This window comes from Bacteroidales bacterium, assembly GCA_014860585.1.
In the GTDB taxonomy this organism is placed as follows: Bacteria; Bacteroidota; Bacteroidia; order Bacteroidales; family 4484-276; genus RZYY01.
In genome coordinates this window covers 1-54,655 of sequence record JACZJL010000064.1, presented here as the reverse complement: position 1 = coordinate 54,655, position 54,655 = coordinate 1, and the positions used below count along the sequence as shown (strand labels likewise).

The window sequence follows — 54,655 nt, the reverse complement described above, 5'->3', positions numbered from 1 at the left end:
GCAATACAGCTCTTTTGTGCCGCAGGACATTTCAGGACTGATGGAGTTGATGGGTGGAAGGGAAAAGTTTATTGAGCGCCTCGATCAGATGTTTGCCGAAAGTTCACAAACCACCGGTCGTCACCAGGCTGATATCACAGGGTTGATTGGTCAGTACGCACATGGAAACGAGCCCAGCCACCACATGGCGTACCTTTACAATTACGCCGGTCAGCCCTGGAAAACACAGGAGGTTGTGCGCGAAATTATGGATGATCTTTATACCCACCACCCTGACGGCCTTTGCGGAAACGAAGATTGCGGGCAGATGTCGGCCTGGTACGTGCTGAGCGCTATGGGCTTCTACCCGGTTACTCCCGGCGCAAACCTTTATGCCATCGGCAGCCCGGTGATGGACAAAGTGACCATCCGCCTCGAAAATGGAAACGAGTTTGTGATTGAGGCTAAAAATCTCTTCACAGAAAACAAATACATCCAGACAGCAACCTACAACGGACACGTCTGGCCAAATTCCTTTATCACCCATCAGATGATTATGGATGGAGGTTACCTGGTATTTGAGATGGGGAAAAATCCAAATAAGAGCTGGGGCGCCGCCGAAAGCGAATTCCCGGTTTCACAAATCAATGAGAAACTGATCACCCCGGTTCCGTTTGTAAAAACCGGCGCCAAAGTCTTTTACGACAGGCAAACCATCGAGCTGGCCTGCACTGACCCTGATGCTGCGATTGAATATTACATTACCGGCAGTAAAAATCTGGCTTTTATGCCCTACACCAGCCCCATCGAAATTGAACAATCTACTGTAATCGAAGCCCGGGCGAAAAAGGCTGGACAGGACGACAGTTTCCTTATCAGGGCTGAGTTTGTGAAAATCCCGCCAGGACGCACGATCACCATCGAGAATCCCTATGCTGCCCAATACAGCGCCGGCGGCGACATCGCGCTGATTGACTACCAGCGCGGCGGCAACGATTTCCGCACCGGACACTGGCAGGGATATGAAAAAGTTGACCTGGTCGCCACCATTGATTTGGGTAAAAATGAGCAGTTCAGCAGGCTCACAACCGGTTTTTTCCAGGATGTGAACGCATGGATTTTCATGCCCGAATTCGTTGAATATGCCGTCTCCACCGATGGAGAAAACTTCCGCACTATCGGCATTGTTGAAAACACCATTGCCGACGACGACTGGACAATTCAATCGTACAATTTTGTGCTGAAGTTTCCGCTATCGTCAGCCCGATACATTAGGGTAACCGGAAAAAATCGAGGGTTTTGCCCCGATTGGCACAAAGGCGCCGGTTATGCTTCCTGGATTTTTGTTGACGAGGTGGTGATTGAATAATTGAATCACGACTCTATTTTGATTAATTAGACTTTTCCGTAAATTAATCATTTACAATACAGTAGAACACAACTTAAAAAACTATACTATACCATCGTACATTTTTCAATCAACTTGAAAAATGCACACTTTTGAAATTTCCTGGTTTTGCTCACCGACGAATTTCCGCATTATTTCAAATTCATCATCAGTTCAGAAAATGACATCGAAACACTTCTGTCAGCATTAAATTCCCGATCATTGTAAAAATGGGTAATTTTGACTTGTTGATTTTTCACCACATTAGACACAATAGGGCACAATAGAAAAACGAAAAATTTAAACAATAGGATTCTATTGTGACCTACTGTGCCTGTTGTGGTTAATTTTAACTCCTTAATTTTCAGGTGCGCACAAGGTAATGAACAGAAATTCTTAACAATGAAAAAACTAATCCTTTCCCTGCTTGTCATGAGCGGACTTGCGGCAACCAGCCAAAACGCAGAAAATGAACTGATTAAGCATGTAAACCCGTTTATCGGAACCCAGAGGATGGGACACACCTTTCCCGGCGCTACAGTGCCTTTCGGGATGGTGCAACTAAGCCCTGATACAGACACTGTCAGTTACGAGTTGAATGGCGGCTACAACCCGCGTGTTTACGAGTATTGTGCCGGTTATCAGTACGACGACCCGACGATTGTTGGATTCAGTCACACCCATTTCAGCGGAACCGGCCATTCCGATCTGGGTGATTTTTTGATCATGCCAACCACAGGAAAGTTGCAACTAAACCCCGGCACTGCCGATAATCCTGAGTCGGGCTACCGTTCGCGGTTTTCGCACGAAAACGAATTTGCCGAACCCAATTATTACAGCGTTTTGCTTGAAGATTACGACATAAAAGCTGAACTGACAACCAGCGCCAGGGTCGGGTTTCACCGCTATACTTTTCCTGAAAATGCCGAAGTCAACGTCATTCTCGACCTCATGCACGGCATTTACAATTATCACGGGAAAAATGTCTGGACGTTTGTTCGGGTTGAAAACGACACGCTGGTGACCGGCTACCGCCAGACCAACGGCTGGGCGCGAACACGGACTGTTTATTTTGCGATGACCTTCGACTCACCGATTACCAACTACGGCCATAAAAAGTATGACGAGATCGTTTACCGCGGATTTTACCGGAAATTCAACGAACAGGATAATTTCCCGGAAATGGCCGGGCACGACATCAGGGCGTATTTCAATTTTGATTTGGAAAAAAACCGCGAGTTGAAAATCAAATTTGCCCTTTCCAATGTCAGCACTGCCGGTGCTTTAAAAAATCTTGCCGCTGAAATTCCGCATTGGGATTTCGATAAAACCAAAACTGATGGCCAACAACTCTGGAACAATGAGCTTTCAAAAATCCGTGTGGAAATGTTGGACGATGACGACTTAACTGTTTTTTATACAGCGTTGTACCATAGTTTTCTGTCGCCAATTGTTTATGAAGATGTTGACGGACAGTATCGTGGATTGGATCAGAACACCCACCAATCGGATAGTTTTACCAATTACACCATCTTTTCGCTATGGGACACCTACCGGGCGCTGCATCCGCTGTTCAATCTTGTGCAGCCTGACAGGAACCGGGATATGGTGAAATCCATGCTTTCACATTACGATCAGAGCGTGCACAAGATGCTTCCGGTCTGGTCGCATTATGCCAACGAAAACTGGTGTATGATCGGTTACCACAGCGTTTCGGTGATTGCTGATGCTGTTGCAAAAGGGATTTATACCGAAAATCTTCAAAAGGCGCTGGAAGCTTGCGTCAACACAGCAACTTATGAAATTTATGATGGCCTTGAACATTACATGGAACTGGGTTATGTTCCGGAAGATAAAAGCAGCAATTCGGTGAGCAAAACTCTCGAATACGCTTACGATGACTGGGCAATCGCACAGATCGCGCTAAAGATTGGAGATTCCGCAGCTTATGAGGAATTTATCAGCCGTTCGCTAAACAACATCAATGTATTTGATCCGGTAAGCGGTTTTATGCGTCCGAAACTTTCTGATGGAACTTTTAGAACGAACTTCGACCCATTGGACACCCACGGGCAGGGCTTTATCGAAGGCAATGCCTGGAATTACGGACTTTACATTCCGCATGATCCTGAGAAACTGATAGAGCTCAAAGGTGGCGCGGCTGTTTTTGCCGCTAAACTTGACTCACTTTTTATTCTCGTACTTGATGATGCCCACATCGAGGCCAATGAAGACATCACCCGCGATGGTATCATCGGGTTGTATGTTCATGGCAACGAGCCCGGCCATCACATTCCTTACCTCTACAACTGGACTGGCCAGCCGTGGAAAACCCAGGAGCGGGTGCGAATGATCATGGATTCGATGTATGCCAACGCTCCCAACGGACTTTGCGGAAACGAAGACTGCGGGCAGATGTCGGCATGGTATATCTTCAGTGCGCTGGGATTCTATCCGGTTTGTCCGGGATCGGAGGAGTACGCAATTGGCAGCCCGTTGGTGGTTTCGGCTGAAATTGATTTGGGGAATGGAAAATTTCTCTCCATAAAAACCGAAAACCAACGTCCTGAAAATGTAATTGTCAAGGAGGTTTGGTTTAACGAAAGACGGATTGTAAATCACTCATTGAATCACAACGAATTAGCCAAAGGGGGAACGCTAAGGTTTGTGATGAGCAATGAAAAATGAGCTGGCTGACGGCAAAGCCGAGTGAGTAGTTTAAGTTCAACGAGAGAAAAACTGAAATTTGTATTTTGCATCACATCGCATTGAAGAAAGATGGCACGCAGAGTTATGTGATGTGTGATCATTTCGTATGCCAATGCTCCAGAAAGAAAACATCTGAAGGGATTTTGGCCGGTGTTAATGTGCAAAGTGATTGACGATTCAGTTTTGCGTTGCCAAAAAAATGTAATTTTGCGTTTATGGATGAGAAACTTGAAAATATTGATAAGGTAATTGATTACTGGAAAGAATCATCTGACCAGAATTTTGCTACAATGCAAAACCTCATGGAATCAAGAGATTATAGTTGGGCTCTGTTCATTGGTCACCTGGTTATTGAAAAGTTGTTAAAAGCTCATTACGTTAAAACTCAAAAGAAACATGCAATTTTTACTCATGACCTTTTAAGGTTAGCTTCAAAATCTGACTTGGAGTTGTCCGGTGAATTTGAAGAATGGTTAGACGATATCTCAACTTTTAACCTAAATGCACGTTATGATAATTATAAACAGGATTTCTTTAAACGCTGCACAAGGGAATTTACAGAAGTTTGGATTCAACGAATTGAAACAATCAGAATATGGTTAATCAGGGAATTATAGAAACCGTTAAGAACTATCTTATGATTATCCCTCTTGATTTTGGGGTAAAAAAGGCGTATCTTTTTGGTTCGTTTGCAAAAGGTATTGAAAGAGAAGAAAGCGATATTGATGTGGCCATAGTTCTGAGTAATATGCCGGATTTCTTTGACATTCAAAAACAACTAATGAGATTGCGAAGAAAAGTTGACCTGAGAATTGAACCTCACCCAATCAGCGAAAAGGATTTCAATAACATGAACCCCTTTGCTTTCGAAATCCAGCAAACCGGCATAGAAATCAATTTTGACGCTTGAACACGAAACGTTTAGAGTTTTGGCTCAACGAAAAACAATTGGAAGATCACTCATTGAATCACCACAACCTGGTCAAAGGGGGAACGCTCAGGTTTGTGATCAGCGATCGTTCTTCAGACCGAAGAAATCCAATAAATTATTGTATTTTTGATTTTTTCTTTGGCGATTTATCAGTTAAGTATCAGATTATGAACCACACAAAAAAATTACCTTGATATGAAAAACTGCACCTTCTCCCTGCAAAAAGCAACAAGCCGGTTAATCATGTTGATGCTGGCGATTTTCTTCTCCGCCTGCTCCTCCAAAAGTGAACCTCCAACAGGGTCGCTGATCGTCACTGAAAAGCTCAACTTCACCATTGACACACTTGCAACTGGATTAACAAATCCATGGAGCATGGCTTTTCTGCCGGATGGTCGTATTCTTATTGCCGAAAGACCGGGAAATCTGCGTATTTGGGAAAAAGGAAAACTGCTCGATAAACCTGTTGAAGGCCTAACAGAGATTTGGTCGCATGGGCAGGGTGGGCTGCTCGATGTCGTTCTTCATCCCGATTATGAGCAGAATGGTTGGATTTACCTGGCTTATGCTAAAAGTATCGGAGAGGTGGGCAGCACTGCTCTCGGAAGAGGAAAACTTGATGGGGATCAAATTGTCAACTTTGAAGAGCTTTTTCATGGGAGCGAATTGACGGATGCTCCCTATCATTTCGGGTGCCGCATTGTTTTTGATGACAACAACTACCTGTATTTCTGCATCGGCGACCGGGGTGTCATGAGCAATGCCCAGAAATTGACCAATCACAATGGAAAGGTTCATCGAATTCATGATGATGGAAGGATTCCGGTTGATAATCCTTTTGTTGACAGCGCCGGCGCCATGCCCGAAATCTGGACTTACGGCAATCGGAACATCCAGGGAATGGCGCTCCATCCGCAAACAAAAGATCTGTGGTCGCATGAGCACGGTGCGAGGGGAGGCGATGAGATTAACCTGATGAAAAAAGGTGGAAATTACGGATGGCCTCTGGTTACCTTCGGAATCAACTATGACGGAACACAAATTACACCTGACACCACGCTCCCCGGAATGATTGACCCCATTCTTCACTGGACGCCTTCGATCGCTCCCTGTGGAATGACCTTCGTAGACAGTCCAAAATATCCTGGATGGAACGGAAACATGCTGGTTGGCGCTTTGGCTGGTCAACATATTCACCGGGTGGAATTTGAAGGGAACAAAGCGGTGCACACAGAAATGCTGCTTGAAGGCTTTGCCCGGTTTCGCGATATCAGGCAGGGACCGGATGGCTACATTTACGTTTTGACCGAAACGCCGGGGATTTTCTTCAGGATCATTCCGAACAATTAGGCGTCATCCACCGTTAACTTACCTGTTTTAAAGAAAATCATTATTTCAAAGGGAAACTATTGGCTGCAGAACGAAAAATAGTTGTTGCAATACCATTGATGGATGAGTTGGAAAATGTACCTCAATTTCTCCGGTCCCTTGAGAATCAATCCTACCGAAATTTCATGGTGGTAGTTTGTATTAACCAGCCTGATGAATGGTGGAACAATCAGGAGAGAAAGGATATTTGCAAGCGAAATCAGGAAACGCTTGCGCTTCTAAAAGACCAGCAGCATGCGTTCTTTACAGTGATTGACCGCAGTTCGCCAGGCTCTGGCTGGGACACCAAAAAATATGGCGTGGGCTGGGCACGAAAAATTGCCATGGATCATGCATCTGCATTAACCGGTAATCATGATATCATCCTTACGCTCGATGGCGATACTACTTTCTCTGCGCATTATTTTCAATCAGTGGCCAATGCTTTTGACGAATATCCGGACATCAAAGCGATTACAGTTCCCTATTATCATCCACTGCCTTTGGAAGACGAACCGGCTGCACGCGCCATCCTGCGGTATGAAATTTATATGCGTTACTACGCGATGAATATGCTCAGGATTGGCAATCCGTATGCTTTTACGGCGCTTGGATCTGCTATAGCCTGCACTGCACAAACCTACCAAAGTATCGGTGGAATTACCCCGCACAAGAGCGGTGAGGATTTTTATTTTGTACAAAAACTGCGTAAGTATGGACAAATCCTCATTTGGCTTGATGAAAAGGTTTATCCGGCTGCGCGCTTTTCCGACCGGGTTTTCTTTGGCACGGGACCGGCCATGATCAGGGGAAACAGTGGTGACTGGTCAGGTTATCCTATTTTTTCATTTCTATATTTTGACGAAATAAAAGCAACCTTTGATGGGTTCGAAAAGTTGTTTGAGAAAGACCTGGAACTTCCAATGACCACCTTTTTAATGGAAAAATTTGGGAAGGATCTCTGGAAACCATTGAGGGAGAATGCATCGACAACTGATCGTTTTATCAGAGCTTGCCAGCATAAGGTGGATGGGTTGCGCATTTTGCAGTATTTAAAATGGAAAATTCGTAACGATGATTCAAATGATGAAGCAAACCTCGTTGAATTTCTTACCCGTTTTTTTCCTGAAGAAGATTTCGTAAAGCAAACCAACCTGGAAACCATTAATTTTGAGCAAGCTACAATTGAAGAATTGAACAGGCTTCGTAATTTTTTAACTGAAAAAGAAGAGGTATGGCGAAAATCAATCAGAGTACTCCGGTAATGGTTACCATTTTGGGACCCACAGCTACAGGTAAAACAAGACTTGCAGCCCTTGTTGCAGCCCGTATGGATGGTGAAGTAATCAGCGCTGATTCACGTCAGGTTTACAGGGGTATGAATATCGGAACCGGTAAAGATTATGACGACTATTTGGTGGAGGGGAAACATGTGCCTCATCACCTTGTCGATATGGCCGAACCTAGTTATGAATACAGTGTTTTTGAGTTTCAGCGGGATTTTCTGAAATCCTTTGATGATATAGTCGCACGCGATAAATTGCCCGTGCTTTGCGGTGGAACAGGGCTTTATCTGGAAGCAGCTCTGTCAGGCAAACAATTAATCGAAGTTCCTGAGGATATTCTTTTAAGGGTACAATTAGAGTTGGAGAGCAATGAAAAACTAAACGAATTACTTCAATCGCTCCGCAAAACCCATAATACCACTGATTTAACCGATCGCAAGCGGACGATCCGGGCTATCGAGATTGCCATATATGAGAGAGAAAATCCGGATATCAGGCTGCATTTCCCCGAAATAAACCACCTGATCTTTGGTATTCATTTCGAAAGGGATATCATTCGGCAACGCATTACCGAACGGCTGAAAAAGAGGCTTGATGCCGGGATGATTGACGAAGTGAATTTATTGCTTGCTTCTGGACTGAAACCTGAGCAACTCACTTTTTACGGGCTGGAATATCGCTATCTCACTGATTATGTAACCGGTAAAATTTCTTTCGATGAAATGTTTCACCTTCTCAACATAGCCATCCACCAGTTTGCAAAACGCCAGATGACCTGGTTCAGGAGGATGGAAAAGAAGGGGATCAGCATTGAATGGATTGATGGCTATTTACCTGACAACGAAAAAACGAACACCATTGAACGCCACTTCAAGAATCGTTTTGACTCCAATTTACCCAAATGACAAAATGCTGCATTTTATCGAACAGATCAGAATCATTCCACATCAAGGGTTACAATAGCCCAGTTATTTAACATCCCGCTTCCGATTTCTGCTTTTACAAGGGCATAATATTTTGTTCCTCCTGCGTTGATGAAACCAAAGTACCCGTGGGAATCAAAAAAAGTGCCGCCACCTGTGCCGTCTGGAACCAAAAAACCGGGAAATTCCTGTGTCCCCATAAATCCAAGGTATTCAGCTTCATAAATCCTTACCTCTGTGCCCGGTGTGGCTTCCCACCAACTCCCGGTCGTGAAAACTGTATAAATGCGGTTTGCTCCAGTATGACAATCAAGTGTTTGAACACCTCCTTCGCCACTGAGACTCCCATTGTAGATCATGTCATTAGATTGGTTTTCAGAAGAAGTAAACACATTTTTACTTCGCGCAAACAGCCTGCTGCCATCATCCGAAATCCAGATATCACCACCAAAACTGTAATCTCCATGGTATGGCGAGTCATACATGTAAGCAGCTGTCCCTCCCGAAATATTATATTTTTCGAAGTCAGAAGGTGATAATCCATTGTTTGCACCATAGATATAATTTCCGGACGGATGAAGTTTGGCCTTTGTCCCGGCATAAATTGAGTAACCTGTGCTCAGGGTTTCCTGACCTGTGGATAATTCAATGCATCTTATGTCCTCCCATTGATTCTGTGCCGGAAAAACATAAACCCACCCGTTGCCGGCCAGCACAATGTCGAGGGCGTCGGCGGATACATTGTAAATGTTTTCAATCTGCATCGTATTCAAATTCACCAGAGTAACCTTGGCAACATGACCAACGGCAGCATAGTTTCCGTCAGGTGAGATAGAAACACACAGGGGCACAAGGTTTAATGCAGTGGAAGTTTCTGTTTGTAATGAAGGATCAAACCTGCGAATTTCGTTTGGCGATTCTGAAACTGCAATGATCACATCATTCACCCTGTCGTATTCCGCATCGTTGATAATTCCATCAATTAACCATTTTTCTTCAAGATAATGATTCACCGTAACCATTAAGCCTTTTTGCTCGTTGTTACCAAAGGCAAGTGTTGCAGTGGCTTCATAAACATCTGATGAGAGTTCACTTCTGTCAACGTTAAAAAATACACTCACCGACTCCCCAACAGCAAGATTACCTGAGACGGGGTTAACACTCAAATAATCAACCGGGAAGGAAATATTCCAATCTGATGCTACATTTCCTGTGTTTTCCAGAGTTAATTCAACCTGGTCGATAAAATAGTTAAACAAAATGGCTGTATCTGAAGGAATGATAGCTTCGAACTCAGGTACATCCATGGTAAATGTCATCGCAATATTGCCATTTTCTGCATTTGACATCACGATGATGGTTTCTTCCTGAGTTCCAACGGGGTACCCTTCTCTCGAAACAAATGCTGTAACAGTGATGCTATCATTGTTATACAGGTAACCGTTATAGAATGAGAAAGACAACCAGGGTAAGTTGTTAGGCAGTTGCCATTGGAGGATGCCGGTGCCCGGGTTGTGAATTTTGAATGTCTTTTGTGTTGTTTCTTCCTCGAAATGCAATTGCATCGGGGTTACTTCAATTTTTGGATGAGCCTGTGCATACATTTGAAGTTCGGCTTGTGCTTTTCCTGCCCCATTGGTGATGAATTCGATAGCGCCGCTGTGCAATCCCTCTTCAAGGTTTAGAAAGTCAGGAATTATTTTTACCTCCAAAATCTGATCATTAATGGTTCCTGAGGAAGGCTCCACCCTGATCCAGTCAGGTTTTGAGCTTACACTCCAGTCAAACTTTTGCGGAGGCTGCACGGATAGCGATACAATGACAGTGTCAATATCATTGAAAGAAAGTTGCTCAGGAGAGATGATAAGTTGGGAAGTCACGGTTGGTCCACAGTCTTCACAATCTTCCTTACAACCATTAAGAGTTGCAGTGATGACGATGACCCAAACAAAAAAAAGAACGCCAATTTTTTTCATTTTTTCAGGATTTTTGTAAAAGAATGATGGCCAAAGTTACAAAAATTTTTTGATGGCATATAAATAGTTCTTTCAAGTAAATAGTTGAGTTCTCCGATAGCAACTTTCCATGTGGTCGTCAACCATTCCAACAGCCTGCATGTGGGCATAAATGGTAATGGGGCCAAGAAACTTAAAGCCTCTTTTTTTCAGATCTTTGGCAAAATCTTCTGCTTCTTTTATTTTTACCGGATAGTCTTTTATCTCATTAATGGTATGCCTGATTTGATTGTTCCCCACAAACTGCCAGGAGTAGGTGGCAAACGAGCCAAATTCTTTCTGCACTTCGAGGAAGCGCTGCGCGTTATTGATGGCTGCCTGAATTTTTGCTTTGTTCCTGATAATTCCGGCATCATTCATCAATTGTTCAATTTCTTTTTCTTCAAATTTTGCCACTTCTTCAAGGTTGAAACCGGCGAATGCTCTACGATAATTTTCACGCCGGCTCAGGATCGTGCGCCACGACAGCCCGGCCTGTGCACTTTCCAAAACCAGAAACTCAAACAGCTTTCGATCGTCATGGGTTGGAACTCCCCATTCATTATCGTGGTAAGCTTGCATCAGGGGATCTTTTTCAGCCCAGGTGCAGCGTTTTTTATGATGGTTTTCTTTCATTGTCGGAATTGATGATAGAGTCCAAAGAACGGATTGTCCATATTTGTATTTTGCAGAAGTCAAAATACCTCCTGGCTGAATGTAAAACAAACCCCGCCTTAATGGCCAGATGACCTATAAGGCGGGGTTTAATTTTTCAGGTGATCATTTGCTTTAAATCACCGTAGATTATTGTAATACAATCTTATGAATTGTAGTTGAGTTCTCTCCCGAGGCTTTCAAAATGTAAATACCTCTTGGGAGCCCGCTCAGATCGATGAAATCGTTACCTGAGATTTCGTAGGTAGCGATCAGCTCTCCGGCAGGATTCATCAAATCCAGTTCAGTGGCTGAGTGCACACCTTTTACGAGCAACAATCCGGATGTTGGGTTGGGGTAAACAGTGATTTCTTCAAGATCAACGCCTTCGACCGATACGGTGTGTAACTGCAGATGGTTGACTGCTGATAATCCATCACTGCTGAACTGACCTGAATGATCAAGGTTTTTATCCCAATTTACATACATCTGGTAGGTTTTGTTTTCGGCTGGCCGGAACAGTTTCAGCGTCATCAATTCACCCTCTGAGAAACCATCAGCTTCCGCGGTTAAGGCGTCATCAGCAGTGAGGGTTAAAGAGAATTCCCGGTTTTGGAAAACAGCGATACCGGCACATTGGCCTGAAGGGGTGAACCCTCCGATGATATCTCCTTCCTGCAGCAGTGCCAGGCTTTCTGTTGAGAACGCAATAATATGTGAGCCTGCGGTAAAATTAACCTGATCCCAGGGGGAGTCATCCGTCAGATCATTATTGATCATTTCAGGATCAATTTTATCATCACCAAGGATAGGATAATTGATTTGACCTGGCGAATTGAATTTGACATAGTAAGCTCTTCCCGGCCACATGAACCCTAAAGAATTGATATTGTATTCAGGCCAGTAAACACCTGCACCGGCAACATCTTTCACAACCTTTATATCTGCTTCAACAAAAAGCTCGGCTACATTCACTGCTGTCTCGTTAAGAACCGAAATTATGCTCCATCCTGACGGCAGATTGACAGTTTTAATTTTTTCGCGGCTGGTAATCAGGTTCAGAGAAGCGGGCTGTGTCATTTTGATGGCATAACCGGACAAGAGATCCCAGTTACCCAACGTGTTCGTGTTTTGAGCAGGCCAATACAACCCAACGAAATTTTGCATAATAACAAGATCATTGACAATGGTCGCAAACATGCTGGGAATGTTATCATCCAGCGGGTTAAGCCATGTGGAAATTCCTGACCATCCCTGTGGAATCGTAAGGTTAATTTCCTTATAGGTCGAGATGATTCCTGATCCATCGCTTTCGTTTCCGGAAAAATCGACAGCAGTTATTTTGTAATAGAAATAGTCGTTGACTCCAATGTTATCCTCAAAAATTGGATCAACTGTGTATCCGTAAGGAATTTCAGAGAATACACCCTCTTCTGAACTTCTGTAAATGGCAAAAAAATCAAAATCTTCATCCGGGCATTCATCCCAGGTGATGGTGATCAGCGTCTCTTCAAGTAACACCTCAATGCCTGTTGGAACTGTTGGTTTCAGGTTATCAACGGAATAACCCGTGATTACGTCGCTGATGTATGTTCCCTCATCCATTGATGCAATAACCCGGAAATCGAGCAGACCGGGTGAGTAGGCTGTGGAATCAAACGGAGTGTGGCAAATCACGGTGTAGGTGGGCTCGTTGTATGCTGCTGAATAACCGGCGCTGAACCATCCGTCACCATCATTGATCTGTACGGTATAGTACTCTGTTGATTTTACAGGTGAATCGGTATCAAATTCACCTTTTGAAAAAGTGACATAAACCCAGCCTCCCTGGTCATCAGGAACGTCAGTAACCACAAGGTTATCAGCAGCGCCATAATTACCGACGTTGATCAGTGCTTGTTTAACCATTACTTTTGCAAATGGTCCATTGCTAACAATCAGTGTTACAGTATAGACACCTTCATTGGCATAGGCAAATGCAGGATTTTCTTCTTCAGAGTCTATGACCCCATCGCTGTCAAAATCCCACTCCCATGTCCTGGGGTCAGGGTTACCAAAGCTTTGATCGGTGAACTGCAGAAGTCCTCCCACATGCATTGCTGTGTAATCCACAGTAAAATCCACATTCAGTTCCCAGGTTTCATCTTCAGGATCAAACCAGGGGTTGAAGATAACATCTCCTGTGGTTCCTGCTTCATTGTCATCATAAATGTGCTGATCGATTGAACTTTCGGTATAGTACCCCCAGTCGTTGTTAAAAGCAAGCAAAGGATCACTGCCATAATAATAAAACTGATAATTTCCGGGATTGTTAGTATTGTTATTACGAAATACATTGAACCCGCCATTTTCAAAAACATCATAACCAAGGTCAGGCAGTGGAGAGTAATTCACGACCATTCCATAGCTGTTGTTGTTCCTGAAGGTGGTGCTTCTTACCTGAACCGATGAAGCATAGGCATTTATCCCACTGTTAATACTATATTCTATGACGGACCGCCTGACGAATCCGTTTGAGTTATAGTAAAAATAAAGTGTACTCAGTTCACCATAATAATTGTTACCACCATACCTGAAAATGCAATTATCAAACTCACCGACACCATCAAAATCACCTGAACCTTGCAGGGAAATTGTATACCAGTCGCCAGGTTGAGGGGAGGAGATGGTTCCATCTTTATTTAAGTCGCCGCCATAGGTGTCGTCCTTAAGGGAGGTAAATACGATAGGCTGACTGTATGTTCCATTTGCGATCAAACTGCCATAAACATAGAGAACTCCGTTACTCAGCTTAATGATTTCACCAGCCGGTACAGTTACTGTTTTGTTATCGTTCACTGTAAGGTATCCGTTAATTACAACCGGGAACCCAAACTGGGTTTTTGAAAGCGTAACATCCGAATCAATGGTTCCGTAAATTGCGAAAGCATCATAGCCGTTATCTTCGCCTGTATTCCCCGAACTTTGCTGAATTGTGCAGCTTTCCAGCCTCGCAGCCCACCCGGTATTGTTGCTGATCTGGCAATTCTGAATTGAGTAAGCGGTTGAAGTGCCATAAATTCCATCAGCACCATTGTTGGTAATCGTGCAATTTTCAATTTGCCCACCAGAGCCAACCAGATAAACTCCATGCCCTCCATTGTTATGGCTTGAGCAGTTTGAAAGGTTAACCGGAGAATATTGCAATTCAACACCATTTCCATTATTAAAGCGGAAAACATTGTCCTGTATGGAAATATTGCTGCTGTAATATGACTTTAAACCAGCATAGTAGCTATGTTCAACAAGGCAATTATTAAAAGTTCCGTAATTGGATGACTGGAAGTAAACATTTGCCACCTCTCCGGTATAGTTTTGTCCTCCATACCTGAAAATGCAATGTTCAAACTCCCCTATACCCCAGTTACCTCCGCCGTAAAAAGAAAGCGTGTACCAGTCTCCTTTTGCAGGGCTTGTGGCAGAACCATCATTGTTAAGGTCGCCTCCGTGCGTATCGTCTTTAAATGATGTGAACACTATTTCGTTGTCTTGTTGGCCAATTGCTGACAAGGCGCCATACACAGTCAGGTGCCCGTAGTCCAGTTTGATGACCTCACCTGCAGGAATTGTTAGTGTTTTTTCATTGTTTACAGTTAATACACCGCCAATAACAACAGGGAATCCGAATTCTTCCTGCGACATGGTCAGGTCCTGGTTCAGTGTTCCGTTGATTCTGAAAGCATTAAAATTATTTCCACTGCCACTGTTGCCAGAATAAGTGCTGAGGGTCACATTTTCGAAATAACCCGCCCAACCGTTGTTGTTGCTTATCACACAATTGTCAACATCAGAATCGGAAGCGTTTAAGTGTATTCCATGAGAACCATTGTTTTGAACGACACTATTCGTAATGTTGGTTTGGCTGTTGTAGATGTAAATGCCGGCGCCCGTATTATTCTGAATGGCATTTCCAGTAACTTCGAGCCCGGCAGCTGTGTGGATATAAGCGCCATAAGCATAGCTCTCTTGGATGATCGAATTCTTTAAATACCCAAAAGTGTTGGCATAGAAATAAACAGAGGAGTTTTCACCATAATAATTTGATCCGCCGTAATGGATGATGCAATAATCTAGACGACCAATCCCCCAATTTCCGCCCGATCCGCTGAAACTCATACAATACCAGTCACCTCTTGCAGGATTCGACACAAGACCATCATTGTTCAAATCACCACCGTATGAATCATCTTTAAACGATGTGAAAATGATAGGATCAGATGAAGTGCCATCGGCAATTAAAGCACCATATACCTGCAGGTAAGCATAATCCATCTTGATGATTTCGCCCGGAAGTACAGTTACAGTTTTTTGATTATTGATCGTTAACGGGCCGCCAATCACTATCGGGAAACCTACAATGCTTTGTCCAAAGGTCAGATCTTCATCAACTACCCCGGAAATTGAAAAAGCGTTGTAATAGTTTCCTGCACCTGAATTTCCTGAGTAGGATTTGATGCTGGAACTTTCGATACGAGCAGCCCAGCTCCCGTTATTACTAATCACACAATCGTCAATACCGGAATTGGCTGATGTTGTGTAAATGCCATGTCCTGTATTATTGGAGATGGTGCAATTTTCTATCATTCCGGAAGTGCCATAAACAGACATCCCGTTTGAACCGTTTTGCGTAACAGAGCAATTTTCAATGTTAATTGGAGAGTAATAACTGTAAATCCCAACAGCATTATTCTGCTGAAGGGTATTATTTATAAATTCGATGTTGCTGGCGTAATAAAATGAAATGCCATTGTAAAGGCTGTGCTCAATCGTGCTGTTTTTAAAATAGCCAAATTCAGTTGCAGAGAAATAGATGCTGCTCAGTTCGCCGCCATAGTTATTTCCGCCATACCTGAACATACAGTGATCAAACCTTCCAATACCCCAATTCGCACCAGATCCGTTTAATGTAATGCAATACCAGTCGCCTTTTGCAGGAGTCGAAACCTGCCCGTCATTGTTCAGGTCCCCACCATAGGTATCATCCTTAAATGAAGTAAATACGATAGGGTCTAACGCTATTGCGTCAGCAACAAGTGCCCCCAAAACTACCATATAAGCGTTTTCCATTTTGATGATTTCCGCCTGGGGTACGGTCACAGTTTTTTGATTGTTAATAGTCAAATACCCTGAAATCACAACAGGAAAACCGAATGCACTTTGAGAAAGAGTAAGGTCTTCGTCGATTGTTCCTGCAATCGAAAATGCATTGTAAAAGTTTCCTGCTCCTGAATTACCTGAATAGCTTTTAATGGCCGAGCTCTCGATACGTGCAGCCCAACCACCATTATTGCTGATAACACAGTTGTCAATGTCGGAATTTCCTGATGTGCTGTAGATGCCATGACTGGTATTGTTGGTAATTGTGCAATTGGCTAATGAACCGGAGGTTCCGGCAATATAAATTCCGTAAGAGCCATTTTGTATTACATCGCAGCCTGACATATTAATGGGCGAATAATAAGAAGAGATTCCATGAGAATTATTGTGCCTTATGATATTGTTTTGGAAATCGATATTACTTGCATAATAGAAACCTATTCCGGAATAAAGGCTGTACTCTGTTGTGCTGTTTTTAAAATACCCAAATTCGGTGGAACCAAAATAGATGTTGCTCAACTCACCATAATAGTTGTTCCCACCGTACCTAAGGATCGCATAATCAAATCGTCCCTCACCTGCATTTGCTCCAGAGCCGTTTATGTTTATACAATACCAGTCGCCTTTGGCAGGACTTGAAACCTGGCCGTCATTGTTCAGGTCGCCACCATACTGGTCATCCTTGAAGGAGGTGAAAACAACTTTTTGAGAAATTGTTCCATCAGCAATTAGAGTTCCGTAAACCTGTAAATAAGCATTTTCCATTTTAATGACTTCTCCAGCCGGCACGGTAACAGATTTCAAATTATTAATGGTTATAACGCCTGAAATGACAACCGGAAATCCAATGGCAGAGGAGGACCAGGTCAAATTCTCATCCACAGTGCCCGAAAGACTGAAAGCATTATAAAAATTTCCGCTTCCGGTATTCCCAGAATAATTCCTGATTGTCGAACTTTCAATCCTGGCCGCCCAACCGCCGTTCCCGCTAATCTGGCAGTTATCAATATCAAAACTTGATGATTGGGTATAAATACCATGCGAAGTGTTGTTTTGAACAATGCAATTACCAATTGATGCACCGGTCCCTGCTAAATAAATCCCATAACTTCCGTTATTAGAAATTGTGCTGCTTGACATGTTAACCGGTGAATAGTAAAAGTAAACACCATAGGCAGTGTTGTTTTGAATGGTGTTATTATGGAAAACAATATTGCTGCAACTATTCAGCTGGATTCCACCGGTAGAGCTGTATTCAACCCTGCTGTTCTTAAAGTATCCGTATTCTGTAGCATAAAAATATATGCTGCTTTGCTCACCCCAGTAATTGAGCCCGGCATACTTTATCTGGCAATAATCAAATCTTCCGTCGCCAAGGTATCCTCCTGATCCGCTTACCTGAATATTATACCAATCACCTGGATTTGGCAATCCGTCAGATCCCGGGATTATTTCTCCCACCGAGTTGTCGTCCTTCGAAGTAAAAATTATGTTTTGAGATGAGGTACCATCAGCAATTAGTGTCCCGTAAACAAACAGGTAAGTGTAGGGTGCAAATTTGATTACAGTACCAGCCTGAATGGTCAAAGTTGCTCCATTATCAACTGTAATTCCTCCATCCACATAGTAGGTTTCGGCGTTTGTCCATGACTGGTTGGAGACATTGCCATTGACTGTAATTACAGCTTTTGAAGACATTGGAATGAGTCCTAAAATGATCATTCCCAATACAATAAGTAGTTTATGATTCATAATATGATAAATTTTTGATTAGCGCAAAATTAGAGCACGAATTTATTAAACGAGTAGATGTTTAAATTTTTTTATATAAATTTTTTCAAAGCGTGACAAATAAAATTCAATTTAATGATTATCAGTAGTTTAAATGTATTAGTATTACCTTGATCAAGGATACATCTTACATTTTATGAAGAATGATAGGTTAATTTGCAGGATTGGATATTTTTGCAATTTGAATTTATTCTAAATTAATCAGATAGGAAACTGCGTTTGGAGTATATATGAATTTAAGTGAACTCAGTGAAGGTCAAAAAGGCTTCATTTCCAAGGTAAAAGGAAGGGGCGCATTCAGGAAACGGATCACCGAAATGGGATTTATTAAAGGCCAGGAGGTGGAAGTGGTGAAGAACGCGCCACTACGTGACCCGATTGAATATCGCATCATGAATTACAATGTTTCACTTCGCCGCAGTGAGGCTAACCTGATCCAGGTGGTAAGCGAAAGAGAGTTGGCTAAAAACGTGACGGAGGGAGGGTTCCAGGAACTGCCGGATCATGAAAAACTGCAAAAGAAAGTCAGGGAAAAAAGCAAAGTGATTGATGTAGCTTTGGTTGGAAATCCCAATTCAGGAAAAACCACCATTTTTAATTATGCTTCCCGCTCACGCGAAAAAGTTGGTAATTACGGTGGCGTTACCATCGAGGCAAAAGTAGCTAAATTCAGACAGGGAGGCTACACCTTCAATATTGTTGATCTGCCCGGTACATACTCCCTTACTGCTTACACTCCAGAAGAGTTGTTTGTCCGAAAGCACATCCTCGGGCAAAGCCCTGATATTATTATCAATGTTCTTGATGCTTCCAACCTCGAGAGGAACCTTTATCTGACTACACAACTTATCGACATGGATGTGAAAGTAGTGTTGGCGCTCAACATGTTTGATGAACTTGAAGAAAAGGGCGACAAATTCGATCACAAAATGTTGGGCAAAATGCTCGGGATTCCTTTTGTTCCTACCATTGGCTCAAAAGGAAAGGGAATAAAGAGTTTGTTTGAAAAAGTGATTGAGGTTTATGAAGACCTTGACCCTGATCAAAGGCATATTCATATTCATTATGGAAAACCGATTGAGCGGTCGATCAGAAAAATACAAGACGAAATCTGGAAAAATAAATCGATCACCGACGAAGTTTCATCGCGGTTTTATGCCATTAAACTGATGGAGAAAGATGAAATGGTGACCAATGAATTGCAGAGTGCGCCCAATTATCAGCAGATCATTGGCATAGTTAATCAGGAAATTAGTGTGCTCGAGAGTGATTTCAAAGAAGATACCGAAACACTTATTACTGACGCTCGCTACGGATTTATCTCAGGGGCTTTGAAAGAGACTTATACTGAAGACAAACTGAAAAGAAAAGTTAAAACCGAAACCGAGATACTTGATACTTTTATTACCCACAAACTCTTTGGATTCCCGATTTTTATCTTTTTTTTATGGTTGATGTTCTACACTACATTTACAGCCGGTCAATACCCTATGGGCTGGATTGAAGCAGGTGTAGGGGGAATTTCTGACCTTATCAGCCGTTACATGTTCGATGGTATGCTTAAAGACCTGCTGGTTGACGGAATCATTTCGGGTGTTGGTAGCGTAATCGTCTTTTTACCCAACATCCTGATTTTGTTCTTTTTTATTTCGTTTATGGAAGATACGGGCTACATGGCCCGTGTGGCTTTTATCATGGACAGGATTATGCACAAAATCGGGCTGCATGGCCGGTCATTTATCCCCATGCTGATGGGATTCGGCTGTAACGTCCCGGCTATCATGGCAACACGAACGATTGAGTCGCGCTCCGACCGGATCCTGACGATACTCATCAATCCATTCATGTCGTGCAGTGCCAGGTTACCGGTTTATATCCTGATTATCGGCGCCTTTTTCCCAAACAACCCAACCATGATGCTTTTTCTGATTTATGGAATCGGGATTCTCCTCGCTTCAGTGATTGCCATCATTTTTAAAAAAGTCTTTTTTAGGCGTGTTGAAGCGCCTTTTGTCATGGAATTACCTCCTTACAGGCTTCCTACTTTAAAAGCCATTATGAAAAACATGTGGTTCAAAGGTTCGCAATACCTTAAGAAAATGGGTGGAATAATCCTTCTTGCTGTTATTCTGATCTGGGCTGCAGGCTATTTCCCTCAAAACAAGCAGAAAATGGCTCAATTTGTCGGGCAGATGGAATTGGTTGAAGCTGAGTTTTCAGAGAAAATTTCAGCAATGGATCCTGTTACTGAAAGCGGGCAAATCGAAAGTTTAACCAAAGAAATGGAAAAAGAACTGAACAGGCTTCTTATTGACAAAGAAGCTTACCGGCTTGAGAACTCATTTATCGGACACTTGGGCCGGTTGATCGAGCCTGTGATTTACCCGTTGGGTTTTGACTGGAAAATGGGTATTAGTCTTGTTACCGGAGGTGCTGCCAAGGAAATCGTAATTGGTACGTTGGGTGTTCTTTATCATACAGATGACCTTGAAAATCATCAAAGTTTGATCGAAAAACTAAGAAATCAATATTACACCAGTGGGCCAAGGGCAGGGCAAAAAGTGTTTACACCTGTGGTAGCTTTTGCCTTCCTGATCTTTGTCCTGATTTATTTTCCATGTATTGCTGTGGTTGCTGCTGTTAAAAAGGAAACCGGTGGATGGAAATGGGCAGCATTTCTTGCCGTTTATACCACATCTTTGGCTTATGTGATGGCTTTAATTGTTTACCAGGTTGGAAATCTAATTTTTTAAACAGAAATGACACAAGAAATAATAACCTATCTGATTTTACTTGTTACAATAATTGTAACAGTGAATAAAGTGATGAGTGCCTTTAAAACTGAATCAGGGGGCTGCAACGGTTGCTCAAGTCATGAAAATGGTTGCAAAATTGCCGCCATTAAACAACATCAAAAGAATAAGCAATCATTCGGTTAAGGATTTATCGTGGCATATGCTCTTATGGTTATTCGACAGAAATCTCGGCCAAACCATATTAATCCAGCCGGTTTAGTCCTTCAATTGCCAGTGGATAATTGGCACGAACCTCAAGGGCCTTCAGGTAATCCTTTCTTGCCATTTCCTTATTCCCCATCAATTCGTAGCTGTAACCGCGGTTATACCAGGCGTCGAATTGTTCCGGGTCAAGATGGATAACCTGGCTAAAATAATCTATTGCAGTGTCAAATTCCTGAAGATAGACCAGGTGAATATATCCCAGGTTGTAAATGGCAAAAATGTATTCAGGATTGATTTCCCTGAGACGATTGTAAGTTTCTATCGCTTTAATGATATGGTCATTCTCCTGGTAATACAAACCCAATTGGTAATACGCTTCCGGTGATTCCGGTTTAAGTTCAATGGCATTCGACAGGTAATCGGCTGCAAGTGAATTTTTCTGAACTGAATAGACGATTCCAAGTTGCATATAGGCCTCGTAGTAGTCCTGTTTCTGATCAACAGCTGTCAGAAAGTTCCTGATCGCTCCCACTGTATCGCCTTGTTCAATCAGTGCATATCCTCTTACATAGTAAGCTGTCGGATTGAAGTTGTCGATGCCGATCAGTTCCTTAATTGTTTCGTAAGTCTTGTCATATTGTTGCATGATCAGGAACAATTGCGCCTTTTTAAGTAAGGCTTCCTGGTTGACGGGGTCCAGTTCAAGAGCCTTGTCAAGTCCTTCAAGGCAACGGTCAGGATTCCCCAAAGCGAGGTATGTCTCAGATAAAGTGATATAATGATCCGGATTTTTATCGTTGATGTCGATGGCAAAAATGATATCACGCAAAGCCAAATCAACTTCGTCGATGGTTAAATAGTAATTGGCCCGCTCAATGTAAAGTTTATCGTTGTTGGGATTGGCTTCTATGCGTTCAGTAAATTTTTCAAGGAGTTCATCTTTTGGGGCATCCTGATGTTGTGTCTCTTCGCCGGGTTTCCCTGAAAAATTACAGCCTTTACCAAAAAATACGAGCAGGATAAGCAATTTGTACAACGTAAAATAATTCATTTTTGCACCAATTTTAATTTGAATTTTTGCAGTTCATAAACAAACAAATTCCTGTTTTATTTCATCAGCTTGTGCTGAACTAAACAGTGTCACCAAGAAAACACCATTTGTTGAAAATCATTGTTTACCCCACCCCTCCCGAAACTTCGGGAGGGGTGGGGTAAATAAATCGTTGAAAATCAAATTAAGGGTATTTTCCTGCTGAAACTAAGTCATGAATTTCTACTTCGTAAATTCAAATGTTTGAGTGGCTTGGTTCCTTATTCACCCGGGGGTATCAGTTCCAGTTCGCCACTTAGTAATCCTTCCGCGGATGCTGAGATTTTGATCGGGTGATTAAAATTTTCTGTACGTAGAACAATAGCGGCAATTCCGGCTTTTGCCAGAGCCGGATTTTCGCCGATTAATTCCCCATTCCCGCTCATTGAAAATGTCACCTTAATATCTGCATCCGGAACGATTGTTCCGTTTTCATCGAGAATCAATGCATAGACGAAAACCACATCAGGAGTATTTTTGCTGATGGGTATCGTAGTGATGTCAACCTCGAGTTTGATTGTGGTTGCTTTTTCAGGGGTACTGATAGTATGCTCTGCCACCGGCTTATCGCCAATGAAGCCAACAGCCCTGAGTGTACCTGGTTTGAATTTGGAAATCTGAAAAATGAATGGGGGATACGACAAATGAGTGGAGTACTGGTCAATTGTTGGTTGCTGTCTTAATATTAGTGAGTCGTTTAGCAATAATTCAACCTCTTCGCAATTGCTGTAGATTTTTACTTCAGTGGAAGAATCTTTGGTCCAGTAGCTGGCTATTCTTACCATCGGCCCGGAAAAAAGGTTTTGGCTCAGGATGATTTCCGGTGGACGTTGACTTTGGTAAAAGTAATAGACAAACTTTGGTATTCTGAAAATATCGGAAATCCCGGATGCTTCCAGGTCGTCGGTATAACCGCGATTATAATCGAACATTACCCAGTTGGCGTCACCTATGGTGGCCATTCCTTTTCGGTTCGAATTGGCTGCTTCCTGGAAATTGAGTGCCTGCTGCAGGAGACGTTTTTCGCCAAACTCCCTGAGTTGACGGCTGGTTCGTTCCTCTTCCTTCAGCCCAGCAAAAGCTGTTTGATTAAAGCCGGCATTGTGGGCGTAATATTCCCAATCGCCATATTCGGCAATAAAAACATTTCGCTTCCCTTCCTTGTAAAAATTCCAGTATCCAGGCGGGCTGCCGTGTTGACGCGCAGGGATAAAAAGGTCGAAGGCCGGATGGTCAACCCAACCGGCGCTGTAAATGCCATCGAATGGCAATTCTGTTTTTAAAATCTGGGTGGCTCGTTTGATAAAAGTTTCCGGCATCTCTGTCTCATTGAGCGATACTTCCCAGAAAATGACCGAGGGATGGTTCCTGTCACGGCGAATCATATCGCGACAGTCCTGCAGGGAATTTTCGATAAATTCTTCACCTCCGACAAACTGCCAACCTGGAATGCAATTCATCACCATGAGGCCAAGTTCATCGCAGGCATCCATAAAAGCTTCAGCCTGCGGATAGTGTGACAGGCGGACAAAATCGAAACCGGCATTCTTTATTTTTACGGCATCACGGTATTGCGCTTCATCGGACAATGCGTAACCGATATATGGATATTCCTGGTGGCGGTTGGTACCGTGGATGTATATTTTTTCACCATTCAAAAAGAAACCATTATCCGTCAACTCAATTTTCCGGATTCCCACCTTTTCACTCCATTGATCCATTGGCGCATTGTTGGCATTAAGGACAATATTCAACTGATAAAGATCAGGCTGGCCGGGCGACCAAAGCCGGGGATTTTTAACCAGGAATTCCACAGACAGCTCACTGTCCGTTTCAGGTTGAATCAGCGTCTTTTCTGAAGTGATCTGCAAGTCCGGTTTATCAGGATTTGTCAGGTGTGCCTGAAAGTGCACCCATTGAGCGGCTTTCGATTCATTCTTGAAATGAACCTGAATCCAACCTTTTGCAGATGCAACGGAAATGTCATCAAACCTCACCAAGACTCCGCCACTGCCGGGCTTGCTGGCGGCGACCGCATTGGTGATGTAAAGCTGGTTAGTGGTGATCAGGTAAACGTTCCGGTAAATCCCGCCATAATAGTTGAAATCCAGTTCCTTCAAGGGTTTGCCGGGGGGAATGTCAGGATTGTCTTCATTTTTAACCCTAACTTCCAACAGGTTTTGCTGGCCGGGCAAAATGGCGTTTGTAATGTCAACTTCAAACGGCAAATAACCGCCGGTGTGATGGCGCAGATGCAGACTGTTCACCCACACATCGGCTTCATGCATAACCCCTTCGAAATAAAGGAATACCTTTTTATCGGTCACATTTTCCAGTTCAAATGTTTTCTGATAAAGAGCGGTTCCCTGCCACTGGTCGTTGACAACCAGAGGCTCGATACGGGCAGAGTGCGGAAGTGTAACATTTTCCCATTCAGCACCTTTTGCATCATACCTGAACTGCCATCCCTCAGCGAAGTTCTGTTTGATCCTGTGGGACATTTTTTCTTTTTGAGGAGAGCAGGCAATCGTTAAAAGGAGCAGAAACAGAAAAGGAAGTGTTTTGGTAAAAGTTTTTCTCATCGTCATCGCTTAATGATATTGTTTTGCATCAAAAAATTTGAAAGCCGGCAGCGCTTCATTGCTGATGCGGGCATCGAAAAATGTGGCATTGTCCCAATGAGAGCCGTGTCCCCAGGGAGTATGACAATCCGACGAAACCCATGCCGGCTCCCAGTAAATCACCCCTTCGCCGCCTCCGGACAAGGTGTTTTTGGTGAGTTGTACCAGGTAATCGAGCTGACCTTCGGGGGTAGCCGGAAATTCTGGAAGCAACGCCTCTTCGCCGAGGATGTTGCCAGCAGAATCGGCATTTTCCAACGTGTGCGGATAAGCCGTTTCGATGATCATCACCCGCTTTTCAAATTGCTTTTTGAGCGAATCAATGGCCTGGGGGATTTCGTTAAAAGGAAAAGTTGACCATTTGGGATAGTAGGATAGTCCAATCCAATCGAATTCGGCCAAACCATTTCCGATGGCGCTTTCGAACCACCAGAAGGCATTTTCGGGTTGGGCAATGTGCATCATGACCTGAATATTTTTTCCGGTTAATCTTGCCGCTTCATTTACAGCTGCAATTCCTCTGTTCAACAGCAAAATATTGCGTTTCCAATTGATGGTATCTACTACCATGCTGTCGGCAGGCTGCATAATCTCGATGTTCACTTCGTTTCCGACCTGAACAAACTCCGGCAAAAGTCCATCGCGATCAAGTGAAATCAGCGTGTTGAGGGTATATTGATACATTGAATCACCCAAAACAGCCAAATTGTGAACTTCCTCCCATGCCCTTGGAATAACCTGATGCTGCGGGTCTGCCCAGGTATCGGAGTAATGGAAATCGAGCAGTACCGCCATCTTGGTATCTTTTGCCCGACGGATTGTTTTACTGACATCCTCCAATCCTGAAAATTCATTGATTTCAGGGGTGTGCCAGAGCCTTACCCTGACAATGTTTGCTCCTTTTTCACTAAACAGTTTAAAGGGGTCAATAGGCTCTCCATTTTGCCGGAAAACGCCACCGCAACTTTCAATTTCGTTGATGTAAGATAGGTCGGCGCCGAGGTAGATTTTCGCTGTTTCGTTCTGACAACCAAAAGTTGCCAAAATCAGTGTGATAAAAATTGAGATTTGAAACCTTTTCATTTTAACAGCAATTTATGAGTGGTTGATGATGAATTTTCGGTGTAAATATGAATTAGATAAATTCCGGAATTAAGATTCGAAACATTAACCTCGATATTCATCAAATTTTCGACGGGAATGGATTTTAAGGTGCGGCCAAATAAGTCTGAAATTTCTATTCTGCTGATGTTTTTGGCGGATTTCAACTGGAAGGATTTAGTGGCCGGATTGGGGAATAGTTGCACTTGATTCATCAACCTTTCATCAACCGACAAGCCGCTGATGTTGTCGCATGTTCCCCACTTGAAAGCAAATTCCACAACTTCATTTTTGACGACATATTCCCTGTGTGTATTCCACATTAATGCACATGGAGCAGGTACTGTTTCCTGGGATTGCGTGTTCCAGTCGTCTTTGTTTTGAAATATGTAGGCGCCGATGCTTCTGCCTGGGATTTTCTGGCTAAATTCAAAAACATTCTGCCCGATGTGATGCATCTGCCTGAATTGCCAGTTTACCCCTGTAAAATCGCCGGTTACAAAAACGCCATTGGTGGTGTCCACGTCGGTCATGTCTACTTTGAAAGTCACCTCAAGCGAATCGAGCGCAGCGGGCATAATCGAATAGTCATAATCGAGGAAACCGATACCTTTGTGCAGGTTGTTTTCAAAATCAAAAAAAGTGGCATTTTCCCAGTGCGAGCCAATTGCCCATTGGGTTGAGCAAGAAGTTGAAACCCATGCAGGCTCCCAGTAAATTACTCCCAAACCGCCATTTTCTTTAACCAGCCACGAAAACTCAGTCAGCACATCCCGCTGAATTTCATCTGAGGTTGCATTGCCAAAGGTTTTCAAAAAGTTGGAACTGCCCAAAACATTGGATGCGTTGTCCTCCCAGGCCAAAGTCCACGGGTAACCGATTTCGACAATCATCACCTCCTTTTGGTTAGTGGCTTTCATCTTCCCAACGATCGCTGCCGCGCTGCGGATATTATCATGCAGCGACCAGCCGGGATAATAGGAAATACCGATGATGTCATAATTTGTAAAACCATGACTAATGGCGTAGTTGAACCACCAGAAAGCATTTTGGGGCTGGGCGATGTGGATCACTGTTTTTAAATCAACTCCATAGGTTTGATTGATGGCCTGAACTGCAGCTATCCCGCGTTGAAAAAGAAAAATATTTCGCTCCCAGTCAAGAGGATAAAGCGGCTCGCCAGCTTTAACTAAAATATTGCCGTTGGTTTCATTGCCGATCTGCACCATGTCAGGGAGTAATCCCAGTTGCTGCAAGTGATCCAGCGTGTTATAGGTGTAGTTGTAAAGAGAATCGCCAAGTACCTCCAGGTCTGTGATTTCATTCCATGCAGCGGGGATAAGTTGGTTTGCCGGATCAGCCCAGGTGTCGGAATAATGGAAATCGAGCAGCACAGTCATTTCTTCATTTTTTGCTCGTGCTATTGATTTTTTCACATCTTCCAGCGTGCTGTAATCACTCCAGGTGGGCGTGTGCCACAATCTAAACCGGACAATATTGGCCTGGTGATCGCTAAAGATCGCGAAAATATCTTTGACCTGCTGATTTTCGTAAAACACAGCCCCACAGTCCTCCATTTCATTGACGTATGATAGGTCGGCGCCGAGGTAAAAAGTCTGCGCTGTGAGACATTTAGCCATTAATAGAAAAAAAATGAAATAGAATTTTTGCATCTTATTCATCATTAAATTTGAACGTAAAAGTAATCATTTTCCCATCAAATGCCTGAGTAAATGGAAAAGCCTCCCCAAACAGATGGAGAGGCTTTTCGTTAATAGTTGAATTAACCTCAATATAGTCAACCTGTTCTATTTGATAATCTCATAAGTGGGTTCAGGTGTTGTGAACCGCAAAATGAAAGTGATTGTCCCTCCTTCCGGAATCGGAATGTCGGCTCCACCCTGTACGAGTGTTCCGTCATCAGGGTCTTTTGCTCCCAGGTTGACAGCCCAATCGTCATTTGCCCTGAATTTGAACCGCTGGTTGGCAGCAGCCGGGATGTCTTCGATTGTCACAGACAGCTGTTGATTGGTAATGTCATACACCATATCAATATCAGAGGACCACGCCAGCCATTCGCCAATCACCCCCCAGTTCTGTACTCCATCTCCATAGTTCCAGGTCAGGTTATTGACATCAATCTCGAGCTGATATCCACCGGGTCCCGGAACCTCGAGATTTCCAGCGCCCGGATCTGTGCTTAACTCGAATGGGGTTGCACCAACTCCATAATTGGTATGATCCCAATCGGGATCAGATGTAAACTTAAACTGGAAAGTGCCACCTTCAGGGAAATAAACATAACCGTTGTAAACGCCATCGCCATCAAAATCGAAGACATTTGGCGCAGCAGCAGGATTCCATCCCTGGTAATCACCCGGGACCCAAAGCATTGCAGCTGAAACTTCGGTTAAGAATGGAGTAAAAAGTAAAGTCAACGTCTCAGAATATAACTCAGAGTATGTGGAACTTGTGTTTAAAAAACTGACTATCCTGAATTCAACAGCACTTTCCACATCAGGTTCAAGCCCCATGCTTAGAAGCTTGCTGTTCATTTCGCCCACAGTAATCGAAAATTTTGTTTCCGATGTACTTACCAGCTCTCTTTTATTTTTAAAACTGCTGTCAGGAAGATCCATGTGCATGACATAAGTCGGAAATTGAAGATCGCTGAGTGGATAAGATACAGGTGACCAGGTAATTTCGGTCAATATACTATCTGCCAGTTCCTGTGTAAGGATAAACTGGGCGCCACCTTCAGGATTGGTAAAAGCTTGTTTTGTAGCTTTGGACATATCAAGCACGGGATCTTTCGTTTCTTTTTCGCAGGCACTGAATAGACTAAATCCTATCAGCGCAATCATTAAATAAATTATTTTTTTCATTGTCATACTGTTTTAGATATTAATACCCATCGTTTTGTTGGAGATTTGGATTGGCTCCGATATCTGAAGCCGGAATCGGGAAAAGATTGAATTTATCCAGCACAGCTTTGCCTTCAGGTACATTTCCTTTCCATGGCCAAAGGTAATCAGCAGTGGTAAATTTGCCAAATCTGATGAGGTCTGTTCTGCGATGACATTCCCAGTAGAGTTCACGGGCTCTTTCGTCGAGGATAAAGTCAAGCGTCATTTGGCTGGCGTTGATGTTACCGGTTTCATCTCCATATGCCCTCTCCCTGATCTCGTTCACATAATCAACGGCAATTCCCATATCAGCTGCACCTCTTGCCGCTGCCTCAGCATACATCAGGTAAACGTCAGCAAGTCGGAATACGGGGAAATCGGTATCTGGATAATCAATGTTTTTACCACCGGAGCCATTGGATTTCACGTTTTTCCATTTTGTAATGGCATATCCATCGGTAAATTCGCCAATGTTGATGATTTCCTTGTTTTGGCCTGATGTAAAGAACATTGCCCTTCCATCGGCTTCACCGGTTTCATCCGGAAATTTATTGACAAAAGCGCTGGTTGTGCGCGTTCCACCCCAACCTCCGCCAAAACCAAAATCACCAGGATTCATGTCGCCGCCTATAGCTGCATGGATGATGAAATTGGTACCACCATAAGTTCTGGTATTGTCGCCATCATAGGTAATCGCAAAAATTACCTCATCCGTACACTGATCGTTATCGGCAAGAAACAGGTTTTGATAAGTTGGATGCAACGAATACCCGGCAGTGATCACCTTGTTACAATAGGTAGCACATTCGGTATATTTATTAACCCCGGCATAAATTTCAGCATTCAAATAAATTTTTGCCAGCAATGCCCATGCAGCAGCCTGGTCGGCTCGGCCATATTCTGATCTGGGAGGAAGCAATTTATCCTCAATATCGAGCAATTCGGATTCAACATAATCGAAAAGATCTTTACGCTGAATTTGCTCCGGGAAAAATGATCCGACAGCATCGGCCTCGGTTACAAATGGTACATTGCCGAACAAATCCATGGCATGCCAGTAGCTCAATGCCCTTAAAAATCTGGCTTCGGCCCTGAAGTGTTCTACATCAGTTCTGAGTTGTCCTGAAACACCGCGCTCATCAAGCTTCCCGTCTGATGTTTCCCTGATGTATTCATTACAGGCTGATATTTGGTAGAAAATCCTGTAATACATGGCAGAGGTAAATACATCGCTGGACCCCCAGGTAATGTGATGAAAGTCCTTGATGGTTTGATCGTTCCAACCGATAACGGCTTCGTCGGTGGTCAATTCCTGATGATACCACCATCCCCTGAGGTATTGACCGAATCCTTCGTCAATCCCGCTGATATCGGGGTTTCCGGCAGGGCCATCCTGGCCTGAAACGGCAAGACCGGCATACAGTTTAGCCAATACTTCTTTGTAGGCTTCCGGATTGTTGAAAACATTGGCAGCTGTTACAACATCCTGATCCAGTGGAATGGTATCGAGGTCTTTTGTGCAGGATGAGGAAATAACTATTGCTGCTGCAAAAATGATTAATAAGCTTACTATCTTTTTCATATGAATATCCTTTTAAATGATTAAAACTGAAGATTTACACCTAACACATAAGTGCGTGGACGCGGGTACAGGCGGTTATCAATTCCGCCGCTGATTTCCGGATCAATGCCATCATAGTTACTGATAACAAATGCATTCGTAATCGTTCCTGAAACCCGGAGGTTGGTTTTCCCATTGATGATTCCGGGAAAAAGATAACCCACGGAAAGGTTATCCAGTCTGAAGAATGATGCATCCTGGATGTAATAGTCTGACAAGTATTGTGGATTAACGAAATCGGTGTTGGAAACCGACGAGGTGATATTTCCAAGGTATGGCCCCTCAGGACGGTAAAGTCTTTCGTAAACAGAATTCTCTGATTCCACGTTGTTGTAAACATAGTTACCGAAGTTGGCTCGCCCTGAAAATGAAAAATCCCAGTTTTTGTATGTAAGCGCCGAGGATATCCCGAAGTAAAAATCGGCTGCCGGGTCTTTATAATGGTACCTGTCAGCATTGGTAATTTCACCGTCGCCATTGCGGTCAACATACATACCCTGGATGGGCTTCCCATCGGTTCCGTAAACCTGTTCATAGACAAAGAATGAGTTGGCAGGATAGCCCACGCTGTTCATCTGGATGAAGTTACCTACACCACCTGAGATGCCACCCGTTTCAACGCCAAGATAATCAGGATCATCAGTAGCGGTAAGTTTGGTGATTTCGTTCTGATTGTATGTAGCATTAAATCCAACTTCCCAGAAAAGATCTTCAGTGTTCATTATCCTTGATGTAAGGGTAAATTCAAAACCTTTATTTTCGAGATCGCCAACGTTGGTTAAGATGAAATTGGAGAGGTTGGTTCCGGCAGGCACGGGGATGAAGTTGATCAGATCTGCTGTTTTTCTGTTGTAGTAATCAATTGAACCGTAAAACCTGTCTTCGGCAAAGCCAAAATCAATACCAAAGTTTAGCGTTGTGGTTTCTTCCCACTTGATGTTATAATCATAGCCGGCAGGTCGCATGGTGTAATAGAAAAGATTACCAAGCTGATAGCGGGCAAACTGGTTACTCCTTGTATAGCGCGGAAGGTAAGGATAATCACCCTGGTTGATGTTTTGCTGACCGGTAACACCCCAACCTAAACGCAGCTTCAATTGTGATAATCCTTCAACTCCCTGCATAAAAGATTCATCGAGGATTTTCCAGGCAAAGGCTGCTGATGGGAACAATCCCCAGCGGGTGTCGGGCGAAAACCTTGAAGTTCCATCGTTACGAAGTGTGAAGGTTAACAAATACCTGTCTTTAAATGTGTAATTCAGACGTCCAAAGAATGATACCAGGTAGTTCTCAGTGGGTACATAATTGGGTGTAATGTTGTAAGTTCTCGTGGGATCACCAATGAACCTTTTCTCGTAAACTCCCGGGCGAATCTGGATGATTGTATCGACTTCTCTGGAGTAATTGCCATTCAGTGAGGAGTCGGCTCTCCAGAAATGTTGCCATGAATAACCGGCCATGACATCGATATTGCTTTCAATCGATTTAAGGTCTTTGTTATAGTTCAGGTAGAAATCCAACAATTCGTTTTTCTTTTCCTGTTCGTAATAGTTATAAATACCGCCGCCATTCAGCGGGTCATAAACCCATGGAGCATAATCAGGAACAATTACTTCACCTGATGATTTTGAATGATCCATTCCAAGATTTAAGTTGGCGCGTAACTCGGGTAAAAAGTGAAATTTATAGTCCAGTTGTATATTTCCGATAATTCTGTTTGCATCTGAGTTATCATCTCTCATGTTGAGCAAAGCCACGGGATTGCTGGATCCTTGCTCAACAGGATTATCGGTTCCATTGCTTTGAATCCATGCATAGTAACCGCCAAAATCTGTTGAAGGCATAAGGATAGTATCGGCAGTACCATCTGCGTTCACGTCATTCAGGTAATATGGATTGTAAACGGTGCTGGATGTAACAGGTTTAGTGGGATCATACTGAACTGCTGCTCCGATGGCGCCGCGGTCGGCAAATTGGTTCTGTTCGTTTGCATACTTGAAATTGACGTCAACTTTGAGGTGATTATCAAAAAAAGTTGGGTTTATAGCTGCGCTGATCGTTGTACGATTAAAATTGTCAGTCTTTAAAATCCCATCCTGGTCTGAATAACCAATCGAAAGGCGGTAGGGTAAAAATTCATAAGCGCCCGATAGGCTTACATTATGATCCATACCGAAGGCGTTTTGGTAGATTTCTTCCTGCCAGTCGGTGCTCGCTGTTCCCAGCATGTCTGCCTGGTTTGGATAACGCTCGGTGACCAATTTGGAAAACTCTTCAGCACCAAGTACATCAATAGTTTTGACCGGTGTCGCCATTGAAAAACTACCGTTGTATTCTATTTTAAGCGGGGAACCTTTCTTTCCTTTTTTAGTTGTAATGATGATCACCCCGTTGGATGCCCTTGATCCGTAAATAGCGGTGGCTGAAGCATCTTTCAGAACAGTAAAGGTTTCGATGTCAGCAGGATTAATTGAGTTCAAAGGGCTGCGCGATCCGGAAATGCCTTCATTGTCAATGGGTACACCATCGATGACGTACAACGGATCGTTGCTTGCCGATAACGAAGAGCCTCCCCTGATACGGATGGTAGAACCTTCGCCGGGAGCACCGCCACCATTGGTGATCTGAACCCCGGCAATTTTCCCTGAAACAAGTTCGGCCGGGTTCATAATTTGCCCCCTGTTAAAATCTTTGGAATCAACGGCAATTACCGAACCCGTTGCATCGCTTTTCTTTTGTACACCATAACCGATCACAATAAACTCTTCGAGCGCGGTAGCTTCGACTTTTAACTCGACTACAATGTTGGTGTTAGGCTGAACAACAACCTCCTGGGTTGCATAACCCACAAAAGAAAAAACCAATGTTGTGTTGGGATCAACGGTAAGCCTGAAATTACCGTCAATGTCAGTAGTGGTTCCCTGTAAGGTTCCCTGAACTACGATGGAAACCCCCGGGATGGTAGTACCGTCGTCGGCATCCCTGACAACGCCGGTAACTTCCGCTCTTTGTGCATAAGCCGATGCAATGCCGGATAACAGCAACATCAGCATTAAAGCGGTTTTTAAGTAGATGTGTTTTACCATAGATTAGTTGATTGTTAAATTATTATGACGTAAACTTGAAGATTATCATCCCAATCTTATTTTGATTTATCGAGGCAAATTTAACGTTTAATTAACAATTCCATAAAAAATTTCCTCAGATTTTAAACAAACAGGGTTAAAGCGATTAATTTTGAAGGCGAATTAGAAACCGGTATTTCAACGTATTTAAAAGGAAAGGTTCAGGATGAACGATTTTCATCATGCTTTAAAGATTGAAGAAAAACTTTGTGTCGGATGTTCAAAGTGCATGAATATTTGCCCTACTCATGCAATCAGGGTGCGTAGCGGAAAGGCCAGATTATTGAACAATCGCTGTATTGACTGCGGCGAATGTTACCGGGTATGCCCGGTCAGCGCTATTTCCATCGAGCAGGATGATTTCGGGGAAATTTTTAATTACAAGTACAGGATTGCTTTGATCCCGGCGGTGTTTGCCGGCCAGTTTCCTTCAAAATACAGCCTTGCCGAGATCTATGCAGCCCTTCATGATCTTGGATTTACTCATGTGTTTGAAGTTGAGCATGGTGTTCAGGTATTGAAACAGGAAATGAATGCCCTGCTTATATCTGAGGCATTATCAAAACCATTGATTTCAACCTTTTGCCCCGCCATTGTGCGGCTTATACAGGTCAGGTTCCCGGCGCTGGTGCATCATTTTATCCTTCTGAAACCACCGCTTGATGTTTCAGCGCTCTACTCAAAAATTTTGTTACAAAAAGAAGGAGCACGAGAAGACGAAATCGGCATTTTTTATTTCACCCAATGCGCTGCAAAAATTGCAGCCATAAAAAGCCCTGCAGAAGAGGAAAAATCGCCCATTACCGGAGTAATTAACATGGATGCCGCTTTCAATAAAGTGTATCACCATTTGCAGCAAAAAAACATCACACCAGGTGCGTTAGCTACGGAGTCGGATAAGCTCGCACCTGAGGGTGTTCTATGGAGCCTTACAACCGGGGAAACCGAACAGATGACCGGGCGCAAAATTGCGATTGACGGGGTTCATAATGTGATTAGTTTTTTGGACAAGATGGAACAGGAAGAAAACCCCGGATTCGATTTTCTGGAATTAAGAGCCTGCGACGAAGGGTGTGCTGGTGGCGTATTAACGATCGAAAATCGCTTTCTTACTGCTGAACGCATGCGAAATCGGGCAAAAATGGCCTCATCAAATCCCGGCATAGCCAGCGGTAAAGTCAACATCCACGATTATAAAGACGAATTGAAAGGTCTTATCAGTATTGGAGAAATAAAACCCCGGTCGATGATGAAACTTGATGAAGATATGTCGGAAGCCATGCGAAAAATGAACATGATTCGTCAGATTATCCAGATGCTTCCAATGGTGGATTGCGGCGCCTGCGGGTCACCCGGCTGTTATGCTTTAGCCGAAGATGTTGTGCAGGGCCGCGGACTGATGGAAAACTGTATTTTCATCCAGCGACGCTATGAGCAGAAAGGAATGCTTAAAAACAGCAACGCCATCCAGTTGATGAAAAAAATCTGGGGAGATGATAAGTTTGAGACAAAAGGCGAGTGAGCTAAACATTAATCGCAATGAAGGTAGCACTAAAGAATTGTTGGTATAAAAGAAATAGTAACAAAACAAAAGGGTTGATCTTCTCTTGTATACGAGAAATGATAATAGAGCTGTTGATAATTGAAACAGATAGAAAATGAAGGTAAAAGATATTGTAGAAAAGTTGGAATTAAAGGTTTTAAGTGGTGAAAATGGACTGGGCAATGAGGTGACCGGAGGTTACACATCCGACCTGCTCAGCGATGTAATGGGGAACTGCAACCAGGGTGACATCTGGATTACACTGCAAACCCACAAAAATGTGATGGCGGTTGCCTCACTCAAGGATATCGCAGCAGTTGTAATTGTAAAAGGCCTTAAACCTGAAGAAGATACACTCCTCAAAAGCAACGAGGAAAATATCCCCATTTTAAGTACTGACCTCGAAACTTTCGAGATCACCGGAAAAATCCACAGCCTGATCAGCAAAGGTTAACTTCCTTTTAAGATGAAGACATTCAGCGCAGACCTGCACATTCACACCGTCCTGTCTCCCTGTGGGGATTTGGAGATGAGCCCTGTGAATATTGTGAACAAAGCAAAGGAACGCGGGCTCAATATCATCGGCATCACCGATCACAACTCGACACGCCACTGCAGGTTGATACAAAAATTAGCGGCTGAAAAGGAAATATTCGTACTTTGTGGTGCAGAGGTTACATCCATCGAAGAAGTCCATTGCCTGTGCTTTATGCCGGATTTTAACCGGCTCGATTCACTGCAATATTATCTCGACCATCACCTGTTGGATATTAAAAACGATGTCAACAAATTCGGCCACCAGGTGCAGGTGGATGAAAACGAAATGATCATTTATCAAGAGGAAAAATTGCTTATTCAGTCCATCAACCAATCCATCAACCAGATTGAAGCCTTTGTTCACCGGCACGATGGGCTTTTCATTCCGGCTCACATCAATCGCCCTGCATTCAGTATTGTCAGTCAACTTGGTTTTATCCCCGAAGATCTGAATTTTGATGCTTTGGAAATATCCCGCCACACAACACGGGATACTATCAGACGGGAATATCCTTATTTATGGAACACTACCATCCTTAAGGATTCCGATGCCCATTTCATTGAAGATATTGGTTTGGCAAGAAATTATTTTCAGATTGAAAAGCCTGATTTTGAAGAGATAAAAATGGCATTAAAAAAGATGGAAGGCAGGTTTGTGCAATGAAAGACCTTTCTCTACATATTCTTGATATTGTTCATAATTCGATCAGGGCACAAGCAAGCCTGATTATAATTTCAATTTCCGAAAATCCGGAAGCTGATGAGTACCTGCTTCAGATCAGGGATAACGGGACAGGAATCCCTCCCGAAGTGTTGCCGAATGTCACTGACCCATTTACTACGTCACGAAAAACCCGTAAAGTGGGCATGGGACTGGCGTTACTAAAGCAGAATGCAGAAATGACCGGGGGTGGTATTGAAATCAAATCCACTTTCGGCAAAGGAACTGATGTGAAATGTTGGTTTAATCTTCAACATATTGACCGCCCGCCGATTGGCGACATTTCTGGTGTATTGCTTCAACTCATAATTGCTTTTCAACATGTTCATTTTGCTTATCACCACCAAACGAACAGCGGGGAATACCTTTTTGATTCTGTTGAAGTTAGTGAAGTTCTCGGTGGATTGCCGGTTTCAGCCCCTGAAGTAAGAAAATACCTCAGGGAAATGATAGATGAAAATCTCAATGAAATCAGGATTGAACGGTAGTTGACTAACACCCGATTCCTTAATGTTCTTCTGTTCCCAACAGATCGTCAACTTGATTCATGAAATCAGGATACATTCAACTGTGCTTTCATTTTAAAACTATTTAAGCCCATTTTGTAATTTTTATATTACATAATTTCATAAATTGTGTATTTATGATTTCAATATTTGAAAAATAGTTCAAATTATTAATCACATTAGAATCAAATCTGTAATTTTGCTTCCTGATTGTAAATTTACATTAACTTTTTAACAGAACATAAAATGAAATTTGATCCGGCAAGTAACATTCAGGATTTACTCCAATTCGGTGAATATGGCGATGTGAATCCATCAGTAACCGACTCTGCAACTTTTACATTTATGCAGGCCAAAACAATGCTTGAAACTTTTAAGGGTGAAGCTGAAGGATGCTTCCTTTACTCACGCCACTGGAATCCAAGCAATAAATACCTGGCTGATGCCATGGCTGCCATGGAAGGTACACAGGCTGCATGGGTTACTGCATCAGGCATGGGAGCGATTACCAGTGCTATGTTGCAAATTTGCAATGCAGGCGATCATATTGTTTCAAGCCGCACAACTTACGGCGGTACTTTTGCTTTTTTGCAAAACTATCTTCCGAAATTCAATATTGATGTCACTTTTGTTGATATCGCCGATCTTGCTGAAGTGGAGGCAGCTATAAAACCTAATACGCGCATGATTTACACAGAAACCATGACCAACCCCCTACTTCAGATTTCGGATATACCAAAGCTTTCATCAATAGCGAAAAAACATGGCGCCAAACTGGTGGTTGACAATACTTTCACACCTATGATCTTCGCTCCTAACAAGTTGGGAGCCGATATTACGGTGTATAGCCTTACAAAATTTGTAAACGGAAAAAACGATTGTGTGGCTGGTGCTATCTGTGCTGACCTTGATTTCATCAACTCATTGATAGATGTGAATAGTGGAACAGCTATGCTTTTGGGACCTGTTCTCGATCCCTTTCGTTCCTCTTCGATTTTAAAAAATATCCATACACTGCACATTCGTATGCAGCAACACAGCAGGAATGCTATGTTTCTGGCTGAGAAACTGTCTGGGACCGGTCTCAAAGTTAACTATCCCGGTTTGAAAAATCATCCCGGCCATGAACTGATGAAAAGCATGATGAACCCTGCTTTCGGGTTTGGTGGAATGCTCTCGTTCGATGCAGGTTCTGCTGAGAAATCCGCCGAATTGATGGAGATGATGGAGAAGGAAGGGGTAGGTTACCTGGCTGTGAGCCTGGGTTATTTTAAGACGTTGTTCAGCAATTCTGGGAAAAGTACGTCATCAGAGGTGCCTGAAGAAAAACAAAAAGAAATGGGGCTTTCTGAGGGTCTGATCCGCTTCTCTGTTGGACTTGATCACGACATTGAACGCACTTTCGATAAAATGGAGATGTGCATCAGGAAAGTAGGGATAATTTGATGTTGTTTCCGGACTGAGGATTTACAAAAATTGGTAAAGGCTGCCTTAAAAATCTGCATTCGTTTTGAAGGGTTGAAATTCAAAATGAATGACTTTTAAGGCAGCTTTTTATTTTTGTGTCGGAAAATCGCTGATTTATTACCCATTCTAAAATTAGAAAATTTTTCCAGATTGATTAATAAACCTGAATTCTCCTGACTTTGCCATAGGTGTAAGAGCCAAAACGGACGATATAAACCCCTTTTTCGGCGTAGGACATGTCGAGCGAGTAAGTGTATTTTCCATCAACATTTTCAATCCGGTTCTCAACAAGCTTATGTCCCAGAACATTGTGTACATTGAACACCAATGCCCCTTTGAGTTGGGGATTGTAAAGAGAAATTTCAAACTGGTTGTTTCCCAGGTAAATTACGGACATTTCAGCATCGGAAACAGGTTTGTCAGTAAATCCGGTGGTTGGGCTGATGTCCACGGTGTAATCCTCGGTTTCTCCAAAGGGCGAGGCCACACAAGAATTGTCAGGTACGGGTTCGTTCCAGCTCATCCTTGTGCGCATCAGGTGCTGACCTAAAGAGGCATCAGCCGGAACATTGAATGGAATGGTCACTGTGTAATTTCCTATTCCCTGACCAGTTTCAACTGAATAATTATTTATAATCATCTCACTTTCTTCAAACAGAAAATTGTCGTTGAAATCAATCCAAACGGTCACATATTGATCGCCAATTCCGGTTTCGATCACAAGATCATACGTTTCACCACGCTGCATGTTGGCAATCATGGTGGTAAAATCGCCATATCCATCAGGCGAACAGTTGGAGATATTTGAAAGATCACTGACTGAGAGTGATTGAAAACCACTGCCGTTAGTGCAATCGGATTGTGGTTGGCACATCGAGTTGGTGATCAGCACAGTTACTGTATCGTTGAGCGGTGAAAAGTCGCCTTCAAGTGATGTAAATGCTTTCAGTTCATGCACATCAACGGCCATGAAATTCCCAAGGGTAATAAACGTAAAGAGGCTATCTTCACCCATGGGCAGTGAGCTTTCAAATTGCTCAGTCACCGTATTCCCATTCAGTACATAAGATATTGTTACGCTATTCTGCTCATTGGTGCCGAAGTTTTCGACTAAAACCGTAATTTCTTCCTCGGCAGTCATTCCACTTCCTGAAACTGGTGCTACAACAGCCTGCACTCCGATGTCGTCAGGAGGAAGAAACAAAACATTTTTGGTTAGCGTATCGTTTTCGGGAACCAAATCACCATCCAATTCAGCCGTTACCGTGATTGTGTAGGTCTGCCCAACCAGGCCGAGGTTAGCCGTAGCCTCAAAGGTAAATTGAACCGATTCTCCACCGGGCAATGGACCTTCGAATATTTCAGTGACGGGTTCGCCGGCGTCCACCTGAAAGGTCATAGGAATGTTTATTTGCTCGTCAGTGCCGTAATTAAACAGTGTTACTGTTACAGGCTCTGCTTCTGACAAAGCTCCGTCAATGGGTGCATCAATGCTGAGGATGCCAACGTCGGTGGCAAGTGGAGATGCAATTTGAAAAACACCTACAACATCCTTACGCTGGTTGGATTTGAAATATTCGGCAATATGCCAGAAGGTCATATCATCAACCGGATCAACAGTAAGATGCACGTAATCAGCCAGGCGGTTTGACGGATTGTTAGACAGGCTTTGAGCAATCAGTGTTTCGTCAATAGTCATCACCCCAGGCGGATCATTGGCCAGCCTGCCGGTATAATAGATGGCGATTTTTTCCTGGCTGCTAACCGTGGTATATCCCATCCCGATATTTCCAAAACCATCCATGGCCATACTTCCTGAAAAAGCATCTTTGTTGCCATAGGGGGAGGTGTAGGTGCCTTCCTGGAAAATTTCCCACGGATTACCATCGCCATATTGCCTGAGCTCATACCATCGGATGCCGGCCAGCTCAGCACTGGTTGGTAAAATATCAACTACGAAATTGAAAACCACCGAATTGTAATCCGGGAAGCGCCTGTATTGAGCCTGGTTCATAATCGTGGCCTGGAGTATGTCCTGGTCAGGGCCTGAAGGTTGTGGCCGGTTGGAAAATGAACCTCCATCGAAAACAGAGATAAACGGGGTAGTTGTGATCAGTTGCGGTGAGGAAATGGTGGAATTGGCTGTGTTTTCCCAATCCACATTGATAGTCCATATTTTTAAGTGGTCAAATGTAACCGAAGACCATGCATCATCCTGCAAATAAACAATGTATCCATTTCCGGCAGGGGGGAGATCACCGTTTGTGACATTGAAAGCCTGCGGGCTGTAAAATCCTGAGGTACCTATCTGTGGCAGGGGCAACGCAACAAATTTTGCTGTGAGACCGTCAAGCATTTTATCTCTTTCAAGCACATAGGATTTATTTGAAGAACTGATATTAGCCGTTACATAATATCCGTCAGACCATATTGAAAACTTAGGATAATCGGGAAAAGAACCTGTTGTGAACCCTGTGGTGTAAACCCACCAGCCGTCAGTTACCGGGTTGGGACCTTTACTGATAGCGACATTGAACCCGTTAGGACTACTGTCGAACTCGGTAATAATAAAACGGTCGGCCTCTTTATCGTAAAGCACGATGGGATCTCCAAGATTGTTACCCGGAAACAAGGTGGAAAGTGATGCTGTCGGGGTTAATGGATTTCCTTCTTTGTCGAATACCCTGAAACCAACATTCCATGCTCCGACAAAGTGATTTGGTCCTATGGCCCCGGTCGGATCAGAAGGAGTTATGTTTGACGTATTTGCATCAAAAACCAGCAAAGGTTCTTTCCCACGATGCCTGCTAACCTCCTTTTGGTCCTGAACACGCTGGTCAACCACTTTTGGCAAGCCTTTACCGGGAACAGTTTTATTCGCGCCGCTTCTTTTGGGTTGTCCAAGACGCGGAGTTGCATTTGGGTCAACTCCTGTAAAAGTTCCACCCGCAATTTGGTCTGCAATGCTTGGTACAGATATAGCGGCTGGTAATATACCATAATCAGTAGCCTTCATTGCTCCGCCATCTTGTGCTTTTGCATTGGTAAAGAGTATTGTAGCAACTGCAAGTAAAAGGAGATCAATAGTTTTCATTCAAGAAATGCGTTTGTGTGTAAATTATTTATTTAAATACTTGAGGAGTTCATTTTTGAGGCTTAATGAAAACCTTTAAAGTCAAATGATTTAAACAGAAAACATTACTTTAAAGTTCATAATGGGCTGAAAAAGAACCGGAAATTTGATCATTTTTCAGTAAAAGTGGTTTTGGCAAGGATTCAGATGGGATGAACAATTGACTCAATACCAGTCGAAAATGAATACCGCTTAATCAACCATCTTTGAAAACCCAAACACCTCTGCCAGGCTCATTTTCACAATCTTCTGAACCCTGGCGAAATCCTGTTTTGCTCCCAGTTCTTTTTGCAGCGAAGTTACTGCTTTGTCAGTAAAACCGCAGGGATTGATCAAATTGAAGAAGTTGAGGTCTGTATTAACATTGAAAGCAAAGCCGTGCATGGTGATGTGGCGGCTGGCTTTTACTCCGATAGCGCAGATTTTTCTGGTTTTGCCCGGAACATTGACATCCAGCCAAACGCCGGTAGCGCCGGGAAGTCGTTCTCCGTTGATCCCAAAATGGGTCAATGCGACGATGATGCTTTCTTCGAGGTTGTCCACGTAGGTCTTCACCCCAAGTCCGAAATTTTCAAGATCGAGAATCGGGTAGCCTACAATTTGTCCCGGACCATGGTAGGTGATGTCGCCGCCGCGATTGGTTTTGAAAAAGGTCACTCCCAGTTCCTGCAACTGCTTGTTGTTGGCCAGCAGGTTGTTTTTCGAGCCGCTTTTACCGAGGGTATAGACATGCTCATGTTCGCAAAATATCAAGGAGTTGCGCGTGGGCAGTCCGGCAGATTTGGCTTTCAGGTTTTGATCAAACAACTTTTCCTGAAAATCCCATGCCTCCTGGTACCCAATCCGGCCCAGGTTGATAAATTCGGTGGAAGTTTTTTCGTTCAAAGTTCTCTTCTTTATTGAAATGTACTTTCTGATTTACTGGCTGAACACACTGCCTACTGCTTTACTGCCTACTGCCTACTGTCTTTGTCACATGCTTCTCCGCCTGGTAGCTCGACCTGACCAACGGCGTACTCTCCACAAACCGGAACCCCTTCGTTAACCCGATTTCTTTCCATTCGGCAAATTTATCCGGATGAATGTACTCAGCCACCGGTAAGTGTGCTTTTGTTGGTTGAAGGTATTGCCCGATGGTCATCACCTGACAGCCGACAGCCAGCAGGTCGTCCATAGTCTGCAATACTTCCTCATCTGTTTCACCAAGCCCCGCCATAATTCCGGATTTTGCTGTAATTCCTGATCCGGCAATTTGCCTGATTACTTCCAAACTGTGGTCGTAACGGGCGGCGCTTCTCACTTGCGGGGTCAATCTTTTCACTGTTTCCAGGTTGTGTGAAATGACTTCCGGCCGCGCATCAATCACCAGTTGGATCAATTCACTTTTTCCCATAAAATCTGGGACCAGCGCTTCGATAGTGGTATCAGGGTTTAGTGCCTTTACTTGTCTGATCGTCTCAGCCCAGTGATCGGCGCCACCATCCGGCAAGTCATCACGGTCAACCGAGGTGATCACGCAGTGCTTCAGCTTCATCAGCCGAACCGACTCCGCAAGGTTTTTCGGCTCATCCTGATCTATTGCTTCCGGTTTTCCGGTCTTGGTAGCGCAAAACTTACACGACCTTGTACAAACATCTCCCAGGATCATAAACGTTGCCGTTCCCCGTCCCCAGCATTCTGCCATATTCGGGCAAAGGCCGCTGGTGCAGATCGTGTGCAGCTTGTGCCGGTTCACGATCTCCTTCACCTGCACATACTCCTTCCCCGAAGGAATCCTTATCTTCAGCCAGTCGGGCTTGCGTTTGAGTTGGTTGTTCATGTTGCAATTATTTAGTGTCCGCAAGAAAACTTCTGATGTTGAAAATCAATGAATGCCCCAACCCTAAAGGGAGCATTGATTTTCAACGATTTACTCCCTTTAGGGTGGGTAATTAAATCGTTGAAAATCAACTTTAGAATGTTTTCTTGCGGATATTATTTCGGGGCAAAATTAGGGAATTTGCCATGACCCGTTTTGATTCCGATTTGCCGATTTTTCCGGATTTTATTCAATATATTTACTGTACTGAATAAAAAAGCTTGTTTTTGTTCAATAGACATAAACAAAATGAACAATCAGCAAATTGAGTAAAGTCACCCGGTGAATTCTTTCGATCATCCACCAGGCTTGCAGTTTAGGTGATAATTCGGTATGATTCACCGGGTGACTGACAAACCGGGTAAGTCACCCGGTGAATTCGTTCAACCATCCACCAAACTTGCAATTTCAGTGGCACGTTGGTTTGATTCACCGGGTGACTTAAGCAGAACTATTTTGATTCATCGGGTGACTGCGAAATTTCTACCTTTGCATCAATCAAAATTTCCTTTTTATGAAAACTTTCTTTCGCACATTTTTGGTAGCCCTATTCGTTGCGGTTATTGCTCTATTCTCTTTTGCCCAGCAGTGGCCAACCACTGGCGGTAATAACATGAAAAACGGCCAGAGCCGGATTACTGGTCCTGTTTCTTATGAACCCGCCTGGACGGTGACCAGCAGCTTTAATTCGGTGTTCGGGAATTCGGTTTTTGTCTGCGGCGACCGGTTTGTGACTTCCAGAACCATGTTTGCGCCGGTTTACAACGGCGTGATTGAATGTCGCAGGGTGAGCGACGGCAGCCTGTTGTGGCAGTTTCAGCCTGAAAGTACAGCGATTATGTATGCAGTAGGGTTTGATGAGCATGCGGTGTATGCACACGATTACAACTCTGGCGCTTTTTACGCCATTGATCCACTTACTGCCAATGTCAAATGGACCTTTCCTTATTTATATTTGTTTGGTGGCAATACCGGAGTTGTTTTTTCGTGCGAAGGCGACCCGATGTACACCAATTACCGGTTTGACAGGGCTAACGGAGAACCGGTATGGCAAAACAATTACATTCTTCCGGTAACACCCAATGCCGGTTTTGCTTTTTCAGGATCAACTTTTTACCACTATACAGGGTCTATTGTTACACCTAAAACCATCATTGCCATTGACGCCAAGACCGGCGAGATAAAATACCAGACTATCGAGCTGCCCGGCGATGGCGACCAGGAGGAGCCCATCACCATGGGGCCGGGAAACAGGATTTATATGAAACGCGATGGCGCCAATTTCTGGGCTTTTAAGGATGATGGAACAGAACTTAAACATGTTTTCAACACCTCAAATGCCTTCAACTGGTATGTGGCCATCGATCACGATTCGACAATAGTGGGTTGTTTCAACAATAAAATCCACCGTATGGATGATGAAACTGGCGAAATTTTAGCTTCCTCACCATTCGATCTTGTCACCACACGACCTTTAATCAGTATTGATGCTTTAGGGAAAATTTATGTAAACATTGCGCAGGCTGGCCCGGGAAAAATTTACTGCATTTCACCTGACTTGCAAACAATTTTGTGGGAAACCCCGGCGCCCTATGGATATTATTGTGATCCCAATTTAACCAAAGACGGCCTTATGATCCTTACCCGCAGTGGCAACCAGATCACCGGCGTTCGTTCTGAAGCTCAGGTCAGCACTTTGCCTCCGGTGGCTGATTTTTACACCTGGACCCGCGATATCAATTTGAACGGCTCAGTGAATTTTTTTGATCATTCATCCTATCTTCCAACATCCTGGGAATGGACGTTTGAAGGGGGTACACCGCAGATATCCACTGAGCAAAATCCCACTGGAATCCAATATACTTTTCCCGGTAGTTACCAGGTGACCCTGAAAGTAACCAATCAGTTTGGAGAAGACATTGCTGCAAAATCCTGTTACATCAATGTTGATGAAACCGTCGCTGTGAAGGAGATTGCCAGGGAAGATGGATTCGTAATTTATCCAAATCCTTTTACTGATCAATTTATATTAACCCTAACTGAAAATTATCAGATGAATTTTCTGGTATCCATCCAGGATGCAATGGGAAAGGTTGTATTTGAAACGAAAGTTTCAACCTGGAACGAAATTCCAGTCAATCTTTCCGGCTACAAACCAGGATTATACTTCGTCAGAGTGGCTGCGGGGGGGAAAGTGTTTACCCAAAAGACCGTCAAAATCGAATAATTTGGCTGGCGTCCACTGCTTCTGTAAATCAATAACAGCATAAGGTTTTGTTAACCTGGCCGGAGGTATTCCAATCTTACTTTATTAAAAACTTTTCATTCGTCTGCGCGCAAATGACTGCTTTCATGTACTTTTGCACGAATTTTTATTTAACTATTTATGGCTCAACTATTATCAGAACAGGAAAAAATCAGAAGACAATCGCTTCAGGAACTTATAGATTTGGGAATTAATCCTTACCCGCCGGAAGAATTTCATGTAAATGTTTCTGCAGGCGAGATTCATGAAAATTTCCCTGAAAAAAAGACATTCGAAAACGTGAGTATTGCCGGCCGCATTATGAGCCGTCGGATAATGGGTGCAGCCTCATTTGTAGAGATCCAGGATGCAACCGATCGCATCCAGTGTTATGTCAAACGTGATGACATTTGCCCCGGAGAGGACAAAACCCTTTATAACAATGTATTTAAAAGACTGCTCGATATTGGCGATATTATCGGTGTGAAAGGTTATGTTTTCACTACACAAATGGGGGAAACCACCATTCATGTGACCGAACTGAAACTGTTGTCAAAGTCGCTCAGGCCGCTGCCCGTGGTAAAGGAGAAAGATGACAGGGTGTACGATGCTTTCACCGATCCTGACCTCCGCTACCGTATGCGATATGTTGACCTAATCGTAAATCCGCAAATCAGGAAAACCTTTGTGAAACGGACAAAGATGGTGAACACCATCCGCGAATACCTCAATGCAAAAGGTTACCTCGAGGTGGAAACGCCGATTTTGCAACCTCTGTACGGAGGCGCGGCTGCCCGTCCGTTCAAAACCCACCACAATGCACTCGACATGACCCTGTACCTGCGAATTGCCAATGAACTCTACCTGAAAAGGCTCATCGTTGGAGGCTTCGACGGCGTGTATGAGTTTTCCAAAGATTTCCGCAACGAGGGTATGAGCCGGTTTCACAATCCTGAATTTACCCAGATCGAGCTTTATGTAGCTTACAAGGATTACGAATGGATGATGAACCTTGTAGAAGAAATGGTTGAGCAGGTAGCCATTCAATTGCACGGCGACACAAAAGTGCAGGTTGGAGATAACCTCATTGATTTCAGGCGCCCCTGGAAACGTTTCACCATGTACGAAGCCATCGAACACTTTACCGGTATTGATATTTCGGCGATGAATGAAAAGGAACTGGTGGAGATAGCTGCAAAACTGGAAGTAAAGATTGATCCTTCGATGGGCAAAGGGAAAATTATTGATGAAATATTTGGCGAAAAATGTGAAGCCAACCTCATTCAACCCACCTTCATCACCGATTATCCCATTGAAATGTCGCCATTGGCCAAGAAACATCGTACGAAAGAGGGGCTGGTTGAGCGGTTTGAAGCCATTGTAAATGGCAAGGAGTTGTGCAATTCATTTTCTGAGTTGAACGATCCAATTGACCAGCGTCAGCGCTTCGAAGATCAGAACGAGCTGGGCAGGCGCGGCGACGAAGAGAGTATGGTGCTCGACGAGGATTTCCTGCGCGCCCTCGAATACGGAATGCCGCCAACCGCCGGACTTGGCATTGGTATTGACCGTCTGGCGATGATCATGACCAACTCCAACTCCATACAGGATGTCTTGTTTTTCCCACACATGCGCCCGGAGAAGAAAAAAGTTGTGCCAATTCCCGCAGATTTTGTCGCAATCGGCATCCCGGAAATATGGGCTGAGCAAATCATTGAGGCCGGGTACCCAACTCCGCAGGCACTCAAAGATGCAAAGCCAACCCAGGTGCACCAAACCCTGAACGGTTTCCGGAAAAAAAATAAACTCGACATTCCGGCATTGAGTTTGCAAGAGGTCGAAGCCTGGTTTAAATGAAGATAAGGCTTCGAAAATCAACCTTTTTTCTTTATTCTCAGGTTAATTTTATAGAGTAAATCAGGCGCCCAAAATGCAGAGGTAAATACTAATTTTTGTTAAATGTTAATTATCAATATGTTAACGGTCGTTGCATTGATTTAAAAGATTTATCTTTGCAGCCATTATTTAAAATAAATCAAATCACTAATAATCAACAAACACTTAAAATGATGAAACTAAGGAGAATTTTTGCATTGCTGACATTTTTAGTTGTTGGCCTGTCCGTATCAGCACAGGACCTCAACTCGACAATTGATGTTTTTAACGAAGGCAACCAGGCCTTGCAAAGTGGAAACATGGAACTTGCACTTGAGAAATATCAAAAAGCCCATGAAATGGCTGCAAAACTTGGTGAAGAAGGCAATGAAATTGCTGCAGCCGCCAAAGGACAGATTCCTACGCTATATTATCAGCTTGGAGTGCAGGATTACAAAGACAAAAACAACGATAAAGCAATTACTGAGTTTCAAAATGCCATCAGAACCGGCGAAGAATTTGGCGACGCCGAAACTGTTCAAAAATCGAAAGATATCATTCCAAAACTCTATTTTGCTAAAGGAAACGACCTGTTTAAAGAGAACAAATTTGACGAAGCACTTACCAATTATAACCTGTCTGCCGAATTGGATCCTAACTATTCACGGGCTTATTGGGGACAAGGGCTAACCTACAACAAGCTGGGCAAAAACGACGAAATGGATGCAGCATTTAAAAAATCCAGGGAGTTGGCTGTTGCCGAAGGTGACCAAACATTGGCAGATCGCATCAATACTACTGCCAAGCGTTTCCTGCAAAGCGAAGGTACCACACAGTTGCAAGCCCAAAAATGGAACGACGCCCTTAAATATTTCAATGCATCAAACGAATATCTTTCCACCGATCCTGATACATTCTACTACATGGCACTGGCTTACAATGGCCTGAAGAATTGGGAAAAAGCCGCCGGAGCCGCTCAATCAGGACTCGATCTCACGACAGCCGAATCGAATGATGTGAAAGCCAAGTTTTACTTCGAGATGGGCAACGCTTACAAAGGCGCCGGCGACAATGCCAAAGCCTGTGAAGCATACGGCAATGCCAAGTTTGGCAAATTTGTCGAAAATGCAACCTACGAATTGACTACCGTGCTGAAGTGTAACTAAAACGAACTTGTGGGAATTTTTTCCCAACAACTGAAAAGCCTTGCAGATTGCGGGGCTTTTTTGTTGATAATCAGAAAGTGGTTCTTACCTGTTTATCAGATGAAATTTATTCCCAATTGAGATGTGTAAACATTCAGTAATTCAAATTGCTTAGATTTGTAAAAAAAATTCCCATGCAGACAGTTAGATTAAGAATCAGTGATAGTATTTTCAAACAACTGATGTGGTTTCTTTCGCGCTTTAATAGTGATGAAATACAAGTGATTAAAGAGAATGATGAGTTTCTTTCTGTAAAGAAATATCTTCATGACGAATTGTGCCTGGTCGAAGAAGGTAAGGCTGAATTTTTGAGTATTGAAGAATTAGAAAATAAGATCGAAACGACCATATGCAAATATGAAGGTTAGGATTACAAAGGCATTCAGCAAAAGGATTGAAGAGCAGGTTGAATTTATTGCAAAGGATAAACCATTGTCGGCCAGAAAATTTAAATCCGACATAATGAAGGCAGTAAGGGATGTTCCAAAGTTTCCATACAGTAACAGGAAATCAATTTTCTTTGACTGAAATGACATACGGGATTTAATTTTCAAAGGTTATGTAATTATTTACAAAATCAATAAAACCGAGATGACTGTGGAAATATTTGGGTTCATAAAATGGACTGACGACCCCAGTTATGAGGATAAAATATGATCAGCATCTTTACAGAAACTCCTATTTGCTTTTTCTATAGTAACTATTGAAAAATTAAGAATATAACAAGTGCCTACTCTGATCAACATATTGGAAGATTATGACCAACAGGGAAGTATCATCCTTCTCGAAGGGAAGCGGGTAGTTTTGCCGGAAGATCAACCCTTGTTAATTACCCTGGGAGAATTATTATGCAGGGAAATGAAACATGCCCGTTTTCGTAGTGGCAATGCACCCGGGTCGGATGAACTGTTTACCCGGGGCGTTGCTAATATTGACCCCAACCGCATCGAAGTGATTGTCCCCTACACCGGTCATCGCCGGCAAAGCAGTGTTGCTTATCACATCCATTCACTTGACGACATCAGCCTTGCTGCCGAACCGGAGGTGACCTATCATACCAGTTCTGACAGCCGGACAACTCGGTTGGTTGATGAGTTTACCAATGGTGTCTCCAATTCTGTAACCATCAAAGCTGCCTATTTACTGCGTGATACTATCAAAGTCATCGGTACACGGTCAGGGATCCCACCGGCTAACTTCGCCATTTTTTATGACGACCTGCGAAACCCGGGAAAGGGTGGTACAGGTCACACAATGAGAGTTTGTAAAAACAACAACATTCCGTTTATCACTCAAGAGGTCTGGAAAAACTGGCTATAGTGGTCATTTTCTCCATGCCTTCTCCAACTCTTCCAGCGATTTGCCTTTGGTTTCGGGGACGAATCGCCACATAAACCAGGCGGCGAGCAACCCCATCACGGCATAAATCCAGTAAGCAAAACCATGGTTGAACTTTTCGATAAGCCATGAGGATTTGTCCAATATGGGGAATGTGGAGGAGATGAGATAGTTGGAAATCCACTGTGCGGCGACAGCCACAGCCATTGCCCGGCCCCGGATCTGGTTGGGGAAGATCTCGGAAAGTAAAACCCAGACCACTGGTCCCCATGAAACGGCAAAGCAGGCCACATAACCGAGCATAAAGATCAATGCGGCCAACCCGAGGCGATTGAAGTAAAAGGCAAAGCCCAGCGAAAACATGAAAATGGCCATTCCCAATGCGCCAATAATTTGCAGGGGTTTGCGCCCGAATTTGTCAACCGTCATGATGGCGACTACCGTGAATGCAAGGTTGATGGTACCCACGATAATCGTCTGTAATAATGCATAATTGGTCCCTGAACCCATGTTTCTAAAAATTTCCGGAGCATAATAAAGCACCACGTTTATCCCCACAAACTGCTGAAAAACCGAAAGCATGATGCCTATGATGATCACCAGGAATCCATAGGAAAACAGTTTTGCCGAATGGCTGACAATAGTTGATTGGATTTCTGAAAGGATTTTTTTTGCATTTTGTACTCCATTGATTTTTTCAAGTACATCCAATGCTTTTTCCGACTGATTTTTTATGACCATGTAGCGGGGAGTTTCGGGAATAAAGAAGAGCAGAAAAAAGAATAAACCGGCTGGAATAAGCTCAGAGGCGAACATCCATCTCCAGCCGGTGAGGTGCAGCCAGCTATCATCGCCCTGCAAAGCAATGAAGTAATTGACAAAATAAACCACCAGCATCCCGAAGATGATGGCAAACTGGTTCCACGAAACGAGCCTTCCCCTGATTGAAGTCGGCGCCACCTCGGCAATGTACATCGGCGAGAGCATCGAAGCCAGTCCAACCCCAATCCCACCAATGATCCTGTAAATCACAAAATGGGTGATGAAGTGATGATCGCCTTCACCAACTGGCCGGAAAAACATTTCGGGCATGGCCGACCCGAGCGCTGAGATCAGAAAAAGCAATGCCGCCAGCATCAGTCCGCGTCGCCTTCCCAGGTGCAGACTTATCAATCCACCCAACATCCCGCCAATTACACAGCCAATCAGCGCACTCGATACTACAAACCCAAGCCGTGTGTTGGCCGCTGTTTCAGTCAATCCTGCCGGTTCGATGAAAAATCGTTCAAGCGATCCCACAGTTCCCGAGATCACTGCCGTGTCGTAACCAAAAAGTAACCCGCCAAGCGTGGCTACCAGCGTTAAACCAAACACATACCGTTTGTTGATTTTTTCCATATAATTTTTTTAGAAAGCTGTCGCATTTATTAAAGCACAACCGGTTCTTTAGTTTTAAAACACTGAAAGGAATGGAAGACACTGTTAGGTTTCTGATTCCCCAGACATATAGTCCATAACATCACTCCATTACTCCCCGACACCGACGAAGGAGGTGGCGGGCAAGCATCACCCCATCACTCCATCATTTAATTACTCGACTAATTCATTTTACCCACCTAAATAAACCACCCGATAAGTTGTTCCAGCATTTCCTGCTTACCGCTTTTTGGTTTTGGCACGCCGCCTTTGAGGGCAATCTCACGCAGTGCCTCGAGGGTTAGCTTACCTTCCTCAAAGAGTTTCCCAAGATTGGTCTCAAAACACTCATATCGAACTTTTCGCATTTTCAGGTAATCGGTTTCGTTCAGGATTTTGTCAGCGATTATAAATGCCCTTGCGAAGGTGTCCATTCCTGAGATATGCGCAATGAAAAGGTCCTCCGGGTCGGTGCTGTTGCGGCGGAGTTTTGCATCGAAGTTGATCCCACCCGTTGTGAAACCTCCGGCCTGCATGATTTCGAGCATTGCTTCAGTTACTTCATAAATGTTGGTGGGAAATTCGTCAGTATCCCAGCCATTTTGGTAATCGCCCTTGTTGGCGTCCACTGACCCAAACATTCCGGCATCGGCAGCCATCCTGATCTCATGTGCGAAAGTATGACCGGCAAGGGTGGCATGATTTACTTCAATATTGAGCATAAAATCCTTATCCAGCCCAAAATGCCCCAGGAATCCAATCACAGTGGAAACATCATAATCGTACTGGTGCTTCGTGGGTTCCATTGGTTTAGGCTCAATAAGGTAAGTGCCGGTAAATCCTTTTTTCCGGCCATGATCCTTTGCCATGGATAAGAACATGGCGAGATGTTCAATCTCCTTTTTTGTGTCGGTATTGTGCAACGAAAGATAACCTTCTCTGCCTCCCCAAAATACATAATTCGATCCACTCAATTCGATGGTAGATTCGATGGCATTTTTTACCTGAACTGCGGCATTGGCCACCACCAGAAAATCGGGATTTGTGGCAGCGCCGTTCATATATCGCGGGTTGCTGAACACGTTTGTCGTTCCCCAGAGCAGTTTTACCCCGGTTTGTTGTTGCAGGATTTTAGCTTCCGGAACCAGTTTTTCCAGGCGTTTCTCAATTTCAAATACGCTGCCGTCACCCACCAGGTCGGTGTCATGAAAGCAATAAAACGGAACTCCGAGTTTGGTCATAAATTCAAAAGATGCATCAAGGCGATGTTTTGCGCGGGTAATGGGATCATTGGATTTGTCCCATGCGAAAATTCTTGTTCCCGGCCCGAATGGGTCATCGCCTGTTCCACAGAACGAATGCCAATATGCCACAGCATAACGCAGGTGTTCTTTCAATGTTTTTCCGCCAACCAGGCGATTTTCGTCATACCAGTGAAAAGCCAGCGGGTTGAGGCTTTCGTTTCCCTCGAAAGGGATTTTTTTAATTCCTTTAAAATATTCCATTGTCTTTATGAATAAAAATCATTGATGCAAAAAAAAGGAGACTACATTTTGTAGTAGAGGATTCCTTTGCTGCATCGGCAAAGTTATCGCAATAAAAAATAATTGGTCTGAAATTTTTGAAATCTTTTTTAGCCTTAATCCATTACTAAATATCTAACGAACTGCAATGTCAGATTGAGTCCTATGAAAGGGGATGCGTTTGGAAATACGGAAAATATTGAAAATCAATGTTTATTGACTTTTTCTCAAAGCATTGGGAAGGTTTGAGTTCAACCCTGGATTTATTTGTTAAACAATTTCTTTTAGAAAAATAGAGCAAAATGATAGTCAGGTTTAATCCATCATATCCTCAGCCCACGATAATCCTGCCATGACGGAAGGAAAACCTATTGTGCTGACAAGAAGGACAATGGCATGACGGATTTCTTCAGGAGTGGCGCCTGCTTCGAGGAGACGGCGTGTGTGACTATGCACAGCACCTTCGTTACGGTTGGTCACAGCAGCTGCCAGCTGGATCAGGTGTGTTGTCTTCTTGTCAAGTGGTCCAGCGCTCCTGGCTGCTTCACCAAGGTTTTCGACTGCCTGGATTAACTGAGGAAAAGTTTCTTTTACATTGAGGTAATGTTTTGGTTTTTTGTTGCTCATAAGTTTGTGATTTTGAATGTTTGACATTGCCGATAGTGCACAAAGATAAAAAATGTTGCAGAATTATTGGAAAAATTTCAAAGTCTGCTCTGGATGTTGAATTGATGGAGCAATGCCTGTTTTTTATCTTTTCTGCTTATAGCCGGGTATGATAAAATCTGCCTATTTGCTGCGATAGGTCAGGTGCGAAATGTCTGCAATTGAGAAGACAATTTTTTCTTCCACAGCTTATACGCCTCATCTAAGACCTGAATTTTATCCGGTTTTATGGTTTTCAAGATACTCAAAGATTGGTAGGCTTCTGCAGCTGACCGGTAAAAACCTGCTCCTAATGCAGCACCGCGGGCAGCACCGAGCGATCCGTCGGTGTTGCAGAGAAGGATTTCGGCGCTGGTCAGGTTAGCCAAGGTTTGACCAAATATTTCGCTTTGAAACATATTTGACTGCCCGGCACGGATCAATTTTGGATCAATACCGGTTTGCTGCATGATCTCTATTCCGTATTTGAAAGCAAAAGCAACCCCTTCCTGAACAGCACGATAAAGGTGCGCATGGTTATGCAGGTTAAAATCAATGTTGAAGAACCCCGCACCGGGATTTGAATTTCCTAACATTCTTTCGGCGCCGTTTCCAAAGGGGACAAACAATAGTCCCTCTGATCCTGGTTTCACTGCAGAAGCCAGTTGATTCATCAGCTCAAATACAGAGGTTTTGGTAATCTTTTTAATCCAGCTGTTGGAAATGCCGGTTCCGTTAATACAAAGCAGGACGCCATACCTTGGATGATCGGCAGTGTGATTTATATGGGCAAAAGTGTTTATCCGTTGATATGGATCATGATTCACCTTGTCAGTCACGCCATAAACAACTCCGGAAGTTCCGGCAGTGGCGGCTATTTCGCCGGGGTTGAGTACATTCAGCGAGAAGGCGTTGTTTGGCTGATCGCCTGCACGGTAGGTGACTGGCGTGCCTGCTGAAAGGCCAAATTTTTCTGCCACCTGTTTTGTTAAAAAACTCTGTTCTCCAAAAGTGGGCACAATTTCAGGTATCAAGAATGGATCTAGCTCACTGACATCGAG

37 protein-coding genes are annotated in these 54,655 nt (G+C 43.5%); 20 read left to right on the top strand and 17 right to left on the bottom strand.

What is annotated here, in order from left to right:
* From IH598_07095 to miaA, 7 genes are all read left to right on the top strand, one after another.
* On the top strand, window positions 1–1,348 hold a 1,348-nt coding region (locus IH598_07095), incomplete at its 5' end, for a GH92 family glycosyl hydrolase (GenBank protein MBE0638267.1).
* A gap of 420 nt (window positions 1,349–1,768) precedes the next feature.
* Entirely contained in the window at window positions 1,769–4,054 is a 2,286-nt protein-coding gene (locus IH598_07090; GenBank protein MBE0638266.1) for a GH92 family glycosyl hydrolase, read from the top strand.
* Window positions 4,055–4,290: 236 nt separating this feature from the next.
* Window positions 4,291–4,692: a HEPN domain-containing protein gene (locus IH598_07085; GenBank protein ID MBE0638265.1), complete on the top strand. Its 402-nt coding sequence runs from the start codon at window positions 4,291–4,293 to the stop codon at window positions 4,690–4,692.
* A complete protein-coding gene (locus tag IH598_07080) occupies window positions 4,671–4,985 on the top strand; it encodes a nucleotidyltransferase domain-containing protein (protein ID MBE0638264.1) in 315 nt (104 codons plus the stop codon). The genes IH598_07085 and IH598_07080 overlap by 22 nt, the downstream gene beginning before the upstream one ends.
* A 216-nt stretch (window positions 4,986–5,201) precedes the next feature.
* Complete coding sequence (locus IH598_07075; protein ID MBE0638263.1) at window positions 5,202–6,356, top strand: PQQ-dependent sugar dehydrogenase; 1,155 nt, start codon at window positions 5,202–5,204, stop codon at window positions 6,354–6,356.
* 59 nt (window positions 6,357–6,415) lie between these two features.
* Window positions 6,416–7,639: a hypothetical protein gene (locus tag IH598_07070; GenBank protein ID MBE0638262.1), complete on the top strand. Its 1,224-nt coding sequence runs from the start codon at window positions 6,416–6,418 to the stop codon at window positions 7,637–7,639.
* On the top strand, window positions 7,639–8,565 hold the full coding sequence (gene miaA, locus IH598_07065) for a tRNA (adenosine(37)-N6)-dimethylallyltransferase MiaA (GenBank protein ID MBE0638261.1): 927 nt from the start codon (window positions 7,639–7,641) through the stop codon (window positions 8,563–8,565). The genes IH598_07070 and miaA overlap by 1 nt, the downstream gene beginning before the upstream one ends.
* 32 nt (window positions 8,566–8,597) lie before the next feature.
* Here miaA and IH598_07060 read toward each other — a convergent pair whose 3' ends face one another.
* The 3 genes from IH598_07060 to IH598_07050 form a co-directional block, all read right to left on the bottom strand.
* Window positions 8,598–10,559, bottom strand: a complete 1,962-nt coding sequence (locus tag IH598_07060) for a BACON domain-containing protein (GenBank protein ID MBE0638260.1) — start codon at window positions 10,557–10,559, stop codon at window positions 8,598–8,600.
* Window positions 10,560–10,631: 72 nt separating this feature from the next.
* Entirely contained in the window at window positions 10,632–11,213 is a 582-nt protein-coding gene (locus IH598_07055) for a DNA-3-methyladenine glycosylase I (GenBank protein ID MBE0638259.1), read from the bottom strand.
* 168 nt (window positions 11,214–11,381) lie between these two features.
* On the bottom strand, window positions 11,382–18,119 hold the full coding sequence (locus IH598_07050; GenBank protein ID MBE0638258.1) for a right-handed parallel beta-helix repeat-containing protein: 6,738 nt from the start codon (window positions 18,117–18,119) through the stop codon (window positions 11,382–11,384).
* Between the two features lie 269 nt (window positions 18,120–18,388).
* Between IH598_07050 and feoB the strand changes: the two genes are divergently transcribed.
* Together feoB and IH598_07040 are read left to right on the top strand one after the other, a co-directional pair.
* A complete protein-coding gene (gene feoB / locus IH598_07045) occupies window positions 18,389–20,911 on the top strand; it encodes a ferrous iron transport protein B (protein MBE0638257.1) in 2,523 nt (840 codons plus the stop codon).
* A 6-nt stretch (window positions 20,912–20,917) separates the two neighbouring features.
* Window positions 20,918–21,097 carry a hypothetical protein gene (locus IH598_07040; protein MBE0638256.1) on the top strand — a complete coding sequence of 60 codons (180 nt, stop codon included), beginning with the start codon at window positions 20,918–20,920 and terminating at the stop codon, window positions 21,095–21,097.
* A gap of 58 nt (window positions 21,098–21,155) precedes the next feature.
* Here the strand turns inward: IH598_07040 and IH598_07035 are convergent, their stop codons facing one another.
* The 7 genes from IH598_07035 to IH598_07005 all read right to left on the bottom strand — a co-directional run bounded on the left by IH598_07035 (window position 21,156) and on the right by IH598_07005 (window position 33,543).
* Entirely contained in the window at window positions 21,156–22,169 is a 1,014-nt protein-coding gene (locus IH598_07035; protein MBE0638255.1) for a tetratricopeptide repeat protein, read from the bottom strand.
* Between the two features lie 260 nt (window positions 22,170–22,429).
* A complete protein-coding gene (locus IH598_07030) occupies window positions 22,430–24,790 on the bottom strand; it encodes a DUF4982 domain-containing protein (protein MBE0638254.1) in 2,361 nt (786 codons plus the stop codon).
* Between the two features lie 9 nt (window positions 24,791–24,799).
* Window positions 24,800–25,912, bottom strand: coding sequence for a glycosyl hydrolase 53 family protein (locus IH598_07025; protein ID MBE0638253.1), 1,113 nt, complete (start codon window positions 25,910–25,912; stop codon window positions 24,800–24,802).
* Window positions 25,909–27,570, bottom strand: coding sequence for a glycosyl hydrolase 53 family protein (locus IH598_07020; GenBank protein ID MBE0638252.1), 1,662 nt, complete (start codon window positions 27,568–27,570; stop codon window positions 25,909–25,911). Before IH598_07020 ends, IH598_07025 begins: the two co-directional genes overlap by 4 nt.
* A gap of 168 nt (window positions 27,571–27,738) precedes the next feature.
* The gene (locus IH598_07015; protein ID MBE0638251.1) at window positions 27,739–28,815 is read right to left on the bottom strand and encodes a SusE domain-containing protein; all 1,077 of its coding nucleotides are present in this window, start codon (window positions 28,813–28,815) and stop codon (window positions 27,739–27,741) included.
* 19 nt (window positions 28,816–28,834) lie between these two features.
* On the bottom strand, window positions 28,835–30,418 hold the full coding sequence (locus tag IH598_07010) for a RagB/SusD family nutrient uptake outer membrane protein (GenBank protein MBE0638250.1): 1,584 nt from the start codon (window positions 30,416–30,418) through the stop codon (window positions 28,835–28,837).
* A gap of 20 nt (window positions 30,419–30,438) precedes the next feature.
* The gene (locus tag IH598_07005) at window positions 30,439–33,543 is read right to left on the bottom strand and encodes a TonB-dependent receptor (protein MBE0638249.1); all 3,105 of its coding nucleotides are present in this window, start codon (window positions 33,541–33,543) and stop codon (window positions 30,439–30,441) included.
* 205 nt (window positions 33,544–33,748) lie between these two features.
* Between IH598_07005 and IH598_07000 the strand changes: the two genes are divergently transcribed.
* From IH598_07000 to IH598_06980, 5 genes are all read left to right on the top strand, one after another.
* Complete coding sequence (locus IH598_07000) at window positions 33,749–35,104, top strand: 4Fe-4S binding protein (GenBank protein ID MBE0638248.1); 1,356 nt, start codon at window positions 33,749–33,751, stop codon at window positions 35,102–35,104.
* Between the two features lie 136 nt (window positions 35,105–35,240).
* The gene (locus tag IH598_06995) at window positions 35,241–35,579 is read left to right on the top strand and encodes a serine kinase (GenBank protein ID MBE0638247.1); all 339 of its coding nucleotides are present in this window, start codon (window positions 35,241–35,243) and stop codon (window positions 35,577–35,579) included.
* A gap of 12 nt (window positions 35,580–35,591) precedes the next feature.
* A complete protein-coding gene (locus tag IH598_06990) occupies window positions 35,592–36,326 on the top strand; it encodes a PHP domain-containing protein (protein ID MBE0638246.1) in 735 nt (244 codons plus the stop codon).
* Window positions 36,323–36,871 carry an ATP-binding protein gene (locus tag IH598_06985; GenBank protein MBE0638245.1) on the top strand — a complete coding sequence of 183 codons (549 nt, stop codon included), beginning with the start codon at window positions 36,323–36,325 and terminating at the stop codon, window positions 36,869–36,871. The genes IH598_06990 and IH598_06985 overlap by 4 nt, the downstream gene beginning before the upstream one ends.
* 264 nt (window positions 36,872–37,135) lie before the next feature.
* Window positions 37,136–38,335 carry an aminotransferase class I/II-fold pyridoxal phosphate-dependent enzyme gene (locus tag IH598_06980; protein ID MBE0638244.1) on the top strand — a complete coding sequence of 400 codons (1,200 nt, stop codon included), beginning with the start codon at window positions 37,136–37,138 and terminating at the stop codon, window positions 38,333–38,335.
* A gap of 175 nt (window positions 38,336–38,510) precedes the next feature.
* On the opposite strand, the gene IH598_06975 is transcribed toward IH598_06980, so the two are convergent.
* From IH598_06975 to lipA, 3 genes are all read right to left on the bottom strand, one after another.
* On the bottom strand, window positions 38,511–41,450 hold the full coding sequence (locus IH598_06975) for a hypothetical protein (protein MBE0638243.1): 2,940 nt from the start codon (window positions 41,448–41,450) through the stop codon (window positions 38,511–38,513).
* Window positions 41,451–41,681: 231 nt separating this feature from the next.
* The gene (gene lipB / locus IH598_06970) at window positions 41,682–42,374 is read right to left on the bottom strand and encodes a lipoyl(octanoyl) transferase LipB (protein ID MBE0638242.1); all 693 of its coding nucleotides are present in this window, start codon (window positions 42,372–42,374) and stop codon (window positions 41,682–41,684) included.
* A 61-nt stretch (window positions 42,375–42,435) separates the two neighbouring features.
* Window positions 42,436–43,308, bottom strand: a complete 873-nt coding sequence (gene lipA, locus IH598_06965) for a lipoyl synthase (protein ID MBE0638241.1) — start codon at window positions 43,306–43,308, stop codon at window positions 42,436–42,438.
* Between the two features lie 553 nt (window positions 43,309–43,861).
* Between lipA and IH598_06960 the strand changes: the two genes are divergently transcribed.
* From IH598_06960 to IH598_06935, 6 genes are all read left to right on the top strand, one after another.
* The gene (locus tag IH598_06960; GenBank protein MBE0638240.1) at window positions 43,862–45,574 is read left to right on the top strand and encodes a T9SS type A sorting domain-containing protein; all 1,713 of its coding nucleotides are present in this window, start codon (window positions 43,862–43,864) and stop codon (window positions 45,572–45,574) included.
* A gap of 159 nt (window positions 45,575–45,733) precedes the next feature.
* On the top strand, window positions 45,734–47,449 hold the full coding sequence (gene lysS, locus IH598_06955) for a lysine--tRNA ligase (GenBank protein ID MBE0638239.1): 1,716 nt from the start codon (window positions 45,734–45,736) through the stop codon (window positions 47,447–47,449).
* Between the two features lie 212 nt (window positions 47,450–47,661).
* Complete coding sequence (locus IH598_06950) at window positions 47,662–48,633, top strand: tetratricopeptide repeat protein (protein MBE0638238.1); 972 nt, start codon at window positions 47,662–47,664, stop codon at window positions 48,631–48,633.
* A gap of 173 nt (window positions 48,634–48,806) precedes the next feature.
* The gene (locus IH598_06945) at window positions 48,807–49,040 is read left to right on the top strand and encodes a tRNA pseudouridine synthase A (GenBank protein ID MBE0638237.1); all 234 of its coding nucleotides are present in this window, start codon (window positions 48,807–48,809) and stop codon (window positions 49,038–49,040) included.
* Window positions 49,030–49,200 carry a type II toxin-antitoxin system RelE/ParE family toxin gene (locus IH598_06940; GenBank protein MBE0638236.1) on the top strand — a complete coding sequence of 57 codons (171 nt, stop codon included), beginning with the start codon at window positions 49,030–49,032 and terminating at the stop codon, window positions 49,198–49,200. The genes IH598_06945 and IH598_06940 overlap by 11 nt, the downstream gene beginning before the upstream one ends.
* A 198-nt stretch (window positions 49,201–49,398) precedes the next feature.
* Window positions 49,399–49,992 (top strand): hypothetical protein, encoded by a 594-nt coding sequence (locus IH598_06935; protein ID MBE0638235.1) that lies wholly within the window; start codon window positions 49,399–49,401, stop codon window positions 49,990–49,992.
* A 3-nt stretch (window positions 49,993–49,995) separates the two neighbouring features.
* Here the strand turns inward: IH598_06935 and xylE are convergent, their stop codons facing one another.
* From xylE to IH598_06915, 4 genes are all read right to left on the bottom strand, one after another.
* A complete protein-coding gene (xylE, locus tag IH598_06930) occupies window positions 49,996–51,408 on the bottom strand; it encodes a D-xylose transporter XylE (protein MBE0638234.1) in 1,413 nt (470 codons plus the stop codon).
* 218 nt (window positions 51,409–51,626) lie between these two features.
* The gene (xylA, locus tag IH598_06925; protein ID MBE0638233.1) at window positions 51,627–52,931 is read right to left on the bottom strand and encodes a xylose isomerase; all 1,305 of its coding nucleotides are present in this window, start codon (window positions 52,929–52,931) and stop codon (window positions 51,627–51,629) included.
* 333 nt (window positions 52,932–53,264) lie between these two features.
* Window positions 53,265–53,576 (bottom strand): carboxymuconolactone decarboxylase family protein, encoded by a 312-nt coding sequence (locus tag IH598_06920; GenBank protein ID MBE0638232.1) that lies wholly within the window; start codon window positions 53,574–53,576, stop codon window positions 53,265–53,267.
* A gap of 179 nt (window positions 53,577–53,755) precedes the next feature.
* Window positions 53,756–54,655, bottom strand: a 900-nt coding sequence (locus IH598_06915) for a carbohydrate kinase (protein ID MBE0638231.1), incomplete at its 5' end; no start/stop codon positions are given.

Coding starts and splice junctions, on each gene's coding strand:
- lysS (MBE0638239.1), top strand. CDS start 45,734: ATGGCTCAACTATTATCAGAACAGGAAAAAATCAGAAGACAATCGCTT.
- IH598_07025 (MBE0638253.1), bottom strand. CDS start 25,912: ATGAAAAGGTTTCAAATCTCAATTTTTATCACACTGATTTTGGCAACT.
- IH598_06990 (MBE0638246.1), top strand. CDS start 35,592: ATGAAGACATTCAGCGCAGACCTGCACATTCACACCGTCCTGTCTCCC.
- xylA (MBE0638233.1), bottom strand. CDS start 52,931: ATGGAATATTTTAAAGGAATTAAAAAAATCCCTTTCGAGGGAAACGAA.
- IH598_07090 (MBE0638266.1), top strand. CDS start 1,769: ATGAAAAAACTAATCCTTTCCCTGCTTGTCATGAGCGGACTTGCGGCA.
- IH598_06945 (MBE0638237.1), top strand. CDS start 48,807: ATGCAGACAGTTAGATTAAGAATCAGTGATAGTATTTTCAAACAACTG.
- IH598_06950 (MBE0638238.1), top strand. CDS start 47,662: ATGAAACTAAGGAGAATTTTTGCATTGCTGACATTTTTAGTTGTTGGC.
- IH598_06960 (MBE0638240.1), top strand. CDS start 43,862: ATGAAAACTTTCTTTCGCACATTTTTGGTAGCCCTATTCGTTGCGGTT.
- IH598_07055 (MBE0638259.1), bottom strand. CDS start 11,213: ATGAAAGAAAACCATCATAAAAAACGCTGCACCTGGGCTGAAAAAGAT.
- IH598_07080 (MBE0638264.1), top strand. CDS start 4,671: ATGGTTAATCAGGGAATTATAGAAACCGTTAAGAACTATCTTATGATT.
- IH598_07050 (MBE0638258.1), bottom strand. CDS start 18,119: ATGAATCATAAACTACTTATTGTATTGGGAATGATCATTTTAGGACTC.
- lipA (MBE0638241.1), bottom strand. CDS start 43,308: ATGAACAACCAACTCAAACGCAAGCCCGACTGGCTGAAGATAAGGATT.
- IH598_06980 (MBE0638244.1), top strand. CDS start 37,136: ATGAAATTTGATCCGGCAAGTAACATTCAGGATTTACTCCAATTCGGT.
- IH598_06940 (MBE0638236.1), top strand. CDS start 49,030: ATGAAGGTTAGGATTACAAAGGCATTCAGCAAAAGGATTGAAGAGCAG.
- IH598_06995 (MBE0638247.1), top strand. CDS start 35,241: ATGAAGGTAAAAGATATTGTAGAAAAGTTGGAATTAAAGGTTTTAAGT.
- IH598_06920 (MBE0638232.1), bottom strand. CDS start 53,576: ATGAGCAACAAAAAACCAAAACATTACCTCAATGTAAAAGAAACTTTT.
- IH598_07030 (MBE0638254.1), bottom strand. CDS start 24,790: ATGAGAAAAACTTTTACCAAAACACTTCCTTTTCTGTTTCTGCTCCTT.
- IH598_07010 (MBE0638250.1), bottom strand. CDS start 30,418: ATGAAAAAGATAGTAAGCTTATTAATCATTTTTGCAGCAGCAATAGTT.
- IH598_07085 (MBE0638265.1), top strand. CDS start 4,291: ATGGATGAGAAACTTGAAAATATTGATAAGGTAATTGATTACTGGAAA.
- IH598_07015 (MBE0638251.1), bottom strand. CDS start 28,815: ATGAAAAAAATAATTTATTTAATGATTGCGCTGATAGGATTTAGTCTA.
- miaA (MBE0638261.1), top strand. CDS start 7,639: ATGGTTACCATTTTGGGACCCACAGCTACAGGTAAAACAAGACTTGCA.
- IH598_07075 (MBE0638263.1), top strand. CDS start 5,202: ATGAAAAACTGCACCTTCTCCCTGCAAAAAGCAACAAGCCGGTTAATC.
- IH598_07020 (MBE0638252.1), bottom strand. CDS start 27,570: ATGGCTAAATGTCTCACAGCGCAGACTTTTTACCTCGGCGCCGACCTA.
- IH598_07035 (MBE0638255.1), bottom strand. CDS start 22,169: ATGAATTATTTTACGTTGTACAAATTGCTTATCCTGCTCGTATTTTTT.
- IH598_06975 (MBE0638243.1), bottom strand. CDS start 41,450: ATGAAAACTATTGATCTCCTTTTACTTGCAGTTGCTACAATACTCTTT.
- xylE (MBE0638234.1), bottom strand. CDS start 51,408: ATGGAAAAAATCAACAAACGGTATGTGTTTGGTTTAACGCTGGTAGCC.
- IH598_07005 (MBE0638249.1), bottom strand. CDS start 33,543: ATGGTAAAACACATCTACTTAAAAACCGCTTTAATGCTGATGTTGCTG.
- feoB (MBE0638257.1), top strand. CDS start 18,389: ATGAATTTAAGTGAACTCAGTGAAGGTCAAAAAGGCTTCATTTCCAAG.
- IH598_07060 (MBE0638260.1), bottom strand. CDS start 10,559: ATGAAAAAAATTGGCGTTCTTTTTTTTGTTTGGGTCATCGTCATCACT.
- IH598_07000 (MBE0638248.1), top strand. CDS start 33,749: ATGAACGATTTTCATCATGCTTTAAAGATTGAAGAAAAACTTTGTGTC.
- IH598_06985 (MBE0638245.1), top strand. CDS start 36,323: ATGAAAGACCTTTCTCTACATATTCTTGATATTGTTCATAATTCGATC.
- IH598_07040 (MBE0638256.1), top strand. CDS start 20,918: ATGACACAAGAAATAATAACCTATCTGATTTTACTTGTTACAATAATT.